The sequence below is a fragment of the Streptomyces sp. NPDC006259 genome (assembly GCF_042870975.1).
In the GTDB taxonomy this organism is placed as follows: domain Bacteria; phylum Actinomycetota; class Actinomycetes; order Streptomycetales; family Streptomycetaceae; genus Streptomyces.
The window spans coordinates 114248-170465 of record NZ_JBIAHY010000007.1; the positions used below are offsets into that span (position 1 = coordinate 114248).

At 72.8% G+C, this 56218-nt stretch carries 50 protein-coding genes and 1 tRNA gene (2 of these 51 cut by a window edge); 24 read left to right on the top strand and 27 right to left on the bottom strand.

Features of this window, described 5'->3' with window-relative positions:
• Positions 1-1574, top strand: the 3' portion of a protein-coding gene (locus ACFYO5_RS28245; protein ID WP_388713934.1) for a penicillin acylase family protein. 1213 nt of this gene lie to the left of the window's left edge; the window shows 1574 of its 2787 coding nt (coding positions 1214-2787); its start codon lies beyond the left edge, outside the window; it ends in the stop codon at positions 1572-1574.
• Positions 1575-1901: 327 nt separating this feature from the next.
• On the opposite strand, the gene ACFYO5_RS28250 is transcribed toward ACFYO5_RS28245, so the two are convergent.
• Positions 1902-3134: an exo-beta-N-acetylmuramidase NamZ domain-containing protein gene (locus ACFYO5_RS28250; protein WP_388713937.1), complete on the bottom strand. Its 1233-nt coding sequence runs from the start codon at positions 3132-3134 to the stop codon at positions 1902-1904.
• A gap of 198 nt (positions 3135-3332) precedes the next feature.
• Between ACFYO5_RS28250 and ACFYO5_RS28255 the strand changes: the two genes are divergently transcribed.
• Genes ACFYO5_RS28255 through ACFYO5_RS28265 form a run of 3 tightly spaced genes read left to right on the top strand, consistent with a single transcriptional unit; the run spans position 3333 to position 6379 of the window.
• Positions 3333-4097 carry an SDR family oxidoreductase gene (locus tag ACFYO5_RS28255; protein ID WP_388713940.1) on the top strand — a complete coding sequence of 255 codons (765 nt, stop codon included), beginning with the start codon at positions 3333-3335 and terminating at the stop codon, positions 4095-4097.
• Entirely contained in the window at positions 4094-5761 is a 1668-nt protein-coding gene (locus ACFYO5_RS28260) for a class I adenylate-forming enzyme family protein (RefSeq protein WP_388713943.1), read from the top strand. Before ACFYO5_RS28255 ends, ACFYO5_RS28260 begins: the two co-directional genes overlap by 4 nt.
• Positions 5762-5785: 24 nt before the next feature.
• Entirely contained in the window at positions 5786-6379 is a 594-nt protein-coding gene (locus tag ACFYO5_RS28265; RefSeq protein ID WP_356563449.1) for a TetR/AcrR family transcriptional regulator, read from the top strand.
• A 67-nt stretch (positions 6380-6446) separates the two neighbouring features.
• Here ACFYO5_RS28265 and ACFYO5_RS28270 read toward each other — a convergent pair whose 3' ends face one another.
• From ACFYO5_RS28270 to ACFYO5_RS28280, 3 genes are all read right to left on the bottom strand, one after another.
• Positions 6447-7661: an acyl-CoA dehydrogenase family protein gene (locus tag ACFYO5_RS28270; RefSeq protein ID WP_388713946.1), complete on the bottom strand. Its 1215-nt coding sequence runs from the start codon at positions 7659-7661 to the stop codon at positions 6447-6449.
• A 4-nt stretch (positions 7662-7665) separates the two neighbouring features.
• Positions 7666-8688 carry a phosphotransferase family protein gene (locus tag ACFYO5_RS28275; protein ID WP_388713949.1) on the bottom strand — a complete coding sequence of 341 codons (1023 nt, stop codon included), beginning with the start codon at positions 8686-8688 and terminating at the stop codon, positions 7666-7668.
• Between the two features lie 191 nt (positions 8689-8879).
• Positions 8880-9176 carry a hypothetical protein gene (locus tag ACFYO5_RS28280; RefSeq protein ID WP_388713951.1) on the bottom strand — a complete coding sequence of 99 codons (297 nt, stop codon included), beginning with the start codon at positions 9174-9176 and terminating at the stop codon, positions 8880-8882.
• Between the two features lie 111 nt (positions 9177-9287).
• Here ACFYO5_RS28280 and ACFYO5_RS28285 point away from each other — a divergent pair, with 111 nt between their 5' ends.
• A complete protein-coding gene (locus tag ACFYO5_RS28285) occupies positions 9288-10235 on the top strand; it encodes an NADP-dependent oxidoreductase (protein WP_356563441.1) in 948 nt (315 codons plus the stop codon).
• Positions 10236-10515: 280 nt separating this feature from the next.
• Here ACFYO5_RS28285 and ACFYO5_RS28290 read toward each other — a convergent pair whose 3' ends face one another.
• The 4 genes from ACFYO5_RS28290 to ACFYO5_RS28305 form a co-directional block, all read right to left on the bottom strand.
• The gene (locus tag ACFYO5_RS28290; RefSeq protein ID WP_388713954.1) at positions 10516-10827 is read right to left on the bottom strand and encodes a DUF202 domain-containing protein; all 312 of its coding nucleotides are present in this window, start codon (positions 10825-10827) and stop codon (positions 10516-10518) included.
• Positions 10824-11216, bottom strand: a complete 393-nt coding sequence (locus ACFYO5_RS28295; protein ID WP_356563439.1) for a DUF202 domain-containing protein — start codon at positions 11214-11216, stop codon at positions 10824-10826. The genes ACFYO5_RS28290 and ACFYO5_RS28295 overlap by 4 nt, the downstream gene beginning before the upstream one ends.
• Before the next feature lie 42 nt (positions 11217-11258).
• Positions 11259-11774, bottom strand: coding sequence for an NUDIX hydrolase (locus ACFYO5_RS28300; RefSeq protein WP_388713957.1), 516 nt, complete (start codon positions 11772-11774; stop codon positions 11259-11261).
• Between the two features lie 210 nt (positions 11775-11984).
• Positions 11985-12878, bottom strand: a complete 894-nt coding sequence (locus ACFYO5_RS28305) for a DMT family transporter (RefSeq protein ID WP_388713960.1) — start codon at positions 12876-12878, stop codon at positions 11985-11987.
• A 516-nt stretch (positions 12879-13394) separates the two neighbouring features.
• Between ACFYO5_RS28305 and ACFYO5_RS28310 the strand changes: the two genes are divergently transcribed.
• From ACFYO5_RS28310 to ACFYO5_RS28320, 3 genes are all read left to right on the top strand, one after another.
• Positions 13395-14351 (top strand): hypothetical protein, encoded by a 957-nt coding sequence (locus tag ACFYO5_RS28310; protein ID WP_388714544.1) that lies wholly within the window; start codon positions 13395-13397, stop codon positions 14349-14351.
• 68 nt (positions 14352-14419) lie between these two features.
• Positions 14420-15145 (top strand): molybdopterin-dependent oxidoreductase, encoded by a 726-nt coding sequence (locus tag ACFYO5_RS28315; protein WP_356563433.1) that lies wholly within the window; start codon positions 14420-14422, stop codon positions 15143-15145.
• The gene (locus ACFYO5_RS28320) at positions 15129-15752 is read left to right on the top strand and encodes a cytochrome b/b6 domain-containing protein (RefSeq protein WP_388713963.1); all 624 of its coding nucleotides are present in this window, start codon (positions 15129-15131) and stop codon (positions 15750-15752) included. Before ACFYO5_RS28315 ends, ACFYO5_RS28320 begins: the two co-directional genes overlap by 17 nt.
• Before the next feature lie 59 nt (positions 15753-15811).
• Here ACFYO5_RS28320 and ACFYO5_RS28325 read toward each other — a convergent pair whose 3' ends face one another.
• Positions 15812-17209 (bottom strand): gluconate:H+ symporter, encoded by a 1398-nt coding sequence (locus ACFYO5_RS28325; protein ID WP_356563429.1) that lies wholly within the window; start codon positions 17207-17209, stop codon positions 15812-15814.
• Between the two features lie 229 nt (positions 17210-17438).
• Positions 17439-17957, bottom strand: a complete 519-nt coding sequence (locus tag ACFYO5_RS28330) for a gluconokinase (protein WP_388713966.1) — start codon at positions 17955-17957, stop codon at positions 17439-17441.
• Between the two features lie 130 nt (positions 17958-18087).
• On the opposite strand from ACFYO5_RS28330, the gene ACFYO5_RS28335 reads away from it, so the two are divergent.
• Complete coding sequence (locus ACFYO5_RS28335) at positions 18088-18789, top strand: FadR/GntR family transcriptional regulator (protein ID WP_356563425.1); 702 nt, start codon at positions 18088-18090, stop codon at positions 18787-18789.
• 8 nt (positions 18790-18797) lie between these two features.
• Here ACFYO5_RS28335 and ACFYO5_RS28340 read toward each other — a convergent pair whose 3' ends face one another.
• The 4 genes from ACFYO5_RS28340 to ACFYO5_RS28355 all read right to left on the bottom strand — a co-directional run bounded on the left by ACFYO5_RS28340 (position 18798) and on the right by ACFYO5_RS28355 (position 24803).
• Positions 18798-19172 carry a YchJ family protein gene (locus ACFYO5_RS28340; protein WP_388713969.1) on the bottom strand — a complete coding sequence of 125 codons (375 nt, stop codon included), beginning with the start codon at positions 19170-19172 and terminating at the stop codon, positions 18798-18800.
• Between the two features lie 13 nt (positions 19173-19185).
• Positions 19186-20517: a M1 family metallopeptidase gene (locus tag ACFYO5_RS28345; RefSeq protein ID WP_388714547.1), complete on the bottom strand. Its 1332-nt coding sequence runs from the start codon at positions 20515-20517 to the stop codon at positions 19186-19188.
• 74 nt (positions 20518-20591) lie between these two features.
• The gene (locus ACFYO5_RS28350; protein ID WP_388713972.1) at positions 20592-24446 is read right to left on the bottom strand and encodes a Pls/PosA family non-ribosomal peptide synthetase; all 3855 of its coding nucleotides are present in this window, start codon (positions 24444-24446) and stop codon (positions 20592-20594) included.
• Positions 24447-24718: 272 nt separating this feature from the next.
• Positions 24719-24803: transfer RNA gene (locus tag ACFYO5_RS28355), tRNA-Leu, on the bottom strand.
• Between the two features lie 243 nt (positions 24804-25046).
• Here ACFYO5_RS28355 and ACFYO5_RS28360 point away from each other — a divergent pair.
• The 3 genes from ACFYO5_RS28360 (at position 25047) to ACFYO5_RS28370 (ending at position 27765) form a co-directional block, all read left to right on the top strand.
• Positions 25047-26375, top strand: a complete 1329-nt coding sequence (locus ACFYO5_RS28360) for a M20/M25/M40 family metallo-hydrolase (protein ID WP_388713975.1) — start codon at positions 25047-25049, stop codon at positions 26373-26375.
• A gap of 143 nt (positions 26376-26518) precedes the next feature.
• The gene (gene chpH, locus ACFYO5_RS28365) at positions 26519-26752 is read left to right on the top strand and encodes a chaplin ChpH (protein WP_356563417.1); all 234 of its coding nucleotides are present in this window, start codon (positions 26519-26521) and stop codon (positions 26750-26752) included.
• 206 nt (positions 26753-26958) lie between these two features.
• Positions 26959-27765 (top strand): chaplin, encoded by an 807-nt coding sequence (locus tag ACFYO5_RS28370; RefSeq protein WP_388713978.1) that lies wholly within the window; start codon positions 26959-26961, stop codon positions 27763-27765.
• 70 nt (positions 27766-27835) lie between these two features.
• Here the strand turns inward: ACFYO5_RS28370 and ACFYO5_RS28375 are convergent, their stop codons facing one another.
• Complete coding sequence (locus ACFYO5_RS28375; RefSeq protein WP_005485166.1) at positions 27836-28024, bottom strand: DUF5703 family protein; 189 nt, start codon at positions 28022-28024, stop codon at positions 27836-27838.
• Between the two features lie 47 nt (positions 28025-28071).
• Here ACFYO5_RS28375 and ACFYO5_RS28380 point away from each other — a divergent pair, with 47 nt between their 5' ends.
• On the top strand, positions 28072-28773 hold the full coding sequence (locus tag ACFYO5_RS28380; protein WP_388713980.1) for a hypothetical protein: 702 nt from the start codon (positions 28072-28074) through the stop codon (positions 28771-28773).
• 143 nt (positions 28774-28916) lie between these two features.
• Here the strand turns inward: ACFYO5_RS28380 and ACFYO5_RS28385 are convergent, their stop codons facing one another.
• A complete protein-coding gene (locus ACFYO5_RS28385; protein ID WP_388713983.1) occupies positions 28917-31154 on the bottom strand; it encodes a helix-hairpin-helix domain-containing protein in 2238 nt (745 codons plus the stop codon).
• The gene (locus tag ACFYO5_RS28390; RefSeq protein WP_356563409.1) at positions 31151-32137 is read right to left on the bottom strand and encodes an aldo/keto reductase; all 987 of its coding nucleotides are present in this window, start codon (positions 32135-32137) and stop codon (positions 31151-31153) included. Before ACFYO5_RS28390 ends, ACFYO5_RS28385 begins: the two co-directional genes overlap by 4 nt.
• A 198-nt stretch (positions 32138-32335) precedes the next feature.
• Here ACFYO5_RS28390 and ACFYO5_RS28395 point away from each other — a divergent pair, with 198 nt between their 5' ends.
• Entirely contained in the window at positions 32336-33391 is a 1056-nt protein-coding gene (locus ACFYO5_RS28395) for an LLM class F420-dependent oxidoreductase (protein WP_388713988.1), read from the top strand.
• A gap of 245 nt (positions 33392-33636) precedes the next feature.
• On the top strand, positions 33637-34428 hold the full coding sequence (locus tag ACFYO5_RS28400; protein WP_388713991.1) for a ferritin-like domain-containing protein: 792 nt from the start codon (positions 33637-33639) through the stop codon (positions 34426-34428).
• A gap of 577 nt (positions 34429-35005) precedes the next feature.
• Here ACFYO5_RS28400 and corA read toward each other — a convergent pair.
• Positions 35006-36001 carry a magnesium/cobalt transporter CorA gene (gene corA, locus ACFYO5_RS28405; RefSeq protein WP_388713994.1) on the bottom strand — a complete coding sequence of 332 codons (996 nt, stop codon included), beginning with the start codon at positions 35999-36001 and terminating at the stop codon, positions 35006-35008.
• A gap of 75 nt (positions 36002-36076) precedes the next feature.
• On the opposite strand from corA, the gene ACFYO5_RS28410 reads away from it, so the two are divergent.
• From ACFYO5_RS28410 to mshC, 4 genes are all read left to right on the top strand, one after another.
• Complete coding sequence (locus tag ACFYO5_RS28410; protein WP_356563402.1) at positions 36077-36763, top strand: histidine phosphatase family protein; 687 nt, start codon at positions 36077-36079, stop codon at positions 36761-36763.
• Between the two features lie 86 nt (positions 36764-36849).
• Complete coding sequence (locus ACFYO5_RS28415) at positions 36850-37440, top strand: DUF3090 domain-containing protein (RefSeq protein ID WP_356563400.1); 591 nt, start codon at positions 36850-36852, stop codon at positions 37438-37440.
• Complete coding sequence (locus ACFYO5_RS28420) at positions 37404-38237, top strand: SCO1664 family protein (protein ID WP_388713999.1); 834 nt, start codon at positions 37404-37406, stop codon at positions 38235-38237. Before ACFYO5_RS28415 ends, ACFYO5_RS28420 begins: the two co-directional genes overlap by 37 nt.
• A 419-nt stretch (positions 38238-38656) precedes the next feature.
• On the top strand, positions 38657-39886 hold the full coding sequence (mshC, locus tag ACFYO5_RS28425; protein ID WP_356563397.1) for a cysteine--1-D-myo-inosityl 2-amino-2-deoxy-alpha-D-glucopyranoside ligase: 1230 nt from the start codon (positions 38657-38659) through the stop codon (positions 39884-39886).
• Positions 39887-40185: 299 nt separating this feature from the next.
• Here mshC and ACFYO5_RS28430 read toward each other — a convergent pair whose 3' ends face one another.
• Positions 40186-41121, bottom strand: a complete 936-nt coding sequence (locus ACFYO5_RS28430) for a PAC2 family protein (RefSeq protein WP_388714003.1) — start codon at positions 41119-41121, stop codon at positions 40186-40188.
• A 663-nt stretch (positions 41122-41784) separates the two neighbouring features.
• Between ACFYO5_RS28430 and mtnA the strand changes: the two genes are divergently transcribed.
• Entirely contained in the window at positions 41785-42816 is a 1032-nt protein-coding gene (mtnA, locus tag ACFYO5_RS28435) for an S-methyl-5-thioribose-1-phosphate isomerase (RefSeq protein ID WP_388714006.1), read from the top strand.
• Between the two features lie 106 nt (positions 42817-42922).
• On the opposite strand, the gene mtnB is transcribed toward mtnA, so the two are convergent.
• From mtnB to ACFYO5_RS28450, 3 genes are read right to left on the bottom strand one after another with little or no spacing between them, the layout of a single operon-like run.
• Entirely contained in the window at positions 42923-43531 is a 609-nt protein-coding gene (mtnB, locus tag ACFYO5_RS28440) for a methylthioribulose 1-phosphate dehydratase (RefSeq protein WP_388714009.1), read from the bottom strand.
• Positions 43528-44265 carry an acireductone synthase gene (gene mtnC, locus ACFYO5_RS28445; protein ID WP_388714012.1) on the bottom strand — a complete coding sequence of 246 codons (738 nt, stop codon included), beginning with the start codon at positions 44263-44265 and terminating at the stop codon, positions 43528-43530. The genes mtnB and mtnC overlap by 4 nt, the downstream gene beginning before the upstream one ends.
• Positions 44262-44861, bottom strand: a complete 600-nt coding sequence (locus ACFYO5_RS28450; RefSeq protein ID WP_388714015.1) for an acireductone dioxygenase — start codon at positions 44859-44861, stop codon at positions 44262-44264. The genes mtnC and ACFYO5_RS28450 overlap by 4 nt, the downstream gene beginning before the upstream one ends.
• Before the next feature lie 425 nt (positions 44862-45286).
• Here ACFYO5_RS28450 and ACFYO5_RS28455 point away from each other — a divergent pair, with 425 nt between their 5' ends.
• Genes ACFYO5_RS28455 through mtnK form a run of 4 tightly spaced genes read left to right on the top strand, consistent with a single transcriptional unit; the run spans position 45287 to position 50174 of the window.
• Positions 45287-46384, top strand: coding sequence for a substrate-binding domain-containing protein (locus tag ACFYO5_RS28455; RefSeq protein ID WP_388714018.1), 1098 nt, complete (start codon positions 45287-45289; stop codon positions 46382-46384).
• Positions 46371-47903: a sugar ABC transporter ATP-binding protein gene (locus tag ACFYO5_RS28460; RefSeq protein ID WP_356563386.1), complete on the top strand. Its 1533-nt coding sequence runs from the start codon at positions 46371-46373 to the stop codon at positions 47901-47903. The genes ACFYO5_RS28455 and ACFYO5_RS28460 overlap by 14 nt, the downstream gene beginning before the upstream one ends.
• 40 nt (positions 47904-47943) lie before the next feature.
• Positions 47944-48990, top strand: coding sequence for an ABC transporter permease (locus ACFYO5_RS28465; protein ID WP_388714021.1), 1047 nt, complete (start codon positions 47944-47946; stop codon positions 48988-48990).
• Positions 48991-49001: 11 nt separating this feature from the next.
• Complete coding sequence (gene mtnK / locus ACFYO5_RS28470) at positions 49002-50174, top strand: S-methyl-5-thioribose kinase (RefSeq protein ID WP_388714024.1); 1173 nt, start codon at positions 49002-49004, stop codon at positions 50172-50174.
• A gap of 16 nt (positions 50175-50190) precedes the next feature.
• On the opposite strand, the gene ACFYO5_RS28475 is transcribed toward mtnK, so the two are convergent.
• The 5 genes from ACFYO5_RS28475 to ACFYO5_RS28495 all read right to left on the bottom strand — a co-directional run.
• A complete protein-coding gene (locus ACFYO5_RS28475) occupies positions 50191-50730 on the bottom strand; it encodes an SMI1/KNR4 family protein (protein ID WP_388714026.1) in 540 nt (179 codons plus the stop codon).
• Between the two features lie 173 nt (positions 50731-50903).
• Positions 50904-52520, bottom strand: a complete 1617-nt coding sequence (locus ACFYO5_RS28480; protein WP_356563379.1) for a glycerol-3-phosphate dehydrogenase/oxidase — start codon at positions 52518-52520, stop codon at positions 50904-50906.
• Between the two features lie 18 nt (positions 52521-52538).
• A complete protein-coding gene (glpK, locus tag ACFYO5_RS28485; RefSeq protein WP_356563377.1) occupies positions 52539-54077 on the bottom strand; it encodes a glycerol kinase GlpK in 1539 nt (512 codons plus the stop codon).
• A 90-nt stretch (positions 54078-54167) separates the two neighbouring features.
• Complete coding sequence (locus ACFYO5_RS28490) at positions 54168-54962, bottom strand: MIP/aquaporin family protein (protein ID WP_356563376.1); 795 nt, start codon at positions 54960-54962, stop codon at positions 54168-54170.
• A gap of 543 nt (positions 54963-55505) precedes the next feature.
• Positions 55506-56218: the 3' portion of an IclR family transcriptional regulator gene (locus ACFYO5_RS28495; protein ID WP_356563375.1), read on the bottom strand. 52 nt of this gene lie beyond the right edge of the window; 713 of the gene's 765 nt are visible here — the last part of the coding sequence; its start codon lies off the right edge, out of view; it ends in the stop codon at positions 55506-55508.

Genomic DNA, 56218 nt, shown 5'->3' on the forward strand with positions numbered 1-56218 from the left:
ACGCCCTCGTGGTGAGCGGCGATCACACGGCGAGCGGCCACCCCGTCGCCGTGTTCGGCCCGCAGACCGGCTACTTCGCCCCACAGCTGCTGCTGCTCCAGGAACTCCAGGGCCCCGGCATCAGCGCCCGCGGCGCCTCCTTCGCGGGCCTCAGCATGTACGTGGAGCTGGGCCGCGGCCAGGACTACGCGTGGAGCGCCACCACCTCCGGCCAGGACATCATCGACACCTACGCCGTCGAGCTGTGCCAGGACGACTTCCACTACCTCTACCGCGGCACCTGCACGCCGATGGAGAAGATCGAGCAGAAGAACGCCTGGAAGCCGACCACGGCCGACGGCACCGCGGCCGGTTCCTACACGATGCGCGCCTGGCGGACCAAGTACGGCCCCGTCGAGTACCGGGCGACGGTCGGCGGCAAGAAGGTCGCCTACACCACCCTGCGCTCGTCCTTCCTCCACGAGGCCGACTCCATCATCGGCTTCCAGATGCTGAACGACCCGGACTACGTCACCGGACCGCAGTCCTTCCAGAGCGCGGTGCAGCACATCAACTACACCTTCAACTGGTTCTACGCCGACTCCGAGCACACCGCCTACTACAACAGCGGCGACAACCCGGTGCGGGCGAGCGGCGTCGACGCCGAGTTCCCGGTCTGGGCCCGGCCGGCGTACGAGTGGCGGAACTGGGAGCCGACGACCAACACGGCCGCCTACACCCCGGCTTCGGCGCACCCCAACTCCGTCGACCAGGACTACTACATCTCCTGGAACAACAAGCAGGCCAGGGACTACGCGACCGCGCCGTGGGGCAACGGCTCCGTGCACCGCGGCAACCTGCTGGAGGACCGGGTGAAGAAGCTGGTCCAGGCCGGTGGCGTCACGCGGGCGTCGCTGACGAAGGCGATGGCGGAGGCGGCCCTCGCCGACCTGCGGGCCGAGGACGTCCTGCCGGACCTGCTCAAGGTGATCGACACGTCCCCGGTGACCGACACCACGGCCTCGGCCGCGGTCACCAAGCTCCGGACCTGGCTGGCGGCGGGCGGCAGACGCACGGAGACCACGGCCGGTTCGAAGACCTACGCCGACGCGGACGCCATCCGCATCCTCGACGCCTGGTGGCCGCTGTTGGTGAAGGCGGAGTTCGAACCCGGCCTCGGCACCGAGCTGTACACCGCCATGACGCACAACCTGCCCATCGACGAGAGCCCGTCGGCCGCGCACGGACCCACGGGCGCGCACGCCGGAAGCTCCTTCCAGTACGGCTGGTGGAGCTATGTCGACAAGGACATCCGGGCGGTGCTCGGTGAGCCGGTGCGGGGCCCGCTGGGCCGCGCGTACTGCGGCGGCGGCGCGCTCGGCGCCTGCCGCGACATCCTCCTCACGACCCTGAAGGAGGCGGCCGGGCGGACCGCGGCCCAGGTCTACCCCGGCGACACGCTGTGCGCGGCGGGCAACCAGTGGTGTGCCGACTCCATCGTCCAGCGCACCCTCGGCGGCATCAAGCACGGCAACATCAGCTGGCAGAACCGGCCCACCTACCAGCAGGTGGTGGAGTTCACCTCCCACCGGTGACCCACGGCGGCCACCGGTGACCGCCAGCTGACGTCCGGCGGTCACCGGTGATTGCCCGGTGACGTCCGGCGGCCACCGGCGACTGCCCGGTGACGTCCGTCGGCCACCGGTGCGGCGGGACGCGACCTCGCGGATGCGGCCCGCCGCGCCGGTTTGTGCCGCACCGGTCCGGACCGCCGCACGTCGCCGCGCGAGCCCCGCACGGCGGGGTCCCCCCGGTTCGGAGTCACCCGCATCGCCGACCCGCCAGGACCCGCTCCCTCACCCGCCGCCCCGCACCGGGTGGGCATGGCGTGGCGCCGACGGCGGCGGGCCGCACACCACGCCTCACCGGTACAGCAGGTACTCCCGCCGCACCCGCCGGAACGCGGCCAGCTCCTCCTGCCAGCCCGCCACCACCTCGTCGACATCCGCCCCCTTGTCGATCGCCGTGCGCACCCACGTCGATCCCGTGAGCCTGTCGATCCACTGGTCGGCACGCCAGGCGAAGCCGCTCCAGACCCGCTTGGCGGTCACCAGGAGGGCGATGCCGGTGCGGACGGGGTCGAAGGCGTCCCGGTCGTGCACATGGATCTGCACCCCGCCGACCGTCCGGCCCTGGAACTTGGAGAAGGTCGGCGCGAAGTACGCCTCCCTGAAGTGCACGCCGGGCAGCCCGAGTCCGTTCACGGCCGTCGCCCACCGCCCGTCGATCCCCTCCGCGCCCAGGAGTTCGAACGGGCGGGTCGTGCCCCGCCCCTCCGACAGGTTCGTCCCCTCCAGCAGACACGTCCCCGCGTACACCAGGGCCGTGTCCGGCGTCGGCATGTTCGGACTGGCCGGCACCCACGGCAGGCCCGAGGCGTCGTACCAGTCGGTCCGCCGCCATCCGCTCATGAGCACGGTCTCCAGCTCCACCGGCGCGGCCAGGAACTCCCCGTTGAACAGCCGGGCCAGCTCCGCCACCGTCATCCCGTGCGCCTGGGCGATCGGCTCGCGCCCCACGAAGGTCGCGAACTCCCGGTGCAGCACCGGCCCCAGGGCCGCCCGCCCGGTCACCGGGTTCGGCCGGTCCAGCACCACGAACCGCTTCCCCGCCAGCCGCGCCGCCTCCATGCAGTCGTACAGCGTCCAGATGTACGTGTAGAAACGGGCGCCGACGTCCTGGACGTCGAAGACGACCGTGTCGACACCCGAGGCGGTGAAGACGTCCGCCAGCCGCTGTCCGGTCCTGAGGTAGGTGTCGTAGACGGGCAGGCCGGTGGCCGGATCGTCGTAGCGGCCCTCGGAGCCGCCCGCCTGGGCGGTGCCCCGGAAACCGTGCTCGGGGCCGAACACGGCGACCAGGTCCACCCGGTCGTCGGCGTGCATGACGTCGACGACGTGGCGTACGTCGCGGGTGACGCCGGTGGGGTTGGTGACGATGCCGGTCCGCCGGCCGTCGAGCTGGGCGTAACCCGTCGCCCGCAGGCGCTCGAAGCCGGTCCGTGTGCGGCGGGCCGCGGCCGCCGGGGTGGCCGTCGCCGGGAGGGCGGCGGCCGCCGTCGCCGCCGCGAGCAGGGTTCGTCTGGGCAGATGCACGGGACCTCCTTGAGGCGGGTGGTCGGCAGGCACGCTAGACCCTCGCGTCGGTCCGGTGGAAGCCGCGGGCGGTCTGGCTCGGGTCCGGCCCGCGCCCCTCTCGGCCGGCCGCCACGACCCTTCCCACCAACATACCGACCGGTTAGTCTGACGGGCGGAAAGCAGGGCTGCGCGCCTGAGCCGGGTCGAAGGAGATCGATGGTGGAAGCCGTTCGAGGTGCTGGAGTCGTCGTCACGGGGGCAGGGGGCGGGATCGGGGCCGCGCTCGCCCGGCGTTTCGCCGCCGAGGGGGCACGCGTCGTCGTCAACGATCTGGACGCGGACCGGGCGAAGGCCGTCGCCGAGGAGATCGGCGGGACCGCCGTGCCCGGCGACGCCTCCGCGATCGTCGACGACGCCCGCGAGGCGCTCGGCGGCACCGTCGACGTCTACTGTGCCAACGCCGGTGTCGGCTCGGGCGGGTCCGAGGCGGCCGACGAGTCCGTGTGGGCGCTCGCCTGGGACGTCAACGTGATGGCCCACGTCCGGGCGGCGCACGCCCTGATCCCCGGCTGGCTGGAGCGCGGCTCGGGCCGGTTCGTCTCCACCGTCTCCGCCGCCGGACTGCTCACCATGATCGGCGCCGCTCCCTACAGTGTGACCAAGCACGGGGCGTACGCCTTCGCCGAGTGGCTGTCCCTGACCTACCGCCACCGCGGGATCAAGGTCCACGCCATCTGCCCCCAGGGCGTGCGCACCGACATGCTCGACGCCACCGGCACCGCGGGCGACCTCGTGCTCAAGCCCACCGCGATAGAACCCCGCGACGTGGCGGACGCCCTGTTCGAGGGGATCGCCCAGGACCGGTTCCTGATCCTGCCGCACCCCGAGGTCGCCGGGTACTACCAGGCGCGGGCCGGTGACCCCGACCGCTGGCTGGCCACCATGAACCACATCCAGCAGAAGTGGGAGGCCGCCGAGTGACCGCCTCCCGCTACGCCGCCAAGCCCTGGCTGGAGCTTCTCGACGAGGCCCAGCGCGGCCCCGTCGCACCGGCCGACTCGCTGGTGCACGCCCTGCGCCGGTCCGCCGCCGAGGCCCCGGAGCGCACGTTCCTCGCCTACTTCGACGGCCGTCTCACCTACCGCGAGGTGGACGAGCTGAGCGACTCGGTCGCCGGCCATCTGGTGGACCGCGGCCTGGAGCGGGGCGACCGGGTCGCCGTCCTGCTCCAGAACTCGCCGCAGTTCGTGCTCGCCCTGCTGGGCGCGTGGAAGGCGGGCGCCACCGTCGTCCCCGTCAACCCGATGTACAAGTCCGGCGAGGTCGCCCACGTCCTGCGGGACGGCGAGGTGGCGGCGCTGGTCTGCGCCGACCGCGCCTGGGAGTCGTACCTGCGGGAGACCGCCGCGGACTCACCCGTGCGGATCGTGCTGACGGCGTGCGAGCTGGACTTCCAGACGCGCGGCGACGCCCGCGTGCTCACGTTCGAACGGCTGCCGCCGGCCTTTGACGCCGACGACCTCACCGCGGTCGCCCGCGCCGGGCATCCGGCACCCGCCGACCGTGACCCGGCCGCCGCCGGCACCGCCCTGATCAGCTACACGTCGGGCACCAGCGGCGCACCCAAGGGCGCCACCAACACGCACGCCAACATCATGCACAACGCCGAACGGCAGCGCGTCGGGTTGCACCTGCCCGAGGCGCCCGTGTACTACGCGCTCGCGCCGCTGTTCCACATCACCGGCATGGTCTGCCAGCTGGGCGCCTGCCTGAACAGCGCGGGCACGCTCGTCCTGACGTACCGGTTCGAGGCGGGCGTCGTCCTGGAGGCGTTCGCCGAGCACCGCCCGCACTACACGGTGGGCCCGTCCACCGCGTTCATGGCACTGGCCGCCCACCCGGCCGCCACCCGCGACCACTTCTCCTCCTTCGTGAACATCTCCTCCGGCGGTGCCCCGCTGCCGCCGGCCCTGGTGGAGAAGTTCCGGGCCGGCTTCGGGCCGTACCTGCGCAACGGCTATGGCCTCACCGAGTGCACCGCCCCCTGCGCCTCCGTCCCGCCCCACCGGGAGGCGCCTGTCGACCCGGCCTCCGGGACCCTCGCCGTCGGCGTGCCCGGCCCCGACACCGTCGTACGGATCGTCGACGACCGGGGTGCGGAGGTGCCCTTCGGCGAGCAGGGCGAGATCGTCGTACGGGGGCCCCAGGTGGTCCCCGGCTACTGGCGCCGCCCCGACGCCACCGCCGAGACCTTCCCCGGAGGCGAGCTGCGCACCGGCGACATCGGCTTCATGGACGAACAGGGCTGGCTGTACGTCGTCGACCGCAAGAAGGACATGATCAACGCGTCCGGCTTCAAGGTCTGGCCGCGCGAGGTCGAGGACGTGCTGTACACCCACCCGGCGGTGCGTGAGGCGGCCGTCGTCGGAGTGCCCGACGGGTACCGCGGGGAGACCGTGAAGGCGTACATCAGCCTGCGTCCGGGCGCCGATCCGGACCCGGACGAGCTCGCGGTGTACTGCAAGGAGAGACTGGCCGCCTACAAGTACCCGCGGCAGGTGGAGATCCTGCCCGACCTGCCCAAGACGGCGAGTGGGAAGATCCTCCGGCGGGAACTGCGTTCCCGCACGCACGACGGTCGGTAAGTGAACGGAAGGCAGGTGGCGGCAGTGCCCAGGACGACGGACGGCGACGGGACCCCCGTGCCGCAGCGGCTGCTGGCCGCCGCCACCCGGCTCTTCGCGGAGCAGGGCTACGACCGCACCTCGGTCCAGGAGATCGTGGAGGCGGCAGGCGTCACCAAGGGGGCCCTGTACCACTACTTCGGCTCCAAGGACGACCTCCTGCACGAGGTGTACGCGCGCGTGCTGCGCGTCCAGCAGGAACGCCTGGACGCCTTCGCGAACGCCGACGAGCCGATCGAGAAGAGGCTCAGAGGCGCCGCGGCCGACGTCGTCGTCACGACGATCGAGAACCTCGACGACGCCTCGATCTTCTTCCGCTCGATGCACCACCTCGGCCCCGAGAAGAACAAGCAGGTGCGTGCCGAGCGCCGCCGCTACCACGAACGCTTCCGCGCCCTCGTCGAGGAGGGCCAGCAGGCCGGCGTCTTCTCGAAGGCGACCCCGGCCGACCTGATCGTGGACTACCACTTCGGGTCCGTGCACCACCTGTCGACCTGGTACCGGCCGGACGGTCCGATGAGCCCCCAGGAGGTCGCCGACCACCTGGCCGACCTGCTGCTGCGGGCGCTGCGGCCGTAGCCGCCGCAGGTGCCGTACGCGCACGGGTGAGGGGCGGCCGCACAGGCGGTCGCCCCGCACCCGCGTCTCACACGTACTTCTTCAGCTCCCGCCGCGCCAGCGACCGCTGATGGACCTCGTCGGGCCCGTCCGCGATCATCAACGTGCGGGCGCTCGCGTACAGCTCGGCCAGCGGGAAGTCCTGGCTCACACCGCCCGCTCCGTGCAGCTGGATGGCCCGGTCGATGATGCCGACGACCGTCCGCGGAGTGGCGATCTTGATGGCCTGGATCTCCGAGTGGGCACCCCGGTTGCCCACGGTGTCCATCATCCAGGCCGTCTTGAGGACCAGCAGGCGCAGCTGCTCCACGGCCACCCGCGCGTCCGCGATCCAGTTGTGCACCACACCCTGGCGCGCCAGTGCCTTGCCGAAGGCGTCCCGCGAGACGGCCCTGCGGCACATCAGCTCGATCGCCCGCTCGGCCATGCCGATCAGCCGCATGCAGTGGTGGATCCGGCCGGGGCCGAGCCGGGCCTGGGCGATGGCGAAACCGCCGCCCTCCTCGCCGATCAGGTTGGTCACCGGCACGCGCGCGCGGTCGAAGACCACCTCGGCGTGGCCGCCGTGCGAGTGGTCCTCGTACCCGAAGACCCTCATCGCCCGCTTCACGGTCACCCCGGGGGTGTCACGGGGCACCAGCACCATCGACTGCTGACGGCGGATGTCGGAGCCGTCGGGGTCCGTCTTGCCCATCACGATGAAGATCGCGCAGTCCGGGTTCATCGCCCCGGAGATGTACCACTTGCGGCCCGTGACGAGGTAGTCGTCGCCGTCCCGCTCGATGAGCGTGGTGATGTTCGTGGCGTCGGACGAGGCCACCTCCGGCTCGGTCATCGCGAACGCCGAGCGGATCTCGCCCGCCAGCAGCGGCTCCAGCCACTGCTTCCGCTGCTGCCCGCTGCCGAACTGCGAGAGCACCTCCATGTTGCCGGTGTCCGGCGCGGCGCAGTTCAGCGCGGTCGGCGCCAGCTGCGGGGAGCGGCCGGTGATCTCGGCCAGCGGCGCGTACTGGAGGTTCGTGAGACCGGCGCCGTACTCGGAGTCGGGCAGGAAGAGGTTCCACAGGCCCTGGCGGCGGGCCTCCGCCTTCAGCTCCTCGACGACCGCTGGGGTCTCCCACGGCGAGGCCAGCCGGCCGCGCTGCTCCTCGGCGACCGGCTCGGCCGGGTACACGTACTCGTCCATGAAGGCGAGCAGCTTGGCGCGCAGTTCCTCGGTGCGCGCGTCGAACGCGAAGTCCATGGCGTCAGCCTTCCTGGAGAGTGGTCGTGCCGTGGTCGATGAAGACGGGGACGAGTTCGCCGATGCGGTCGAAGCCGCGGCCCACCGTCTGGCCCAGCGTGTAGCGGTAGTGGATGCCCTCCAGGATCACGGCGAGCTTGAACCAGGCGAACGCCGTGTACCAGGAGACGGCCGACACGTCGCGCCCCGAGCGTGCGGCGTACCGCTCGATCAGCTCGGCCGGCGTCGGGTGTCCGGGGGCGGAGGCGGTGGTGGAGACGGGGGAGTCCGGCATCTCCAGCGGCACGCTGTACATCACCAGCAGGCCCAGGTCGGTCAGCGGATCGCCGAGCGTCGACATCTCCCAGTCGAGGACGGCCCTGATCGTGTCGTCGTCGCCGATCAGGACGTTGTCGAGCCGGTAGTCGCCGTGCACGACCGTCGGCGCGGGGGAAGAGGGCAGCGACCGGCCGAGCGCGGCGTGCAGCTCGTCGATGCCGGTCAGGTCGCGGCTGCGGGAGGCGTCGAGTTGCTTGCCCCAGCGGCGCAGCTGCCGGTCGAGGAAGCCCTCGGGGCGTCCGAAGCCGGCGAGGCCCACCTCGGCCGGGTCCACCGCGTGCAGCTCCACCAAGGTGTCCACGAGCGACAGCACCGCGCCGCGGGTGCGCTCCGGGCCGAGCGGCAGCAGCTGGTCGGCCGTGCGGTAGGGCGTGCCCTCGACGAACTCCATGACGTAGAAGGGCGCCCCCAGCACCTCCTCGTCCTCGCACAGCAGCACCGGACGCGGCACCGGCACACTGGTCGGGTGGAGGGCGTCGATCACCCGGTGCTCGCGCCGCATGTCGTGGGCGGTGGCCAGGACGTGGCCGAGCGGGGGCCGCCGGACGACCCACCGGGAGGCGCCGTCGGTGACCGCGTAGGTCAGGTTCGACCGTCCGCCCTCGATCAGCCGGCCGGTGAGGGGGCCGTCGACCAGACCGGGGCGCTCACGGTCCAGCAGGGCGCGCAGCCGGTCGAGGTCGAGTCCGGGCGGGTGGTCGGGGGTCATACATCGCTCCTACGGACAGGCGAACGGGAACCCGCCCATGATGCCGACCGGTCGGTATGTACGTCCAGAGGGGGCACCCAAAGTGATCGGGGCCACCCTAGGACGACGGCTCCCCGGGCAGAACCCGGGGAGCCGTCGAAGGTCGGTCGAAGAAGGGCGGGAAACGCCTTCCGCTCGTGCGCGGGGCGGGCTCAGTGGTCGTCCCAGTGGCCCTCGTGCTCGGCGTGCCGGTGCCCGTCGTGCAGGTAGTCGACGTGGTCACCGTGGACGACGCCCGGATGCCCGCAGCCGTCGCCGTGCCGGTGCTCGTGCACCTCGTGGGGCAGATGGCCGCCCGGCTCGCACTCGTCCCAGTGACCGCCGTGCTCGCGGTGCAGGTGCCCGTCGTGCGCGTAGTCCACGTGGTCGCCGTGCGGGACCGGGGTGTGCCCGCAGTCCGCGCCGTGCGCGTGGGAGTGGGCTGTGTGCTCCTGGTGAAGGGTGGTCATGGTGCTCACCTTCGGGGGTACGGGGATGACGTCGGACAGGCTGCCACGCGAACGGGGCATATCCGGGCATCCGGGTTGCGTGGCGCGCGAGTACCCCGGAGGGTCGGTGGCATGAAGGGCATCAGCTACAGCCGGTACGGAGGTCCCGAGGTCCTCGAGTACGGCGAGGTCCGCGACCCCAAGGTCGGCCCCGACTCCGTGCTGGTCAAGGTGCGGGCGGCGGCCGTCAACCCCGTCGACTGGAAGTGCCGCGCGGGCTATCTCGACGGCGCACTCGACGCCGTCTTCCCGGTGGTCCCCGGCTGGGACGTCTCCGGAGTCGTCGTGCAGCCGGGCGCGTCCGTCACCGAGTTCTCGGTCGGCGACGAGGTGATCGGCTACGTCCGCGAGGACTTCCTCTCCCGCGGCACCTTCGCCGAGTACGTCGCGGCCCCGGTGCGCACCCTCGCCCGCAAGCCGCGCAACCTCACCTGGGAGGAGGCCGCGGGCCTGCCGCTGGTCGGCCTCACCGCCCACCAGGTCCTCCACAAGGCGCTCCAGGTCAAGCGCGGTGACACGGTCCTGATCCACGCGGCCGCCGGCGGCGTCGGCTCCATCGCCGTGCAGCTCGCCGCCCACCTGGGCGCCCGCGCGATCGGCACGGCGAGCGAGGCCAACCACGACTTCGTACGGTCCCTGGGCGGCGAGCCCGTGACCTACGGCGACGGTCTGGCGGAACGGGTGCGGGGGCTCGCCCCCGAGGGTGTGGACGCGGTCTTCGACACGATCGGCGGCGACACCCTGAAGACCTCCGCCAACCTGCTGGCCCCCGAGGGGCGGCTGGTGTCGATCGCCGACGGCGACGTCGTCGACTACGGCGGCCACTACTACTTCGTCCGCCCCGACGCCGGGGACCTCACCCACCTGGCGGAACTGGCCGAACAGGGAGTGGTGTCGGTCCACGTGTCGGAGACGTTCCCCCTGGAACGGGCGGCGGACGCCCACCGGCGGAGCGAGGAGGGCCGCACCCGCGGAAAGATCGCGGTGACGGTGGACTGGCCGGACGAGACGACGGAGTGAACCCGCGGCGGTGCGGCGACGTGGTGCGCAGACGCTGTCCAGGCGCGGTGCGCAGGCGCGGTGGTCCGGCGAAGTGGTGCGCAGGCGCGGTGGTCCGGCGACGCGGTGCGCAGGCGTGGTGATGCGGCGACGCGGTGGTCCGGCGAAGTGGTGCGCAGGCGCGGTGCTGTGGCGACGGCCTCCAGGCGCGGTGGTGCGGCCACGCGGTGCGCGGACGTCGGCGAGGCGCGGTCCCGGGGCCCCGCGAGGTCGGCGTGATCGCGGCGCGAGGCTCTGGAGACTAGAGCACCAGTGTGGCCGCGCACACCGCCAGCGCCACCGTGCACAGCGCCGCCGCGGCAGCGCGCCAGGGGTGCAGGGCCAGGGGCACCGACGCCGAGGAGAGGGCGCGGATCCGGTGGTGGGCGAGGGCCAGGAAGCCCAGCCAGAGCCCGCAGCACGCCGCGCACGCCACGACGGCGGGGGCCGACGCGCCACCGTGCAACGCCGCCTTCACGCCGAGCACGGTGGCGACGGTGCTCGACAGCGTCGTACGCCGCCAGGCGAGCCGGGTCCGCTCCGGCTGGAGCCCCGGATCGCGGTCGCCGCTCACCCCTCCCAGCCCAGCAGCACCACGGCGACCATCGCGACGGCCACCACGGCGACGACGACCCCGAGCAGCGCGGGGAAGTGTGAGACCGGCAGGTCCTCGCCCCGCCGCATGGCCCGCTCGCAGCGCACCCAGTGGTTGACCGCCCGCAGGGAGCACAGCACCCCCGCCGCCAGCAGCGCGAGCGCCAGCCCGACCCGCCAGCCCCAGCGCAGGTCCGGCAGGAACTGGTCCACCGCGAAGCCGCCGCCGATCAGCGCGAGCGCCGTCCGCAGCCAGGCCAGGAAGGTGCGCTCGTTGGCCAGCGAGAACCGGTAGTCGGGCGTCACCCCTTCCTGCCGGACCCCCTCGGGCGCGAACCACAACCGGACGTTCCGCACGAACTCACTCACGTTCTGGACCCTACCCGGCGTCCGTCCACATGATCGACGCGCTCAGTCCGCCGCCCGCAGCGCCCGGAGCCGTTCGTACGCCGCGAGGCCGTCCGGCACCCACTCCCAGTCGCCCAGGCGGCGCTCGACCTCCTCCTCCGTGAGGAAGGCGTGCCAGGCGACCTCCTCCACCTGAGGGTTCACCGGCAGTTCGCAGCGCACCTCGTACACGGCGGACCACCAGCTTCCGCGGGCGCCGCCGTCGTAGAGGAACCGGAAGAGGAACGTCGGACGGGGCAGCCCGCTCACGCCGAGTTCCTCCTCGGCCTCGCGCAGGGCGGCGTCGTCGTAGCTCTCGCCGGCGCCGACCACCCCGCCGACGAACATGTCGTGGAGCGAGGGGAAGACCAGTTTGGTGGGGGTTCGACGGTGGACGAAGAGGCGGCCCTCGGCGTTCCTGGCCAGGACGAAGACGCAGCGGTGGCGCAGGCCCTCGGCGTACACCCGCCCGCGCGGGAGCCGTGCCACCACCCGGTCGTGTGCGTCGACGACGTCGAGGATCTCGTCAGCAGCGCTCATCCGCCCATCCAACCAGGGCGTGCGGCCGGCCGGAGGTGCCGCGGGGTCCGGACGTCCGCAGGCCGGCCGGCGCGTGCGCGGATCGGAACGTCCGCAGTCGGAACGTCCGCAGATCGGAACGTCCGTAGATCGGAACGTCCGGAGGCCGGCGCGTCCGGAGGCCGGTGAGTACGGAAGTGCGCGTCCGGAGGTCGCAGGAGCCGGTGGCGGTCAGAGCGGCTGGAGGTCGGGCACCCGCTCGCGCGGCGCCGCGCCCTGCGGCATCGCCGGATGCAGACCGAGCAGCATGATGCCCACGACGACCGCCGCGAGCCCCGCCGCCTCCCAGGCCAGCGCGCCCGCGTCGGTGCGCAGCCGGTCACCCAGGAAGCCCACTCCGCAGATGATCCCGGCCAGCGGCTGGGCGGCGGTCAGCGCGGGCAGCGACATCCGCAGCGGAGCCGTCTCGAAGGCGCTCTGCACCAGCACCAGACCGGTCACCCCGAGCGCCAGCACCGCGTACGGCTGCCAGCCGGTGAGCAGCTCGACGAGGCCGCCGTCGGAGAAGCGTTCCCCGCTGACCCGGGTCAGGGCGTCCTGGACGCCGTACAGCAGCCCGGCCGCGAGGGCGAGCAGCACCGGGCCCGCGGACAGCCGGGAACGTTTGGCGTACGCGGTGAGCAGCAGGGCCAGTCCGACCATGACGCCGATGATCAGCCAGTGCCGCAGCGGATCGGAGACCGCCGTGCCGCCGCGCGGCTCGCCCGCCACGATGAACGCGCTCACGCCACCCGCGAGGAGCAGCAGCCCCGCCCAGCCCTGCCGGCCCAGCGGCTGTCTGGTCTGGCGGCGGGAGAGCGCGAGGGCGAACAGCAGGTTGGTGGCGAGCAGCGGCTCGACGAGGGACACCTCTCCCCGGCCGAGGGCGATCGCGCCGAGCACCATGCCGGCCACCATCAGCCCGATGCCGCCGAGCCAGCGCGGCACGCGCACCAGGTCCAGCAGCAGTCGGGGGGAGAGGAAGTCGCCCAGGGGCGCCTTCTGCGCCACGTTCTGCTGGAGGACGAATCCGAAGCCCAGGCAACAGGCGGCGCTCACGGCGAGAACCAGAACCAGAACCGACACGCTGCCTACCTCGATGATCGGGTCGGGCCACGGGGTGGGTAGTGACCGACTGTAGCCTCCCGGCGCGCTCGGCGCCCCGGGAGTGCCCGGAGAATCCTGCCTCGTGGAGTACCCGGTTCCGGGCTCCTGACGCGGTCACGCACCGGGAGCGGCGCGGTGCGACCGTACGGCCATGCTGCGGGACGGCACGCGGCTGCGCCATGGCGTACGCCACATTCACCGCCGCGGACCCGCCCCCACCAGCCCCGTGACCAGTCAAGTGCCGTTCACCGGGCGGAAGTTGTCAGCTGCCCCGGGAATCGGGCGCTTGACGGTGGGCGTCGGCCGAGGGTTTGCTGTGGGTGATCGGCCGATTGCGCGCCGATGACGGGCCCGCCGCCCGGCACGTACGCGGCTCCCTGCCCGGCCCGTCACCGAGGAGGATGAGGAAGTCCCGCGGTGCCCCCACCCCCGCTGTCCGCGTCCCGGAGCCTGGAGCGTCCGGCCGCAACCGTCGACGCCCCGTCCGTCGCACCCCTGCCCGTCGCACCCCTGCCCGTCGAAGCCTCGCCCGTCGATGCCTCGCCCGTCGACGACGCCGCCCTCGACGACACCGAGCTGGCCCGCGCCCGCGCCGCGCCGGCCCGGAGCCGCCCGCAGGCCGCCCGCGCGCTGCTCGCCCGCACCGGCGACGACTGGGACCGGCGCGGACACCGGATCACCGTCCTGGCCCGCGAACCGGACACCGCCGCGTGGGCCCACGCCTGGCTGGTCGCCGATCCCGGCTCCGCCGACGCCGCCGTCCTGTTCGCCCTGGCCCGGGTCCGGCGCGCCCTGCGCGGCGAGGAGACCCCGGCCACCGCCCGAGCGGCCTGCCGGGACGCGGCCGCCGCGGCACCCGCCGACCCGACCCCCTGGCTCGGTCTGCTGATGCTGGAAGGCGAGGGCACCGCCGACGCCGTCCGGATCTTCGAGGAGATCCGGGTCCGCCACCGCGACCACCACCACGCCCACCATCTGATGGTGGCCCTGCTCGCCGAGCGCCGCGCCGACGCCGGCCCGGACCCGCTGCACGAGGTCTACGACTTCGCCGCCTGGGCGGCCGGTCAGGCGCCCGCCGACTCCCCGCTGGCCATCCTCCCGGTCGTGGCGCACGCCGAGCGCTACCGCGTCCTGGCCGTCCGCGGCCACGCCCCCGCCGACCCGAGGACCGCCCCGCACTGGCGCGACCAGCGGGCGGCCGACGTCATGAAGGCGGCCTTCGACTGGTGGCTGGAGTGGGAGCACGACGGCCACCCCCGCCGTCTGGTCGACCTGAACTTCCTCGCCCACGCCACCTACTGCCAGGGCCGGCCCGCCGAGGCCGCGGCCCTCTTCCACCGCATCGGCGACCACATGACCCCCGCGCCCTGGTCGTATCCGGACCGGGACCCGTACGCCGCCTTCCACGCGGCCCGGACGTCGGCGCTCGGTCGCGAGCGGTCCGCGACGTGATGCCGCCGTTTCCGAAGGGGACCCCGGACCCCTGGCCCCGCCCCCACCTCGAGTGCTCGAATGGGTCCGTGACATCGCCATCGCCCGAGGAACGCGGCACCCCCGTCGGCCGCCGCGTCTTCCTCGGCACGCTCGGCCTGGGCGCCCTCGGCGTCGTCGCCGCCCCCGTGCTCCAGCGCGGCCTGGAGGGCTTCCTGGGCAGCGCCGCCGACAAGGACCCCACCGGCCTCACCGGCCTGCTCCCCAACGGGGGCGGCTTCCGCTACTACTCGGTGGCCTCCTCCGTACCGCACAAGGACGCCGGGACCTACCGCCTGACCGTCGACGGCCTGGTCGACCACCCGGGCGCCCACACCCTGGCCGACCTGCGGGCACTGCCCCAGACCCGGATCGTCCAGGACGTCCAGTGCGTCACCGGCTGGCGGGTGCCCGAGACGCCCTTCGAAGGCGTGCGGCTGTCCGCCCTGCTCGACGCGGCCGGAGTGCGCGCAGGGGCCGGTGCCGTCCGCTTCACCTGCTTCGACGGCACCTACACCGAGAGCCTCACCCTCGCCCAGGCCCGCCGCTCCGACGTCCTGGTCGCGCTGCGCATGCGGGACGAGGACCTCGGCCACGACCACGGCGGCCCGGTCCGCCTCTACGTGGCGCCCATGTACTTCTACAAGTCCGCCAAGTGGCTGTCGGGTATCACCGTCACCGAGAAGGTGGAGCCCGGCTACTGGGAGCGGCGCGGCTACGACGTCGACGCCTGGGTGGGCCGTTCGAACGGGCGGGACGATGAGCCTACGAGCTGACGCCCCGCCCATCCCCGCCCGGATCCGCCGCTTCACCCGGGCCGAACGGTGGGTGCACCGCACGACCGCGCTGCTCATGGGCGCCTGCGTGCTGACGGCCGCCTTCCTGTACGTCCCCCAGCTCGCGCAGCTCGTCGGCCGCCGCGACCTGGTCGTCCGGGTCCACGAGTGGGCCGGCCTCGTCCTGCCCGTCCCCGTCCTGGCGGGACTCGCCTCCCGCGCGTTCCGCGCCGACCTCGCTCACCTCAACCGCTTCGGTCCGCACGACCGCCGCTGGCTGCGCGCCGCCCTGCGCCGGGACAGGCGAAGGGAGTCCAGGCCGGCCGGCAAGTTCAACGCGGGCCAGAAGGTCTACGCGGCGTGGATCGCCGGGGCCACCCTGGTGATGCTCGGCACCGGACTGCTCATGTGGTTCACCCACCTGACCCCCCTCGTGTGGCGGACCAGTGCGACCTTCGTCCACGACTGGCTGGCCCTGACCGTCGGCATCGTCCTGGCCGGTCACGTCGGCATGGCCCTGGGCGACCCGGAGGCCCGCCGCGGCATGCGCACCGGATCGGTGAGCACGGACTGGGCGGACCGGGAACACCCGCTGTGGCGTCGCTGACCGTGGCACCAGCCGTACGGCCGCCGACGTCGCACAGCGGGTGAGCCGTCCCCGTACCCCTATATGACGAGGGAGAGCAGCATGACCAGACCGCCGGCGATCACGGAGATGAGGGTCTCCATGACCGACCAGGTCTTGATGTTCTGACCGACGCTGAGGCCGAAGTACTCCTTCACCAGCCAGAACCCGGCGTCGTTGACATGGCTGAAGAACAGCGAGCCGGCGCCGATCGCCAGGACCAGCAGGGCGGTGTGGGCGGTCGACATGTCGGCGGCGAGCGGCGCGACCAGGCCGGCCGCCGAGATCGTCGCCACGGTCGCCGAACCGGTCGCCAGCCGGATCGCCACCGCGATCAGCCAGGCCAGCAGCAGGGCCGGGATCGACCAGTCCTCGGAGATCTCCAGGACCATCCGGCCCACACCGGAGTCGATGAGCGTCTGCTTGAAGCCGCCGCCCGCGCCGACGATCAGCAGGATCCCGGCGATGGGGGCCAGGGAGTTCTCGACCGTGGAGGAGATCCGCTCCTTGGTGAAGCCGGCCGCCCGGCCGAGGGTGAACATGCCGACGACGACGGCGGTGAGCAGGGCGATCAGCGGCGATCCGACCACGTCGAACACGCGTTGCACGGTGTCCTCGGGGTCGTCCACGACGATGTCGACGAGCGCCTTCGCCAGCATCATCACCACGGGCAGCAGGATCGTCACCAGGGTGACGCCGAAGCCCGGACGTCGTTCCAGCTCCTCCGAGGGCCGCTGCGGGATCATCCGGTCCGGGGCCGGGACGTCCACCCAGCGGGCGGCGAACCGGGAGAACACCGGACCGGCGATGATCACCGTCGGGATGGCGACGAGCACGCCCAGCGCGAGCGTCACGCCGAGGTTGGCGTCCACGGCGTCGATCGCGACCAGCGGGCCGGGGTGCGGCGGGACCAGGCCGTGCATCACGGACAGACCGGCCAGCGCCGGGATGCCGATGCGCATCAGCGAGTAGTTGCCGCGCTTGGCGACCATCAGCACGACCGGGATCAGCAGCACGACGCCGACCTCGAAGAACAGGGGCAGACCGATCACCGAGGCGATCAGCACCATCGCCCACGGCATCGCGCGGCCGCCCGCCCTGGCGAGGATCGTGTCGACGATCTGGTCGGCACCGCCGGAGTCGGCCAGCAGCCTGCCGAGGATCGCCCCGAGCGCGATGAGTACGCCGACACCGGCGACCGTGGAGCCCAGGCCGGTGGTGAAACTGGTGATCGCCTTGTCCAGGGGCGCCCCGGCGAACGCGCCCAGCGCGAGCGAGCCGATGGTCAGCGCCAGGAAGGCGTGCAGCTTGAACTTGGTGATGAGCAGGACGATGACGGCGATACCCGCCAGCGCGGCGATGCCCAACTGGGCATGGCCGGCCGAGGTGATCGGCTCGACACTGTCCGCCGCCAGCATCTCGACGCTGAGTCTGGTCACGGGGGTCCCTTACACGTACGGGGGATGGGGGAGAGGGGCACTGCGAGGTACTGCGCGCACCGCGAGGTACTGCGCGCACTGCGGGTACGGCGATGCGGGTGTTACGGGTACTGCGAGGGGCACTGCCGTGCCGTACCGGGGCGATGCCGCCGGGCCGGCCGTCGGAACGGGGCCGCAACGCACCGGTGGTACGGGTACCGCCGGCCGACCGCCCGTCGGAACGGGGCGGTCACCGCTGGGTGCCGGGACACCCGTCGAGCGCCTTCGCGGCCCGTTCGGTGATCTCCTCGGGCGTCCCGGTCACGTCGACGGCGACCCCCGTCTCGTCCGCTTCCAGCGGCTGGAGCGTGGCGAACTGGGAGTCCAGCAGCGCGGTCGGCATGAAGTGACCGTGCCGGTGCGCCATCCGGTCCTCGATCAGCGTCCGGTCACCGGCGAGGTGCAGGAACGCGATCCGAGGGGCGGCGGCCCTGAGCCGGTCGCGGTACGACCGCTTCAGCGCCGAGCAGCTGACCACCCCGCCCAGCCCGGCCCGCCCGTGCGCCCAGTCACCGATGGCGTCGAGCCACGGCCACCTGTCGTCGTCGTCGAGCGGGGTGCCGGCCGACATCTTGGCGATGTTGGCCTGCGGGTGGAAGTCGTCGCCCTCGGCGTAGGGAACGCCCAGCCGGGCGGCGAGCAGAGGACCGATCGTGGTCTTGCCCGTGCCGGCGACGCCCATCACCACGACGACGTGGGGGGTACGCATCTCTGCCTCGCTGTCTTCCTCGACACCTGATGTCGACGACACTGAAACGCATTAGGTACGACGAATACAAGAGTCTGTGATGAATAAGTCTGACTTTTTGATTCCGTGACGTGCCCCGTACGCTGAGTGCATGACCACTCCGGGCCGGGGTCTGCACGGCCATGTACTCGACACCCTCGGCCCCGCGATCACCGCGGGCGAGTACCCTCCGGGCAGCGTCCTGCGCACCGACGAACTCGCCCAGCGCTTCGACGTCTCCCGCTCGGTGATGCGCGAGGCGGTCCGCGTCCTGGAGTCCATGCACCTGGTGGAGTCCCGCCGCCGGGTGGGCGTCACCGTGCGCCCGAGGGCCGAGTGGAACGTCTACGACCCGCAGGTCATCCGCTGGCGACTGGCCGGCGCCGACCGCCCCCACCAGCTGCGCTCGCTCACCGTCCTGCGCTCGGCGATCGAGCCGGTCGCGGCGGGCCTGGCGGCGCGCAACGCCACGGCGGAGCAGTGCGCCCGACTGACCGAGTGCGCGCTCGGCATGGTGGCCACCTCACGCGGCCACCAGCTGGAGGGCTACCTCCTCCACGACGTGGCCTTCCACCGCGTGATCCTCGCGGCCTCCGGCAACGAGATGTTCGCCCGCCTCGGCGACGTCGTCGCGGAGGTCCTGGCGGGCCGCACCCACCACGAGGTCATGTTCGAGGACCCCGACCCGACCGCCGTCACCCTGCACGTGGGGGTCGCCGAAGCCGTCCGCGAGGGCGACGCGGACCGCGCGGAGAAGCTGACCCGCGAGATCACCGTGGGCGCCCTCGAGGAACTGGACATCCTGGCGCCGTAGCCCGCGCCCTACCGCTCCGGAAACTCCCCGTCCACGTACACCCACGCCCCCTCCACCCGCTCGAAGCGGCTCCGCTCCCGCAGCGCGCCGCCCCGGTAGGACGCCCGGAACTCCACGATCCCGGTGGCGTGGAACGCGGACCCGCCGACCGTGTCGAGGATCTCCAGCCCCGTCCACCGCATCCCCGGATCGAGGTCCAGCCGCCCCGGCCGGGTCCGCGGATGCCAGGTCCGCAGCAGATACCCCGCGTCCCCCTTCACGAAGGCGCAGTACCGCGACCGCATCAACGCCTCGGCGGTCGGCGCGGCGGCGCCGGAGTGGAAACGGCCGCAGCACTCCTCGTACGGCTCGGGCAGCCCACAGGGGCAGGAACGCGTGGTCATGGCCGTCATTGTGCTAGACGGCGTCCGACGGCAGCGGCGGCAGTGCCGTCCCGTACAGCCACGCGTCGAAGAGGTCGTCCAGCGGCTCGTCCGCGAACCGTGCCGCGTGCGCCGTGAAGGCGGACGTCGTGACCGCCCCGCCGCGGTGCAGACCGAGCCAGGCACGCAGCATCCGGAAGAACGCCTCGTCGCCCAGCGCGCGGCGCACCGCGTGCACGGTGAGCCCGCCCCGCTCGTAGACCCGGTCGTCGAACATCGACTTGCGGCCGGGATCCGCCAGCTTCAGGTCCTGCGGCAGCGTGGACAGCGACCGGTGCGCGACAGCGGCCAGTTGCTGCGCCGTACGGCCGCCGGACCGCTCCGACCACAGCCACTCCGCGTACTTGGCGAAGCCCTCGTTCAGCCAGATGTGCCGCCAGTCGGCGAGGGACACGCTGTTGCCGAACCACTGGTGCGCCAGCTCGTGCGCCACCAGCCGCTCCGAACTCCGCGCACCGTCCACATGGTTGGCGCCGAACAGTGACAACCCCTGTGCCTCGACGGGCACATCGAGTTCCTCCTCGGTCACCACGACCGCGTACTCGTCGAACGGGTAGGGCCCGAAAAGCTCCTGGAAGAGGCGCATCATGCCCGGCTGACGCGCGAAGTCCCGCGAGAACTCCGGCAGCAGGTCGGCCGGGATGTGCCCGTGCTGCGGCACACCGCCGAGCCCCGGATCACCCAGCAGCACCGTCTGGTACTTGCCGATCGACAGCCCGACCAGATAGCTCGACGTCGGCGCGGACTGCTCGTACACCCAGGTCGTCGTGGACGCCTTCGTGGTCCGCGTCAGCAGCCGGCCACCCGCCACCACCGAGTACGCGGACGGCGTCGTGACCGAGATCTGGTACGACGCCTTGTCGGCGGGCCGGTCGTTGCACGGATACCAGGAGGGCGCCCCGACGGGCTGGCTCGCCACCAGCGCCCCGTCGCCCAGCTCCTCCCAGCCGATCCCGCCCCAGGGGCTGTCGACCGGCTTGGGGTTGCCCGCCCAGTGCACCTCGACGGTGAAGGCGGCCCCGGCCCGCAGCGGCTTGGCGGGACGCACGCGCAGCCTGCCGCCGCGGTGCGTGTAGTGCGCCTGCCGGCCGTCGACCCGGACCCGGCCGATCTTGAAGCCGGCCAGATTGAGCTGGAACTCGGCGAGCGGCGAGCGCCCGGCTATGGCGTTGATCCGGGCCGCGCCCGACAGCCGGTTCGGCTCGGGCCGGTAGTCCAGCGTCAGCTCGTAGCGATGCACCCGGTACCGGGGATCACCGTTGGCCGGGAAGTACGGGTCCGGCCCACCTGCCTGCTGAACTGCCACGTCCTCGTCCGCTCCCTGCGCCGTGCCGCCGCTCCCCGCCGGTGTGCCGTCGTCCGGGTCCGAGGAGCAGGCGTTCAGGGACGCCATGCCTCGATCGGGTTGCCGAGCCAGCGGGTGTCGTCCGGGACGGACTCCGCGGCCATCACGAGCGACGCGGGACCCAGGGTCGTCCGGGCCCCGACCGTGCTGCCGGGCAGCACGATCCCGCCAGGGCCCAGCGTGGCGCCCTCACGGAGGACCACAGTATCCGTCCGCAAGATCCGGTCGTGGAAGAGGTGAGTCTGGAGCACGCAGCCCCGGTTGACCGTGGCCGCGTCCCCCAGCGTCACCAGGTCCGGCTCCGGCAGCCAGTAGCTCTCCGCCCACACCCCCCGGCCGATGTGCGCGCCGAGCCCGCGCAGCCACGCCGACAGCACCGGCGTACCCGGCACGTAGGCGGCCAGCCACGGCACCGCCACCACCTCGACGAAGGTGTCCGCCAGCTCGTTGCGCCACACGAAGCCGCTCCACAGCGGGTGCTCGCCCCTGCGGTGCCGCCCCACGAGCAGCCACTTCGCGGCGATCGACACCAGGGCCGCCGCCCCGCCCGCCCCGAGCAGCACCGGCCCGGACAGCAGGGGAGCCCACGGGCCCAGCGCGCACAGCGCGGCCACCGTCAGCACCGCGAGACCGGCCGAGCAGAACACCGGCACGATCCGGCACAGCTCCACCAGGGCCCGCGCCCACAGCAGCCGCGCCGGCGGCTCGTACGTCCGGCTCCGGTCGCCGCCGGCCGCCGCCCGCGGCAGCCTCACCGGCGGCAGGCCCAGATAGGAGCTGCCCTTCTTGGCCTTCTTCGGCGTCGCCGACAACACCCCGACCAGCCCGCCGTCCGGCACGCTCCGCCCCGGCGCGGTCATCCCCGAGTTCCCGAGGAACGCCCGCCGCCCGATCTCGGCCCGCCCGATCCGCATCCAGCCGCCCCCCAGCTCGTACGGCGCGGTCAGCGTGTCGTCGGCCAGGAAGGCGCCCTCGCCGACCGTGGTCAGGCTGGGCAGCGCGAGGACGGTCGACACCTCGGCGCCCTTCCCGATCCGCATCCCCAGCAACCGCAGCCACACCGGCGTGACCAGCCCGGCGTACAGGGGGAAGAGCGTCTCGCGCGAGCGGTCCATCAGCTGCGTGACCGTCCAGGCCTGCCAGCCGATCCGGCTGTGCGTCGGATGCGTGCCCTCCCGCAGACCCAGACTCAGCAGCCGCACCGCGGCCAGGAGCAGCAGCGCGTACGTCAGCCCGTAGGCGAGCGTGACCGGGACCAGGGCCAGGGCCGCACCCCGCAGCGGGGCGTCCGGCGGGACGAGGGCGTACGCCACGAGCAGCGCGGGCCCGGCCGACACCACCGGCAGCAGCGTCAGCCCGGCGCCCGCGGCCCCGTACAGCACCCGCCACCACCTGCCCCGGACCGGCCGCTCCTCGGGCCGGTTCCGCTTGGCCTTGCCGAGCTTGCCCGCCGGCGCGCCCGCCCAGCGCTGCCCGGTCGGGATCCGGCCGGTGACGGCCGAACCCGGCGCCACCTCGGCCCGCTTGCCGACGCGGGCGCCCGGGAAGAGGATGCTGCGCGTGCCGACGACGGCATGCGCGCCGATCCTGACCGGGCCGATCTCCAGCCGGTCGCCGTCCAGCCACCAGCCGGAGAGGTCCACCTCGGACTCCACGGCCGCGCCCCGGCCCAGCCTCAGCATGCCGGTGACCGGCGGCAGCGCGTGCAGATCCACGTCCGGACCGATCGTGGCGCCCAGGGCGCGGGCGTACCGCTCCAGCCAGGCGCCGGTCAGCGAGGTCGCCCCGGTGAACTCGACGAGCCGCTCGGCGGCCCACAGCCGCAGGTGCACCCCGCCGCCGCGCGGATGGCGGCCCGGCGTCACACCCCGCAGCAGCAGCCGCGCCCCGCCCGCCCCGAGCGCGAGCCGGCCGGGCGGGCTGAAGAACAGCAGGCCCCCCGCGACCAGCAGCCACCAGGGCGCGGTCGGCAGCCAGCCATGGGCGGGCAGGACGTTGCCGGCCGCGGCCAGGACCAGCGTCCAGCGCAGTCCGAGCAGGGTGAAGAGGGGCAGGAGCAGCAGGACCTGCACCAGTTGTGCCCGGCGCGGGACCGGCACGACGGTCCGCCGGGAGCCGTCGTCCTGCGCGGACTCCTCCAGGTGCCGGGCCAGCTTGCGCAGCGTCGGCCGCTGGTAGACGTCGACGACGGCGGTGCTGGGATACCGGGCGCGCAGCCGCGTCGTCAGCTGCGCGGCGGCCAGGCTGCCGCCGCCGATCGCGAAGAAGTCGTCGCGGGGGCCGCCGACCGGGATGCCGAGGACCTCCGTCCACTGCTCGGCGAGCCATGCCTCGGTGCCGTACAGCCGCTCGGCCGGCCCGCCGGTCTCCAGCCCCTCCAGCGGCCACGGCAGCGCGGCCCGGTCGACCTTGCCCGACGTCCGGGTCGGCAGGTCGGCCACCGGCGCCAGCAGCGGCACGAGGGCGGCGGGCAGCCCGGCGCGGAGCCTCTCCACGGCCGCGCCGCGGTCCCAGCCGTCCTGGACGACGACGTACCCGACGAGGAGCTGGTTGCCGCCGCGCGCGGTGCGCACGGCGGCCGCCGCGCCGGCGACCCCGGGCAGCGCCTGGAGCGCCGAGTCGACCTCGCCCAGCTCGATCCGCCGCCCGCCGAGCTTGATCTGCTCGTCGGCCCGCCCGAGGAAGACCAGCCCCTCGGGCTCCGCCCTCACCAGGTCACCGCTGCGGTACGCCCGTTCCCAGCCCAGCGACTCCAGCGGCGCGTACTTCTCCGCGTCCTTCTCGGCGTCCAGGTACCGGGCGAGCCCCACGCCGCCGATCACCAGCTGCCCGCTGCCGCCCATCGGCACGGGTCGGCCGGCCTCGTCCACGACGGCCAGCTCCCACCCCCGCAGCGGCAGCCCGATCCGGATCGGCTCCGCCCCGCTCATCAGGGAGGCACAGGCCACGACGGTCGCCTCGGTCGGCCCGTACGTGTTCCACACCTCGCGCCCCTCGGTCACCAGCCGCTGCGCCAGCTCGGGCGGGCAGGCCTCCCCGCCGAAGATCAGCAGACGGACGTCGTCGAGGGTCTCCGGCTCCCACAGCGCGGCGAGCGTGGGCACGGTCGACACGACGGTGATCTCCTGCTCCGCCAGCCAGGGCCCGAGGTCGGCACCGCTCCTGACCTGCGCCCGCGGCACCGGCACCAGGCAGGCGCCGTACCGCCAGGCCAGCCACATCTCCTCGCAGGAGGCGTCGAAGGCGACGGACAGTCCCGCCATCACCCGGTCGCCGGGCCCGATCGGCTCCTCGGTGAGGAACAGCGCGGCCTCGGCGTCCACGAAGGCGGCGGCACTGCGATGGCTGACGGCGACGCCCTTGGGCTTTCCGGTGGAACCGGAGGTGAAGATGATCCACGCGTCGTGCCCGGCCCCCGGCCGCGCGGCCGGCACGTCGGAGCGGCCGTGGACGGTCAGCTCGTGCCCGGCACCGACGACGGCCCGGACCCCGGCCTCCCCGAACACCAGCGCCGCCCGCTCGTCGGGGTCCTCCGCGTCGACCGGCACATAGGCCGCTCCGGCGGCCAGGACGGCGAGGACCGCCACGTACAGGTCGTTGGTCCCGGACGGCACCCGGACCCCCACGCGGTCGCCGAGGCCGACCCCGGCGGCGGCCAGCCGGCGGCGCAGCCGCTCGACCTCGACGGCCAGCTCCCGGTAGGTCAGCGCGGCGGCGCCGTCGTCCAGGGCCGGCTCGTCCGGGTACGAGCGCACGGACGCGTCGAGGACGTCGACGAGGGTGCGCGGGGAGGGGGCCGGGCCGCCGGAGAAACGTGCCGTGTCGCCGAGCTGTGCGCGGATCTCTTCGTCGAGCAGACCGAGAGCGCGGCTCTCGTCCGTGGCTGCCATCGGGTCCTCGCCTCTCGTGCCCGGAGAACTCCGGGGCGCTGGCGGGTCCGCAGGTCTGCCTGGGGTTGTCCGGCTCCAGCCCGTAACAAGCCGGATATTTTAGTACGACGCCAGGCTCACCCCCTTCCGGCGGCCGGCCCGGGAGGGCCGTCCGGGGCGGCCGCGGGCTCGCGGACCCACCGTGACCTGGTGATCTTCGAACCGGGGAGAGATGCCCCACACCAACGAGCGAGGGCCCCGACCTGACGGTCGGGGCCCTCGCTCATCTCACGTGTCCGAGGGGGGACTTGAACCCCCACGCCCGATAAAGGGCACTAGCACCTCAAGCTAGCGCGTCTGCCATTCCGCCACCCGGACAAGGTGTCTGTCGCGCGGGTTTCCCCTGCGGCGACGACGTAAACATTACCAGGCTTTCCGAGGTGCCCGATCACGGCCCGACCGCCGGCCTCCCGCGGTGGGCCCGCCGTCCTCCCGCGGTGCGCCCGCGTCCGCCACCAGGGGCGTGAACGGCGTGTGACGGGCCGGGACCGGTCTTGGGCGCGGGCGGCGGGAGGGGGAGGATGAGGGGGACCACCAGCAGTGACAGCGGGAGGAACCAGCGTGAGCGCGACGGACGACACGGCCAGGGGCGTCACCGGCGAGGACGAGGTCGTGGACCTCTGCCGCGAGCTGATCCGGTTCGACACCAGCAACTACGGCGACCACTCGGGTCCGGGCGAGCGCAAGGCGGCCGAGTACGTCGCCGAGAAGCTCGCCGAGGTCGGACTCGAGCCGAAGATCTACGAGTCCCACCCGGGGCGTGCCTCCACCGTCGCCCGCATCGAGGGCACGGACCCGTCCCGGCCCGCGCTGCTCATCCACGGCCACCTCGACGTGGTCCCCGCCAACGCCGCCGACTGGACCCACGACCCCTTCTCCGGCGAGGTCGCCGACGGGTGCGTGTGGGGCCGGGGCGCGGTCGACATGAAGGACATGGACGCGATGACCCTGGCGGTCGTCCGCGACCGGCTGCGCTCCGGCCGCAGGCCGCCGCGCGACATCGTCCTCGCCTTCCTGGCCGACGAGGAGGCGGGCGGCACCTACGGCGCCAAGCACCTGGTCGACCGGCACCCCGACCTCTTCGACGGCGTCACCGAGGCGATCAGCGAGGTGGGCGGGTTCTCCTTCACGGTGAGCGAGGAGCGGCGCCTCTATCTGATCCAGACGGCCGAGAAGGGCATGCACTGGATGAAGCTGACCGTGGCCGGCACCGCCGGGCACGGCTCGATGATCCACCGGGACAACGCGATCACGGAGCTGTCGGAGGCGGTGGCCCGGCTCGGCCGCCACAAGTTCCCGGTACGGGTCACCAAGACCACCCGGGCCTTCCTCGACGAACTGGGCGACGCGCTCGGCACCCAGCTGGACCCGGAGGACATGGAGTCCACCCTCGCCCGGCTCGGCGGCATCGCCAAGCTGATCGGCGCGACCCTGAGCAACACGGCCAACCCCACCCAGCTCAACGCCGGTTACAAGGTCAACGTCATTCCCGGCGAGGCCACCGCCCACGTCGACGGGCGCTTCCTGCCGGGCCACGAGGAGGAGTTCCTCACCGACCTGGACCGGATCCTCGGCCCGAAGGTGCGCCGCGAGGACGTGCACTCCGACAAGGCGCTGGAGACGTCCTTCGACGGACCGCTGGTGGAGGCCATGCAGTCCGCGCTGCTCGCCGAGGACCCCACCGCCAAGGCGATCCCGTACATGCTCTCCGGCGGTACCGACGCCAAGTCCTTCGACGACCTCGGCATCCGCGGCTTCGGCTTCGCCCCGCTGAAGCTGCCGCCGGAGCTGGACTTCGCCGGCATGTTCCACGGCGTCGACGAGCGGGTGCCCGTGGACGGCCTCCGGTTCGGCGTCCGCGTGCTCGACCGCTTCATCGACGCCTCCTGAGCGGCGCGCCTTCTATTCGGCAGTCTGTGCGGGAGGTACTGAGAAGAGTGAATGCGACGATAAGCACGTAGCCCCATTACTTCCTCGTCGTTACTGCTGATGCGATCCGTTGCTTGGGATCGCATTGCCAACGAGGAGGAATAATGATCAAGAAGATCGTCGCCGCTGCGGCCGCCACCGGTGGTCTGGTTCTCGCGGGTGCGGGCCTGGCCGTCGCCGATTCGGGTGCCCAGGGTGCCGCCGTGAACTCCCCGGGTGTCGTCTCCGGCAACGTGATCCAGGTGCCCGTCCACATTCCCGTGAACGTCTGCGGCAACACGATCTCGGTGATCGGGCTGCTGAACCCCGCCTTCGGCAACGTCTGCATCAACAAGTGACGTCGACCCGCTGAGGGGTCGTCCACACCGTCGGCCCCGGAGCGCGCGCCATGCGCTCCGGGGCCGACCGGTCTTTTCTCATCCCATTCGTGCGAAAGCCGAATGAGATGAGAAAGGAAAGCCGAAGAAGTCGTAGAACCCGGAGGCCTCGCGCAGCTGGAAGGATGCGAGCGATTCGGGACCAGAACGAAAGCAGGGATTCAGTAATGCGACAGGTCACCCGCAAAGGCCTCATGACCGTGGCGGCGGCGACGGGGGTGATCGCCGCCGCCGGAGGTTACGCGCACGCCGACTCCGGTGCGAGCGGCTCCGCGTCCAACTCGCCCGGCGTCCTGTCCGGCAACAACGTCCAGGCACCGGTGAACGTGCCGGTCAACGTCTGCGGCAACACCGTCGACGTCGTCGGCGTCCTCAACCCGTCGGTGGGCAACTCCTGTGCCAACCGGAGCGCGGGCCACAGCGGCGGCAAGAGCGGCGGCGCCGCCCACGGCGGGCGCGGCGCCGGCCATGGCGAACACGGCACCGGGCACGGCGGCAGCCAGGGCGGCTCCGGCTCGCACGGCGGCTCCGGCGGCGCGCAGGCGGACGGCCACACCGCCGGTTCGCCCGGCGTCGGTTCCGGCAACAACGTCCAGGCACCGGTCCACGTGCCGGTCAACGCGTGCGGCGACAGCATCGACGTGATCGGGATCCTCAACCCGGCCATGGGCAACCAGTGCGCCAACGACAGCGGTCCCGGCCGTGACTACGGCACGCCTCCCGGCGACGAGGACAGGACGCCGGGCAACGAGGGGCCCGGCAAGCCGGCCGGCCCCGGGAGCTCCAGCCACTCCGAGGCCGAGGGCGCCCCGGCCAAGCCGGGTCACGTGACCCCGGCCGGCGCCGCCTCCGTCCACGCCCCGCAGCTCGCGCGGACCGGCAGCGACCTGCCGCTGGGCCTCACCCTTCCGGCCGGCGCGGGAGCGCTCCTCGCGGGCGCGGTCCTCTACCGCAAGGCGCGCGCCTCGGCGTGAGCGCCCCTGGCACCGCGAACGGAGCGGGCCCCGCCTCGGCGGGGCCCGCTCCGTTTCCGTCATGTTCAGCTCACCACGTGGCGCGTACCTGACGGATGATCCGCCGACGCAGCCGCACTCGGCGGCTGCCGTCCCGCAGCAGGCTCAGACGGTCCAACTCCCAGTGTCCGTACTCCGCATGGTCGGTCAGCAGACGTGTCGCGTCCTTGCGGGAGACACCGCGCGGTACGTACACGTCGACAAATTCGTATTCCGGCATCGCATCTATTGTGCGGTCTGGGGCCCGGTACGGATAGCGTCTGCCCTATGTCTGATGCTGCGCAGCCCACCGCTGCCGAGGTACGCGCCGCCGTCGAGGCGGTCAAGACCGCGCTCGACCGCCACCTGGCGGCGGTCGAACGCAGGACGGGTGACGACGACCCGGCCGTCTACGAGGCGTTCAACGAGCTGGCCGCGGCCGCGGAGGCGTACGACGAGCTGCTCTACGACCGCTATGACGAGGTCACCCCCTTCGAGATCCCCGGCGCCGACGACTCGCTGCCGCCCTACGCGGGCCCCGAGGAGCCCAACGCCCTGAGCGTGCTGATCCGCCGCGACTACGCCGTGGTCGAACCGCAGCGGCTGCTGGCGCAGGCCCAGCGGGTCGAGGCGGCGGAGTTCGAGGAGGGCGCGGACGGGGAGGCCTCCGGGACCGTCCACGGCGCGCTGGGCCTGCTCTTCGGCGAGTTCGAGCCCGACGAGATCGCCTCGCGGCACAAGGAGTTCGGTCTGGAGGAGGGCGACTCCACCCTGTGGGTGCTGGCGGCCGACGAACCCGCCGAGCCGGGCGAATGGCTGGAGACGCCCTTCGAGCAGCCGGACCCGCAGCAGGTGGTGTGCCGCTTCGACGTCAGCTCGGTCTTCGACGACGACATCGAGGACGACCTGGTGGAGGACGAGGACGACGAGGAAGAGGATCTGGAGCTTCTGGACGCCCCGGAGCCGACGGTGGACGGCGGAAGTCGCTAGCGGGTAGCCGGTAGCCGGTAGCCGGTAGCCGGTAGCCGGTAGCCGGTAGCCGGTAGTCGCCAGTCGGTATCGGCTACCGGCCGTGGTCACGGCAGGGGATCGCTCCCCGCCGTGACCACCGTGCGTTCGCCCCGCCCCGCCCTTCAGTCGGCCGCCGGCACCTGCGTGCGCAGCAGGGCCGGCAACCGGGTCGTGCGGGGCTTCGCCGTGACCTCGGCCACCGCTGCGGGCAGCGCCTGTTCGACCCCGTGGACCACGGACAGGTGGCGCTCCGCCCGGCTGAAGGCCGTGTAGACCCAGGGACGGGAGAGGACCGGCGCGGCATCCCCGGGCAGCACGACGACCGCCGCCGGCCACCGGCTCCCCACCGCCTGGTGCGCCGTGAGCGCCCACCCGTGCCGGACGGACTGCTCCACCCGCTCCCTCGGTACGACCACGGCGGCACCGTCGCAGGACAGATGCAGCCCCTCCGCGTCGGCCGTCACCACCCGGCCCGGCACCGTACGGCCCGGGGCGGGGGAGTAGGCGATCAGGTCGCCGGGGTCGAAGCCGCCGAAACGACCGGGGCCGGGGTTGAGGCGCTCCTTGAGCGCGGCGTTCAGCGCGCGGGTGCCGGCCGCGCCGCCGTGCCCGGGGGTGGCGACCACCGTCTGCTCGGCGGCGATGCCGAAGGCCCGCGGTACCGAGTCCGCGACCAGCTGCACCGTCCGGTGCACGGCCTCGCCGGCGTCCCGCACGGGCACGATCACGATCTCCTTGCCCGGCGCCTCGACCTGGTTCAGCTCGCCGACGCCGACCCCGGACACCAGCTCGCCGAGCGGTCCCGGATCGGGCGTGCGGGAGGCGATCTGGGGGCAGACGCGGGCGGCGAGCAGGTCGGCGAAGACCCGGCCGGGGCCGGCCGACCAGAGGAGCGCCGGGTCGCCGCTGAGCACCAGCCGGGCACCGTCCGCGAGGGACTCCACGACCATGGCCGCCGTCTCGACGTCCAGTTGCGGCGCGTCCAGCAGGATCAGCAGGTCGAGGGCGAAGGCGCCCTCGGCGTCCCGGCCGGGTCCCTCCGCGCCGGCCAGCAGGCCGGGCAGGGTGACGACGGAGCCGTCCGCCTCGTCCGTCGCCTCCCGGTCCGCCGCGAGCCGGCGGCGCCCGTCCGGTGTGTGGCAGGCGGCGACAGCGCGCAGACCCAGGGAGTGGGCGGCGGCGAGCAGGGCGGCCGGTTCGGCGCGGGCGGCCTCGCCACCGGTGTGCAGGACCAGGCCGTGCCCGGCGACCGCGCGGATCAGCTCGGCCGTGCTGCCGGACGCCGAGGCGGCGACGGACTCCCACGGCGCCGCGCTCTCCTTGGCCAGGGAGTTGGCCACGCGGGCGAGACCGTCGGCGAGGCTCTCCTCCGCGAGCGCGTACCGCTCCAGACCGACGAGGACCCGGACCGGGCCGGTCTCCTCCTCGGACTCCTCGGACCCCTCGGCCCCCTCGCTCGCGGCGGCCCTGACCGGGGCGGTTCCGGATTCCTCCAGGGCGTCCTGGAAGGCGAGGGCCTCGCCCTCGGCGAGGGTGCTCTGCACGGCCGCGTCCGCGTCCGGGACACCCCGCTGGGCGAGCGCGGCCGTCAGCGCCGGCAGTTCCAGGGCGGTGTGCCCGGCCAGCGCCGCCTGCTCCAGCAGCCAGACGGTGACCGCCCGGCCCCGCCGTTCGTCGTCCGGGGCGCACTCCGCGCCGAGCAGCGCCCGCGCGAAGCCGTCGGCCTGCTCGGGCCGCACGCCGGGAACGCGCAGCAACTGCCAGGGATCCTCGCCCAGCGCCTCCGCGGCCACCTCGCCGAGAGCCGCGGCGACCTGCGGAGCCAGCGTCTCGGGAGCACCGCCACCGGCCAGCACCCGCCGTACGGCCTCGACGGTGTCCGGTGCCGGGGCCGTGGTGACGGGTTCCGCGGCCACCGGCTGGGGGCGCCGCGCGGGCTCCGGGGCGGCACGGCGCGGGGCGGGCTCGGGATCGGCGAAGACGGCGGCGGTGGGCTTCTCCCCGCTCTCCACGGCCCGGACGGCCGCGAGGAGGTCGGCGGCCCTGCCGCTGAGCTTGGCACCGGCGGGGATGGGGCCCTGCTTCTCGGCCTTGCGCCGCTCGATCCGCTCCCGCTCCAGCTTCTGAGCGGCGAGTTCCGCCTCGGCCTCGGACAGCTTCCGGGCGCTCTCGTCGGCCGCGGACTCCGGCACGGCCGCGTCGGCCGACGCGGACTCACCGGCGGCGGACCCGGGCGTCGTCCCGTCGGCCGCGGCCGCCACGGAGTCGGTCTCCGGTGAGCCCTCGGTCGGCGGGGCGTCGTCCGGGGTGCCCGGCCCGGTGTTCTCCGTGGTGCTGGGGGGCTCCGGCTCCGTGCTCACAGCGTGCTCCAGTCGTGATCGGGATAGCGGTGCACGGGCGCCGACACGTCGTCGAGCGCCCGGCAGATCTCGTCAGGAAGACTAAGGGCCTCCACTGACAACGCGGCCGTGAGCTGCTGCGCGTTGCGCGCGCCGACGATCGGGGCGGCCACTGCGGGCCGGTCGCGGACCCAGGCGAGGGCGACCTGGAGGGGGGTCACCGCGAGCCCGTCCGCGGCGGTCGCCACGGCGTCCACCACGCGGCTCGCGGTGTCGTCGAGGTAGGGCTCGACGAAGGGCGCGAAGTGGTCCGAGGCGGCGCGTGAGTCCGGCGGCAGGGCGTCGCCCCGGTACTTGCCGGTGAGGACGCCCCGGCCGAGGGGGGAGGAGGGCAGCAGACCGATGCCCAGGTCCAGCGCGGCCGGCAGCACCTCCCGCTCCACTCCCCGCTGGAGCAGGGAGTACTCCATCTGCGTACTGGCCAGCCGAGTACGCGTGCCCGGCGCCGCGAGCTGCCAGGTGGCGGCCTTGGCGAGCTGCCAGCCGCAGAAGTTGGAGACGCCGGCATAGCGGGCGCGGCCGCTGGCCACCGCTATGTCGAGGGCCTGGAGGGTCTCCTCCAGCGGGGTGTCCGGGTCGAAGGCGTGCACGTGCCACACGTCGACGTGGTCCGTGCCGAGCCGGCCGAGCGAGGCATCCAGGGCCGCGAGGAGATGGCCCCGGGAGCCGTCGAAGCGCCGGTCCGGGTCGGGCACGCTGCCGGCCTTCGTCGAGATGATCAGGTCCCGGCGCGGAACCAGGCCTTCCATGAGCCGCCCCAGCAGATACTCGGCCTCTCCGTCGCCGTACACGTCCGCCGTGTCGACGAGGGTGCCGCCCGCCTCCCAGAACGTCTTCAAGAGGTCCGCGGCGTCGTGCTCGTCGGTGTCACGGCCCCAGCTCAGGGTGCCGAGCCCGATGCGGGACACGCGCAGGCCGGTGCGGCCGAGATGCCTCTGCTCCATGGTCGCCGAGATTACTGGCCAGAACTGGGCCGTGGGTTGCCTGTGGACAACCGAATCACGGCCGTCCGGGACCGGTTCGGGCAGGCCGGGGGCCCCGCGGACCGACGCGACCCTCGCCACAGCGCCCTCCCCCGGGGGCCGCCCCCGCGCTACTGTCTCCGGAACAGCGTCGTTACTGATCAGTAAGGGGAATCGGCCATGCAGCTCGGGATCAACCTCGGCTACTGGGGTGCCGGAATGGACGGGGACAACCTGGCCGTGGCGCAGGAGGCCGACCGGCTCGGGTACGCCGTCTGCTGGGCCGCGGAGGCCTACGGCTCGGACGCCGCGACCGTGCTCACCTGGGTCGCCGCCCAGACCGAGCGGATCGACGTCGGCTCGGCCATCTTCCAGATCCCGGCCCGCCAGCCGGCGATGACCGCGATGACCGCCGCCACCCTCGACTCGCTGTCGGGCGGCCGCTTCCGCCTCGGCCTCGGCGTCTCCGGCCCGCAGGTCTCCGAGGGCTGGTACGGCGTCAAGTTCGACAAGCCGCTGTCCCGTACGCGCGAGTACGTCGAGATCGTCCGCAAGGCGATGACCCGCGAGCGGCTGTCGTACGAGGGCGAGCACTGGACGCTGCCGCTGCCGGGCGGTCCGGGCAAGCCGATCAAGCTGACCGTGCACCCGGAGCGCGAGCACATCCCGCTGTACATCGCCGCCATCGGCCCGAAGAACCTGGAGCAGACCGGCGAGATCGCCGACGGCGCCCTGCTGATCTTCCCCTCCGCCGACCACATCGAGGACACCGCGATCAAGCACCTGCGCGCGGGCCGCGAGAAGGCCGGCAAGACGCTCGACGGCTTCGACATCTGCCCGACGCTGCCGCTGGCCGTCGGCGCCGACAAGGACGTCGAGCAGCTCGCGGACACCTTCCGCCCCTACACCGCGCTGTACGTCGGCGGGATGGGCAGCCGCAAGCAGAACTTCTACAACCAGCTCGCGCGGCGCATGGGCTACGAGCAGGCCGCCGACGACATCCAGGACAAGTACCTCTCCGGCGACAAGCAGGGCGCCGCGGCCGCCGTACCGCACGAGCTGATCGACCGCACCACGCTGCTGGGGTCCAAGGAGCGGATCGCCGACCGGATGAAGGCCTACGCGGCGGCCGGTGTCACCACCCTGACGCTCGCGCCCGCGGGCTTCACGCTCGACGAGCGGCTCGCCTCGCTGCGGGCGGGCGCCGAGGCGCTGGAGCTGGCCGGACTGGCGTAGCGCCGCTCGCGGCGGAGGGGGGAGGTTTTCAGCGGCCGTGGTGGGGGCTCGGGGGTCTTCCCCGCCACGGCCGTCACGGGGAACAACGCGCCGGGAGGCGCGCGGTTACGCCTCCAGCGCGAGCTTCTCGGCTCATCCGTTCGGCGGTGTCGTCCGGCACCCCTGTTGCAGTGCCTCCCGTCCCGCACTTGACTCGTCCTCTGCGGGACCTGCGGAATCCCCGGGACGCGGAGAGGTGCCTCACGATGCTTTCGGCCAAGAGTCTCTTCCAGGAGATCCTGGACAACGACGAGTCCTTCCGGCTGTTCTGTTCCATCGCCGCGAGCGGGGAGTCGCAGGGCGGCTGGGAGAACGCCCGGATCGCCGCGCTCGTCCCGCCGGACCAGCGCGACCTCGTCCCCAAGATCACCCGGCACGGCGCCGACGAGGACAAGCACGGGCGGATCTTCAACGCCCTGCTGAAGAAGCGCGGTCTCCGGCCCGTCCCCGTCCCGCCCGAGACCGACTACACGATGCTGCTGGAGCGGGGCGGCATCGGCCTGGCGCACGACAGGCTCAAGGCCGACCGGCGGCTGACCGTGCGGGACGTCGTCACGTATCTCGCGCACAGCCGGGTGACCGAGCAGCGCGCCTCCGAGCAGATGGAGCTGCTGCGCAAGCACTTCGCCGACCATCCCGATCTCGGCCGCGCGGTGCGGATGATCTCCCACGACGAGGACAACCACCTCGCCTACTGCCACGAGGAGTTGCTGCGCTTCGCGCGCGCCGGGCACGGCCGCGCCATCCAGCGGACGCTGCGCGAGGCCGCGCTCGCGGAGATCCGTGTCTACCGCGACGTCAGCCTCGCCGTGATGTCCCACATGGGCCGCATCCTCGGCTGGTCCCGGCCCAGGGCGGTGCTCCTCGGCGCCGGCATCCACGCCGTGTACGCGTGGGAGCGGCTGGCGGGCTGGCGCCGCATGGTCACCCTGAGGATGCCCGACCGCCGCGACGCCCTGGGCGGCGACCCGGCCACCACGGCCCCCGAGTACGCCTGAGCGACGGCCCACCACGCGCGCGAGGGCCTGTTCGGGCGACGGTGGCCGACACACGCGGGGACCTTGAGTCGACGCCGGCGGCTGTGGCCGAGCGCGCCGCGTGTCCGCACGGACTCCGCCCCGGTCGGGCGTGCGCGGAACCGGCGTGCGCCGCACTCGCGCCCGGACTGTGGGTCGGTCGGGTGTGCCTGGAGGTGGTGTGGGCGGCGTGTGCGCGTGGGCGGTGTCGGCCGGGTGTGCTTGGAGGTGGTGTGGGCCGCATGTGGGCGTGAGGCCCCCGCCTGCCGCTCCCGCGCGTCACCGTGTGCGCGCCGCTCCCGCAGGTGAGCCCCGAGTCCGCGGGACCCCGCGCCCCGGTCACCGCACCACACAGCACCCGCACCCCTACCCGCGCGGACCCTCGGTCACCGCACCACGCAGCGCTACCCGCGCGGACCCTCGGTCACCGCACCGCACTACACAGCACCCGTACCCGCACGGGCCCCGGTCCGCCGCACCGCACCGTCCGCACCCCGCACGCGTGAGCCCGCGCCGTTACAGCCACCCCTGCACCCCGCACGCGTAGGTGCCCGCGCCGTTACAGCCACCCGCGCCGCTTGAACGTCCGGTACAGCCCCACCTCCAGGGCGGCCATGATCACGATCACCGCGGGATACGACCACGTCCAGTGCAGTTCCGGCATGTGCTCGAAGTTCATGCCGTAGATCCCCGCGATCATGGTGGGGATAGCCGCCATGGCCGCCCACGCGGAGATCTTCCGCATGTCGTCGTTCTGCCGGACGCTCATCTGCGCCAGGTGCGCCGAGAGGATGTCCGACACGAGCCGGTCCAGGCCCTCCACGGACTCGTTCACGCGTGCGAGGTGGTCGCTCACGTCACGGAAGAAGGGCCGCGCCTTGTCGTTGACGAACGGCAGGTCCGCCCCGAAGCCGCCGGTGGCGGCCAGCCGCGACACCGGGAGCGTGAGCGGGACGGTCGCCCGGCGGAACTCCAGGATCTGCCGCTTGAAGGTGTAGATCCGGGACGCCGTGTTCCGCGAGCCACCGCCGTCCGGCGAGAACACCTCCGTTTCCAGCTCCTCCAGGTCGGTCTGCAACTCGGTCGCCACGTCCAGGTAGTGGTCGACGGTGGCGTCGGCGATCGCGTAGACCACCGCGGTCGGTCCCTTCACCAGCAGCTGCGGTTCATGCTCCAGTCGCTGCCGTACCGCCGCCAGGGGCGCGCCCTCGCCGTGCCGGACGGTCAGCACGAAGGAGTCGCCGAGGAAGACCATGACCTCGCCCGAGGACACCGTGTCGCTCTCTGGCTCGTACACCACCGGTTTCAGCACCAGGAACAGCGAGTCGTCGTACACCTCCAGCTTGGGCCGCTGGTGTGCCTTGAGGGCGTCCTCCACGGCCAGCGGGTGCAGCGCGAACTCCTGGGTGACATGGGCGAACTCCTTCTCGGAGGGCTCGTGCAGCCCGATCCAGACGAAGCCGCCCGCGGCACGCGCGTCGTCCAGCGCCTCGGAGAAGTCCTGCGGACCCTCCGTCCGGCGCCCGTCGCGATAGATGGCGCAGTCGACGATCACGTGGCGCGTTCTCCCTTCAGCCGTTCCCGTTCTCCGTTTCCCCGTGTCGCGAGGACTACCCCTACCCTGGGCCGCATGCCCACCCTGATCCTGGTCCGGCACGGTCGGTCCACCGCCAACACCTCCGCAGTGCTCGCCGGCTGGACGCCCGGCGTCGCCCTCGACGAGCGCGGCACCGCGCAGGCCGCCGCGCTGCCGGAACGCCTGCGGGGACTGCCGATCACCGAGGTCGTCGCCAGCCCCCTGCAACGCTGCCAGGAGACGATCCGGCCCCTGCTGGACGCCCACCCGGACCTGCCCGTCCACTCCGACGAGCGGATCGGGGAGGCCCACTACGGCGACTGGTCCGGACGCAAGCTCGCCGAGCTGAAGGACGACCCGCTCATGGAGGTCGTCCAGGCGCACCCCTCCGCGGCCGCCTTCCCCGGCGGCGAGTCCATGCGGGCCATGCAGACCCGCGCCGCCGAGGCGGTGCGCGAGTGGAACGCGCGCGTGGAGCGCGACCACGGTCCCGACGCCGTCTACCTCATGTGCTCGCACGGCGACATCATCAAGTCGCTCGTGGCGGACGCGCTGGGACTCCATCTCGACCTCTTCCAGCGCATCTCCGTCGAACCGTGCTCGGTGACGGTGATCCGCTACACCCGCCTGCGGCCCTACCTCGTGCGCCTCGGCGACACCGGGGACTTCGCCTCCCTCCTGCCGAGCCAGGAGCCCCCGCGGCAGGACGCCACCGTAGGGGGCGATGCGGGCGCACCGTGATCGTCGGCCGCAGTAGGGTGAAGCGGTCCACATACGCGCGTTCACGCATGGACGTTCCCTACCCACGATTCCCATGGAGACAGGACGTGTCCCGTCAGGTGTTCCTCTACGACCCCCCGGACCGTTTCGTGGCCGGTACGGTCGGACTGCCCGGGCGCCGTACCTTCTTCCTCCAGGCCACGGCCGGCTCCCGGGTGACCAGTGTGGCCCTGGAGAAGACCCAGGTCGCCGCGCTCGCCGAGCGCATGGACGAGCTGCTGGACGAGGTCGTACGCCGCAGCGGCGGAAGTGCCGCGGTGCCCGCCGTCACCCCCACCGAAGTCGCCGACTCCGACCCCCTCGACACCCCCGTCGAGGAGGAGTTCCGGGTCGGCACGATGGCCCTCGCCTGGGACGGCGAGGAGCAGCGCATGATCGTCGAGGCGCAGGCCCTCGTGGAACTCGACGCCGAGACCGACGAGGACCTCGCCGAGGCCGAGGAGCGGCTGCTCCAGGACGAGGAGAACGGGCCCCCGATGCTGCGGGTCCGGCTCACCGGCGCGCAGGCCAGGGCCTTCGCCAAGCGCGCCCTCGACGTCGTCAACGCCGGCCGGCCGCCGTGCCCGCTGTGCAGTCTGCCGCTCGACCCGGAAGGACACGTATGTCCGCGCCAGAACGGATACCGCCGCGGGGCGTGACGACCACCGGCAAGGCCGACGCCGCCCTGCTCGCGCAGGGCGAGCTGACCGTGCGCGGCCGCATCCGCGAGGCGTCCAACGCGGCCCTGTACTGCACCGTCGCGCACGAGGGCCGCGAGGCCGCCTGCGTCTACAAACCGGTGGCCGGGGAGAGGCCCCTGTGGGACTTCCCCGATGGCACCCTCGCCCAGCGCGAGGTCGCCGCGTACGAGGTCTCCGAGGCGACCGGCTGGGGGCTCGTCCCCCCGACCGTCCTGCGCGACGGGCCGTACGGCGAGGGCATGTGCCAGCTGTGGATCGAGGTGTCCCCGGAGGCCGAGCTGCTCGCCCTGGTCGACGCCGAGGAGCCGGAGCCGGGCTGGCGGGCGATCGGATTCGCCGAGGTCGGCGAGGGCCGGTCCGCGCTGCTGGTCCACGCCGACGACGAGCGGCTGCGCCGGCTCGCCGTCCTCGACGCGGTCATCAACAACGCGGACCGCAAGGGCGGCCATCTGCTGCCCACCGCCGAGGGGCGGCTCTACGGCATCGACCACGGCGTCACCTTCAACGCCGAGGACAAGCTGCGCACCCTCCTGTGGGGCTGGGCGGGCGAGCCCCTGACGGGGGAGGCCGTCGAGGTGCTGGGGGGCCTGCGGGAGGCCCTGGAGGCCGGCGGGGCGCTCGCCGCCACGCTGGCCGCGCTCATCACTCCCGCCGAGGTCGACGCCACCCGCGCGCGTGTCGGCGCGCTCCTGGAGTCCGGCAGACACCCGGAGCCGGGCGGCGACTGGCCGGCCATTCCCTGGCCGCCGGTCTAGGACCGGGTTCTGCCGTCACCTTCCCGTCGCCGCCCGGAGAGCGGGCCCGGCAGGCGGGAACGTGACGGCAGGGCCTGGCCGTGTCCCCGCCGGTTCCGTCCCACCGGTCGGTCCGGTCCCACCGGTCGGTCCGGCCCCACCGGTCGGTCCCGTCCCACCGGTCGGTCCGGCCCCACCGGTCGGTCCCGTCCCACAGGTCGGTTCAGTCACCACGTCGTCCCGTCACACCGGTCGGTTCCGTCACACCGGTCAATCCCGTCCCACCGGTCGTTCCAGTCACAGCCGTCACACCGGTCGGTCCGGTCGCACCCGTCGGGCCGCCTCCCAGCACATCGGCCGGGGCCGCGCAAGAGTGCCTTCCCGGTCATCCGGCCCGCTCCGGTTCGTATACGGGAGATGCCTCCGGTTAGGCTCATGACATGCATGCCTGGCCCGCTTCCGAGGTCCCCGCCCTGCCTGGTCAGGGCCGCGACCTGAGGATTCACGACACCGCGACCGGCGGCCTCGTCACCCTCGACCCCGGTCCCGTCGCCCGTATCTACGTCTGCGGCATCACGCCGTACGACGCGACCCACATGGGTCACGCGGCGACCTACAACGCGTTCGACCTGGTTCAGCGCGTGTGGCTCGACACCAAGCGGCAGGTGCACTACGTCCAGAACGTCACCGACGTCGACGACCCGCTCCTGGAGCGCGCGCAGCGGGACGGCCTCGACTGGGTCGCCCTGGCCGAGAAGGAGACGGCCCTCTTCCGCGAGGACATGACGGCCCTGCGCATGCTGCCGCCGCGGCACTACATAGGCGCGGTCGAGGCCATACCCGGCATCGTCCCGCTCGTCGAGCGGCTGCGGGACCTCGGCGCCGCCTACGAACTGGAGGGGGACGTCTACTTCTCCGTCGGATCGGACCCGGACTTCGGCAAGGTCGCCGGCTTGGACGCCGCCGCCATGCGGCTGCTCTCCGCGGAGCGCGGCGGGGACCCCGACCGGCCGGGCAAGAAGAACCCGCTCGACCCGATGCTGTGGATGGCGGCCCGCGAGGGCGAGCCCAGCTGGGACGGCGGCTCGCTGGGCCGGGGCCGGCCGGGCTGGCACATCGAGTGCGTCGCCATCGCCCTGGACCACCTCGGCATGGGCTTCGACGTGCAGGGCGGCGGCTCCGACCTCGCCTTCCCGCACCACGAGATGGGCGCCTCGCACGCCCAGGTGCTCACCGGCGAGTTCCCCATGGCGAAGGCGTACGTCCACGCCGGCATGGTGGGACTGGACGGCGAGAAGATGTCCAAGTCCAAGGGCAACCTCGTCTTCGTCTCTCAGCTGCGTCGCGACGGCGTCGACCCCGCGGCGATCCGGCTCAGCCTCCTCGCCCACCACTACCGGGCCGACTGGGAGTGGACCGACCAGGTGCTCCAGGACGCCCTGGACCGGCTCGGACGCTGGCGCGCGGCCGTCTCCCGGCCCGACGGGCCGCCGGCCGAGGCCCTCGTGGAGGAGATCCGCGCGGCCCTGACGAACGACCTGGACTCCCCGGCCGCGCTGGCCGCCGTCGACCGCTGGGCCGCGCTCCAGCAGGAGCGGGGCGGCACGGACATCGGGGCGCCCGGTGTGGTGTCGCGGGCGGTGGACGCGCTGCTGGGCGTGGCGCTGTAGCAGGCCGGAGCCGTACGACCGGGGCGCCCCTCCTCACGGGGGGCGCCCCGATCGTCTGTGCGGCTCCGGGAAGCCTCCGTCGCGCGCATGAGGTGTGGGCGTTCGTCACCGTCGCGCCGGTCCACCCCACAACAGGACGCGCACGGGACACCGGCGGACCGTTCCCTCGCCCGTCGCGGACTCCGCACCGCGACCGCCGCGCTCTCCGGCGCCGCGCTGAGCGGTACCGGCGGCGCGGCGGGCCGCCGGCACCCGCGGGACGACCTGGCCGGACCGGTTCCCGCTGCGGGATTCCTCGCTCAGTCCGCCGACGGATCGTCGTCGTCGGCGCTCTCCCCGCTCGGCTTGGGCGGTTTCGGGGGCCGCGTCCGCTCGCCGGGACCGGGCGGTCCGCCGCCGTCCCGGCGCCGCAGATACCGCTCGAACTCGCGGGCGATCGCCTCGCCCGAGGCCTCCGGCAGCTCGGCGGTGTCGCGGGCCTCCTCCAGCGTCTGGACGTACTCCGCGACCTCGCTGTCCTCGGCGGCCAGCTGGTCCACGCCCACCTGCCAGGCGCGCGCGTCCTCGACCAGCTCGCCCAGCGGGATGCGCACGTCGATCAGGTCCTCCAGCCGGTTGAGGAGGGCCAGCGTCGCCTTGGGGTTCGGCGGCTGCGACACGTAGTGCGGTACGGCCGCCCAGAGGCTGACCGCCGGCACGCCCGCGTGCGTGCACGCCTCCTGGAGGACGCCGACGATGCCTGTGGGGCCCTCGTACTTGGTCTCCTCCAGGTCCATGCGCCGGGCCAGGTCGGCGTCGGACGTGGTCCCGCTGATCGGCACCGGACGGGTGTGCGGCGTGTCGCCCAGCAGGGCGCCCAGGACGACCACCAGCTCGACGCCCAGCTCGTGCGCGAAGCCGAGCAGCTCGTTGCAGAACGAGCGCCAGCGCATGGACGGTTCGATGCCGCGCACGAGCACGAGGTCGCGCGGCTTCTCGCCGCCGACGCGGACCACCGACAACCTCGTGGTCGGCCACGTGATCTTGCGCACTCCGGCGTCCAGCCACACCGTGGGCCGGTTCACCTGGAAGTCGTAGTAGTCCTCGGCGTCCAGCGCCGCGAACACCTCGCCCTTCCACTCCCGCTCCAGATGCGCGACCGCGGTGGAGGCGGCGTCGCCGGCATCGTTCCAGCCCTCGAACGCGGCCACCATGACCGGGTCGATCAGCTCGGGAACTCCCTCGAGCTCGATCACCCAGCGCCTCCTTCCGACGTGCCCTCGCCTGACCACCCAACCTTACGGCGTCGGGCGGGGGCGCCCGCAGCCCCCTTGCGCGGGCCGCCGAACGGATCACTGCCCCGTTCACCACCCCCGGACACCCTTCGCCACAAGCCGCCCAACGGCTCGGCCGCGGCCGGCGGTCCGCGCTCATGACGCCAACCGTCACCCACGGCCCCGCCGTCTCGGCCTCCGCTTCCGCCTTCGCCTCCGTCTCCGCGTCCCGGTGGCGCGGCGCCGAAAGGATTGCCCGACTGGGCGTCGAGTGGGCCCGGTTGCCACCCGCCGACCGGTGGGCCGGGCCGCCGCCTCCGCCGCGGCGGCATCCGGGATCGCGGCGCACGACAGCGAACTCCGGGACCGGTCGGCGCGGTGGGGCCGACGCGGAAGCAACGCCGGTGACTCAGGGGGAGGTTGGGATCGCGATTGGTCGCTCAGGTGCCGTCCACGCATGTCCAGCATGTGGAAGGACCGACGGAGGGCGCGCCCCATGGCACAGAGGTCAGGGGACAGGCCGGCTCGGTGGCGGCTGGAGCCGCCGCGGGTCCCGAGGCGCCGCCCGCGGCGGCCTCGCCACCGAGCCGTTCTTCCAGCTCATGTACGGTGTCGAACACCAGAGGAACACCAGGAGTGCCCGCTATGTCCCAGGAACTGCGCGCCGTCGAGTGGACCGGAACCGGTCTCGCGCTGATCGACCAGACCGTTCTCCCGCACCGCGCCGAGACGGTGGACGTCCGCGATGTGGACACTCTCGTGGACGCGATCCGGCGACTGGTCGTACGCGGTGCCCCGGCCATCGGGGCGGCCGGGGCCTACGGCGTCGCGATCGCGCTGCTCCAGGGCGAACGGGAGGGCTGGACGCCGGAAGAGGTGCGCGCGGCCGTCGCCCGCGTCCGCGCGGCCCGACCGACCGCCGTCAACCTCATGGTGGGCGTGGACCGGGTCATGACCCGCTTCGACGAGGGCCTCGACGCGGTGCTGGCGGAGGCCGCCGCCGTCCAGCGCGAGGACGTCGAGGCCAACCGGGCGATGGGCGCCTTCGGCGCGGACTGGCTGCTCGAACGGGTCGGCGGGGACCGGTCGTTGAGGATCCTCACGCACTGCAACACCGGAGCCCTGGCGACGGCCGGCTGGGGCACCGCCCTCGGCGTCATCCGCGAACTCCACGCCCGGGACCGGCTGGAGGTCGTCCACGTCGACGAGACCCGCCCGCTGCTCCAGGGAGCCCGGCTGACCGCCTGGGAGCTGGTCCAGGAGGGCATCGCGCACTACGTCCAGGCGGACGGGGCGGCCGCGGGCACCATCCTGCGCGGACAGGTCGACGCGGCGGTCGTCGGCGCCGACCGCATCGCCGCCAACGGCGACACCGCCAACAAGGTCGGCACCGTCGGCGTGGCCCTCGCCTGCGCGGACGCGGGGATCCCGTTCCTGGTGGCGGCGCCCACCACCACGGTCGACCTCGCCACACCGACGGGCGACGGCATCCACATCGAACTGCGCGACGAGGCCGAGGTGCTGGAGTGGTCCGGCATCCGCACGGCCCCGGCCGCCTCGCGCGGGCACAACCCGGCGTTCGACGTCACTCCGGGCCGGCTGGTGACGGGTCTGGTCACCGAGCGCGGCGTACTGGAGGTCTCGGCCGGGCAACTGCCGGGGGAGCACCTGCGCTAGCGCACGCGCGCGCCCAGCCCCGCGGGGAGCACCTGCGCCGGCGCGCCCAGTCGGAGGGAGCCGGCGGCCGGGCGGCGGCCCCCTCCGGGTTCTCGCGCGCGTCGGTTCAGCGGCGCGTCAGTTCCAGTTCCAGGAGCCACTCCACCACTTCGGTGTGGTGACGGGCCTGCCGCGGGGTGTCGCCCCACACGTAGAGGCCGTGGCCGGCCACGACCACCGCGGGCATCCGGGGGTCGCGGGCCGCCTCCAGCCGGTCGCCCAGGACCTTCATGTCCTGGCTGTTGGCGATGACCGGCAGCGTCACCTCGACGTCGTGGGCGGGCTGGCCGACACCCTTGAGCATCTCGACGTCCCTGAAGGCGATCCCGCCCGGATGCCGGTGGCCCATCGCCACGGACGCCACCGTGTGCACGTGCACCACGGCGCCCGCGCCGGTCAGCGCGGCCACGCGCGCGTGCAGCTCGGCCTCCGCCGACGGCCTGCCGCCGTGCACGGCCGCGCCCCGACCGTCCACCAGCACCACGTCGGCGGGCGTCAGTTCGCCCTTGTCGTGGCCGCTGGCGGTCACCGCGAGGCGCAGCGGATCGCGGGTGAGCACCACCGACAGATTGCCGGACGTGCCGCGCATCCAGCCGAAGGAGGCGAAGCGGGCGGACTCGGCGGCGAGGACGGCCCCGGCCTCCTCCAGGTCCGGTGCGGTGATCTCGGCGGTCATACGGTGCTCCCGGTGGTGCTGACGGTGATCTCGTCGAACGTCCCCGCCTGCGCGTGGTCGCCGACGCCCTGCGCGAAGTACGGCTCCCCGGGCCGCCGGATCCCGACCGCGTGCCAGCCCGCGGCACGGGCCGCGTCCAGCTCGCCCGGCCGGTCGGAGAGGAACAGGAGCCGGTCCGGGGCTGCCCCGGCCGCCTCCGCGATCCGGCGGTAGGACGCCGGTTCCTGCTTGGGGCCCGCGTTCTCGGTGTCGAACAGACCCGACACGAGCGGCATCAGATCGCCCCGCGGGCTGTGCGTGAACCAGGCCCGCTGCGCCGACACCGATCCGGACGAGTAGACGTACAGCGCGCTGCCCGCCGCGTGCCACGCCCGCAGCGCCGGTACGACGTCGTCGTAGAAGTGCGAGACGAGGTCGCCGCGCGCGAAGCCCTCGGACCAGAGGATGCCCTGGAGCGTCTTCAACGGGGTCGCCTTGCGGTCCTCGTCGAGCCAGGTGTTCAGCGTCCGCTCGATCGCCGCCGCGTCGGCGTCCGGCTCGCCCGACGCCTGGCGGACCTGGGCGATCGCGCGCGCCACCGCCGGCTCGTCGGCGCGCCCGGTGAGCAGTTCGGCGAACCGGGCCCGCGAGTACGGGTAGAGCACGTCCACGACGAAGCCCGTGGCGCTCGTGGTGCCCTCGATGTCGAGCACCACGGCGTCCACGTCGAAACGCAGCGCGTCCCGCACGGTCACGCGGCTGCCCCGTCCGCCGCGTGGCCGGCCGCGATCGTGTCGTAGTCGGGGAAGCGGGAGGCGATGGTGGAGCCGGTGAAGCTGCCGATCCAGCCGTCCTCCTCGTGGAAGAAGCGGATCGCGGTGAACGACGGGTTGGTGCCCATGTCGAACCAGTGGGTGGTGCCGCGCGGCACGCCCAGCAGATCGCCCTTCTCGCAGAGGACCGCGTGCACCTCGCCGTGCACATGGAGATAGAAGATGCCCGAGCCGGAGACGAAGAAGCGGACCTCGTCGTCGTCGTCGTGCGTGTGCTCCTGGAGGAACTTCTCGCGGGCGGCCTTCGCCTTGGCGGGGAACTCCGGGTCGTCGCTGGGGTGCAGGCCCAGTACGTCGACGGTGGTGAAGCCCTCCTCGGCGTTGAGCCTGTCGATCTCCGGGCCGTACGCGGCGAACACCGTCTCGCCGTCGGCGTCGGACGGGACGTCCTCGCGGACCGGCCACTGTTCGTAGCGCACGCCCAGCGGCTTGAGCGCCGCGGCGATCTCGGCGGGGTCGGAAGTGCGGCGGACCAGGGTCTCCGGGCCGGACTCGGACCAGGTCGTCAACAGCGTCATGGGTCAACTCCAGGAGTCTGGAAGCGGAGTGGGGGAGGGCGGCGGTGGAGGAACGTCACTCGACCGCGACACGCCGGGGCAGGTGTCGGTTCCGTGATGGTAGCTCCCGATGCCGCCCGCACCGACTGTGACATTGTCGTTGTCTCGTATGGCGAGATTTGATGTCCATTCCTTTGACGAGTGGCTGAAAACGTTCACATGATCTGCGTATGAAGACGCTGCTGCTCGTGCGGCGGCTGTACGTGGACCTGCTCCGGTCGACCACGGCCAGCTGTCGCTGACGCTCCCGGAGCTTTGACGCCCCCGTGCCCTCAGGGGGCGTTCCCGCCGCCCGCGCGGTGGCCCCTCTTCCGTTTTTCGGCTCCGGGCCCGCGCGACCCCGCCGTCCTCCCGTCCTCCGCGTCACCCCGTACCTGGAGCCCCTCATGTCCCGTGCCCGTCTGCCTCTCGCCGCGCTCTCGCTGGCCTCCCTCTCCGCCCTGGTGCTGTCCGGCTGCTCGCAGTCCACGGACGCCTCGAAGGACACCGGCACGGCCGCCGCCCCGGCCGCGGCGGCCACCGGGAAGAAGCCCGCCCCCTTCGGCGCGGGCGCGGTCAAGGTGGCCCTGGTCCGGCAGAGCGGCGCCGGCGACTACTTCGAGCAGTGGGGCAACGGCGCCAAGGCCCAGGCCAAGGCCCTCGGCATCGACCTGACGGTGTACGACGCCCAGGCCGACAACGCCAAGCAGGCCACCGACCTGTCCTCCGCCATCAACTCCGGCGCGAAGGCGATCATCATCGACCACGGCTTCCCGGCGACCATCCAGCCGGAGATCGACAAGGCCGTCAAGAAGGGCGTCAAGGTCGTCGTCTACGACGTCGAGACGGCCACCGAGGGCGTCGTCTCCACCAAGCAGGACGACGCGAGCATGGCCAAGGCCGTCCTCGACGTGATGGCCGAGAACCTCGGCAAGGACGCCAAGGTCGGTTACGTCAACGTCGCCGGATACGCCGCCCTCGACAAGCGGGACTCGGTGTGGAGGACGGCGGTCGGCGCCAACGCCTGGAAGCAGGAGTTCAAGGTCGGCAAGGTCACCGACTCCACGGCCACCGACAACGTCCCCCTGGTCTCCGCCGCCCTCACCCAGCACTCGGACGTGGCCGGCGTCTTCGCGCCCTACGACGAACTCGCCAAGGGCACCGTCCTCGCCGTGCAGAACAAGAAGCTCCAGGACAAGGTGAAGGTCTTCGGCGCGGACGTCTCCAACGCCGACATCCAGCAGATGACCGCCGCGGGCAGCCCGTGGGTCGCCACGGCGGGCACCGACCCGTCCGCGGTCGGCGCCGCCGTGGTCCGCACCACCGCGCTGGAGCTGGCCGGCGAACTCGGCAAGACCTCCGTGGAGTTCCCGGCCGTCGCCATCACCCAGGACTTCCTGCGCGAGAAGAAGATCGCGAACATGGACCAGCTGCGCGAGGCGCTGCCCGCGCTGAACCTGTCCCAGGTCTCCACCGCGGACTGGATCTCGAATGTCGCCCACTGACGTCGGCCGTGAGGAGGCGGCTGTCGGCCTGCGGGACGTCGGCATGGCCTTCGGCGGCCGGACGGTGCTCGCCTCCGTCTCCCTCGACATCGCCCCGGGCAGCGTGGTCGCGCTGCTCGGCGCGAACGGCGCGGGCAAGTCCACGCTGATCAAGATCCTCTCGGGTGTCCACAAGGACCACGGCGGACAAGTGCGGGTGGCCGGCCGGCCGGTCTCCCTCAACTCGCCACTGGCCGCCCGCCAGTTGGGCATCCAGACGGTGCACCAGCGCATCGGCGAGGGCATCGTGCCCGGACTCACCGTCGCCGAGAACCTCGTCTTCGAGGAACTGGCGCTGAAACGCGGTAACCCGTTCCTCGACGGACGCGCCACGCTCGCCCGCGCCCGTGAGATCCAGGCCGCCCTCGGACTGGACTGGAGCGACGCCGTCCTGAAGCAGGACGTCACCGAACTCGGCATCTCCGACCGGCAGTTGCTCATCCTGGCCCGCGCCCTCGCGACCCGCCCCCGGCTGCTGATCCTCGACGAACCGACCTCCGCCCTGTCCGCCGCCGAGGCGGAGCGGCTGTTCGCGCTGGTGGGAAGGATGCGCGAGGACGGCATCGCCGTGCTGTACGTCTCCCACCGGCTCGGCGAGATCGACGCGCTCGCCGACCGGCTCGTCGTCCTGCGGGACGGACGGCTCACCGAGGACCAGGCCCGGCCCTTCGACTGGGACACGGCCCTGCGGGCGATGCTGGCCCAGACCCACGAGACGACGACCGCCCGGCCCGTCCGGGAAGGCGCCGAGGGAGACATCGCCCTCTCCCTGCGCGGGGTGCGCCTCTTCGCGGGCCGCAAGCCGCTCGACCTCGACGTGCGCGCCGGCGAGGTCACCGGCGTCGTCGGCCTGTTGGGCGCGGGCAAGACCGAGCTGGCCCGAGGCCTGTTCGGCGCCGAGCCCTTCACCACCGGGGCGGTCGAACTGGACGGCAGGCCCTACGCGCCGCGCCGCCCCTCCGACGCCATCCGGGCCCGCGTCCACCTGGTCCCCGAGGACCGGCACGCCGACGCCCTCGTGCCCGGCTGGTCGGTCGCGCAGAACATCTCGCTGCCGTTCCTGAGGTCGCTGTCCAGGGGCGGCCTGCTGAACCGCTCGCGCGAGGACGCCCTGGGCCGCGACACCATCGACGCCCTCGGCGTCGTCACCCGCGACGAGCACAGCACGGTGGAGCAGCTCTCGGGCGGCAACCAGCAGAAGGTCGTCGTCGGCCGCTGGCTCGCCGAAACCCCGCGCGTCCTCATCCTGGACGAACCGTTCCGAGGCGTGGACATCGGCGCCCGCCGCGACATCGGCCGCCGCGCCCGCGCCCTGGCCGCCGAGGGCTCGGCCGTGCTCGTCCTGTCCGCCGACGTCGACGAGGTCCTGGAGATCGCCGACCGGGTCGTCGTGCTCGCGGCCGGTGAGGTCCACCTCGACGCGTACGGCGAGGACGCGGAACGCGACCGTGTCATCCGGACCATCGCCGTCTCCGTCTGAGCCCCCCCGCGACACCGGCCGCCGAAGGAAGCAGCACCACATGACCACCACACACAGCACCGAGGTCCCCACCAAGGCGGCGCTCCCGCCCGCGACCTCCACCGCCGTGCGCGTCCAGAACGCCGTCATCAAATACGGCTTCATCCTCGTCACGGTCGTCCTCTTCCTGTACTTCGCGCTGAGCGAAGGCTCCTTCCGCGAGTCGGCGACCCTCCTCGACACCCTGCGCTACGTCTCCGTCGCCGCGATCCTCGGCCTCGGCGTCACCCTCACCATGGCCGTCGGCGGGATGGACATGTCGGTCGGCGCGGTGGCCGGCCTCGGTGTCTCGGTCGCCGCCCAGACGATGGTGGTCCACAACCAGGTCGGCACGGTCGCGATCCTCGCGGTCCTCGCGGCGGGCGCCCTGGCGGGTCTGCTCAACGCGCTGCTGATCGTCGTACTGAAGATCCCCGACATGCTGGCCACCCTCGGCACCATGTTCGTCATCCAGGGCGGCAAGCTCATCCTGGTCGACGGCCAGTCGATCACCCCCGGCATGACGATGTCCGACGGGTCCACCGCGCCCGGCCGGTTCACCGACGGCTTCCTGCGCATCGACCGGGGCACGGTCCTCGGCGTCCCCGTCTCCGTGCTGATCTTCGGCGGGCTGACGGTCCTCGCCTGGGTCTTCCTCGCCCGCACCCGCTGGGGCCGGATCCTCTACGCCATCGGCGCCAACCCGGAGGCCTCCCGCCTGGCAGGCATCCGCGTCGGCGCGTACCGGGCGCTGGCGTACGTCATCTCCGGCGTCCTCGCCTCCGTCGGCGGCCTCATCCTGGCGTCCCGCATCGGCCAGGGCGACGTGTCGGCCGGGACCTCGCAGCTGCTGGAGGCGGTGGCGGTGGCCCTGGTCGGCACCTCCGTCCTCGGCAGGGGCCGCCCCAACGTCTGGGGCACGGCCCTGGGCGCGGTGCTCATCGGCATCATCACCACCGGCCTGACCATCAAGGGCCTGCCCTACTACACGCAGGACGTCGTCGAGGGCGCGGTGCTGATCCTCGCACTCGTCTTCAGCTTCACCCTGTCCAAGCGCCGCACGTCCTGAGGAGACCGACGATGGGCTACTGCATCCTGGAGACCGACGACATCCCCGGCTACCTGCGCGAGCGGGGCCACTGGGACGGCGTGGACGACATCCACGTGCGCGAGGTGTCGGACGGCAACATGAACCGCGTCTTCCTCGCCCGCAGCACCGACGGCACCCGTCGTCTCGCCGTCAAGCAGGCCCTGCCCTGGGTCCGCGTCGCCGGCCCGTCCTGGCCGATGAGCCCCGACCGCGCGGACGCCGAGGCCCGCGCCTACGAGCAGGTCGCCAGGGTCGCCCCCGACAAGATCCCGGCGATCCTCGGCTACGACCCCGAGAACCACGCCCTCGTCATGGAGGACATGTCCGACCTGGAGGTCCTGCGCACCCTCCTCAACGAGGGCGCGTCCTACGGCCCGCACACCTCGGCCCGGATCGGCGAACTGGTCGCCCAGCTGTCCTTCGCCACCAGCGACTTCGGCATGCCCTCCGCCGACCGCAAGGCGCTGATCGCCGCCTCCGTCAGCCCGGAGCTGTGCAAGATCACCGAGGACGTGGTCCTCTCCGAGCCGTACGTCACGCACGAGCACAACCACTGGCACCCGCACCTCGACGACCTGGCGGGGGAGTTCCGCGCGGACCCGGCGCTGCGCACCGAGGTCGCCGACCTGCGGCACACCTTCATGACGAGTGCCCAGGCCCTGCTCCACGGCGACCTGCACACCGGCAGCGTCATGGTCGGCACCCGCGAAGGCGCCCCGGTGGTCCGGGTCTTCGACCCGGAGTTCTCCTTCGTCGGCCCGATCGGCTACGACCTCGGCCTGTACTGGGCCAACGCGCTGGTGTCGGAGGAACGCGCCCGAGCGCTGGGCACCCTCTCCGACCACGGGGACCAACTCGGCCTGTCCTGGGACGGTTTCGCGACCGGGTTCCGCGCCCTGTGGCCGACCCGCGTCGACACCTTCTTCGACGACGCCTACCTCGACCGCTTCCTGCGCCGCGTCTGGACGGACGCGGTGGGCTACGCCGGCACGGAGATCGTCCGCCGCGTCATCGGCTTCGCCCACCTGACCGATCTGACCACCCTCCCGGACCCGGTACCGGCCTCCCGGCGAGCCCTGCTCCTGGGCCGCGAACTGATCCTGCGGCGGGAGGAGCTGACGGACGTCGAGGCGGTACGGGCGGTCGTCGAGCAGGCCGGCTGACCCGCAGGGCGCCCGCTCACTCGGTGTCGAACCACTCGTCGCCCCGCGACCAGTGCCGCACCCAGCCGGCGAATCCGGAGCCGGCGGTCGTGGAGCCGTACGCGGCGCCGTACGGAAGGGCGCCCTCGCCGGTGACGAGCCAGAGGCGACCCCGGCACGGACCCGTGACGACCAGATGCCAGTCCATGCCGCAGCCGTCGGTGCCCAGCACCAGGGAACCGTGGTGGGCGACCTGCCCGATGACGGCCTCCGGGTCGTCGTACGCTCCCTCGTCCTCCTCCCACAGCCATGCCCGGGTGAGCGGGAAGGGCAGGGCCGGCCGCTGGTTCCTGGCCGCTTCGGCCAGCCTCACCAGCCCGTGGAGCGGCGGTCCGTGGAGCGAGCCGTCCGACATCTCCGCCACGAACGTCCGGTACGGCTCCGGCAGCACCACCGCGTGCTCCGCCTCGAAGGCGCGTACCGCCTCCCAGCCGAGAGCCGCGTCACCGCCGCCGTCCACGGCGAAGGCCTCCCGCAGGGCCGCCAACTCGGCGGGGTCCGCCTGCTCGATGTCCATACGCCCAGGAAAGCACCCGGCACCGACAACGGACCGGCACCGGCACCGGCAGCGGTCCGGACAACGGTCCGGCACCGGTGCCGGCGGCGGGTCCGCGAGGTGTGAGCCCGCGAGCCGGGCACGCCGGAGGGACGGCCCCTCCCCGAGGAGCCGTCCCTCCGGCGTCGTACCGCCTACTTCTTGTCGAGCAGGTCCTGCACCTTGGCGCGGACCTCGTCCGTGGCCAGGCCGCGGATCGTCAGGGTCGTGCGGCGGCGCAGCACGTCGTCCTGCGTCTGGGCCCACTCGTTGTCGCGGGCGTACACCACCTGCGCCCAGATCTCCGGGGCGTCGGGGTGGACCCGCTCGCCCAGCTCCGGGTTCTCGTTGGCCAGGCGGGCGATGTCGAAGGCCAGCGAACCGTAGTGCGTCGCCAGGTGCCTGGCGGTGTCGGCCGCCATCCGCGGACCCGGCGCCGGGTGGTCGACGAGCAGCCGGTGGGCGACCGCGCGCGGGTTGGCGACACCCGGCAGCGGCAGCTTCTTCGGCAGCGAGGAGATCGGCTCGAAGTCGTCGCCGAGCGGGTGGCCCGGCAGCGCCTCCAGCTTCTGCATGACGGTCCGCCCGATGTGCCGGAACGTCGTCCACTTGCCGCCCGCGACCGACAGCATCCCGCCCTTGCCCTCGGTCACCACCGTCTCCCGCTTGGCCTTCGCCGTGTCGCCGGGACCACCCGGCAGCACCCGCAGACCGGCGAACGCGTACGTGATCAGGTCACGGTCGAGCTGCTGGTCGCGGATGGAGAACGCGGCCTCGTCGAGTATCTGGGCGGTGTCCTTCTCGGTGACCGCGACATCGGCCGGATCGCCCTCGTAGACCTCGTCGGTGGTGCCGAGCAGCAGCATGTCCTCCCAGGGGAGGGCGAAGGTGATCCGGTACTTGTCGATCGGGGTCGCCAGCGCGGCCTTCCACGGGGACGTCCGCTTCAGGACCAGATGCGCGCCCTTCGACAACCGGATCGACGGCGCGGCCTGGGGGTCCTCCATCCGGCGCAGGTGGTCCACCCACGGTCCGGTCGCGTTGAGCACGAGCCGGGCGTTGACGCCGAACTCGTCGCCGGAGAGACGGTCGCGCAGCTCGGCGCCCGTCACCCGGCCCTTGGTGAAGCGCAGTCCGGTCACCTCGGCGTGGTTGAGCACCACCGCGCCCGCCTCGACGGCCGCGCGGACCGTCATCAGCGCCATCCGGGCGTCGTTCATCTGGTCGTCGCCGTACACGGCCACGGCCTTGAGGTTCTCGGTGCGCAGCTCGGGCACGTCCCGCTGGGCCTTGCCCGGCGACAGCAGGTGGCCCACGCCGTCGCCGAACGCGGACAGCGCGGAGTAGGCGAAGACGCCCGCCCCGAGCTTCGCCGCGCCGTGCGGCCCGCCCTTGTACACGGGGAGGTAGAAGGTCAGCGGGTTCGCCAGGTGGGGGGCCACCTGGCGGGAGACCGCACGGCGCTCGAAGTGGTTCTCCGCCACCAGCTTCACCGCGCCGGTCTGCAGGTAGCGCAGACCGCCGTGGAGCAGCTTGGAGGAGGCGGAGGAGGTGGCGCCGGCGAAGTCGCCGGCGTCGACCACTGCCACCCTGAGACCGGACTGCGCGGCGTGCCAGGCGGTGGAGATGCCCAGGATGCCGCCGCCGATCACGAGGAGGTCGTACGACGCCTTGGCGAGCTGCTCCCGGGTCTCGGCACGGCTCGGGTTCGAGCCGAAGGCCGGGCGCGTACCCAGGGCAGGCACGGACTTCAGGGTGGACTCAGTGGTCATTGCGGTTCTTACTCCTCGTCAGTCTTCGTCGGCGATCCAGCCCATGGTCCGCTCGACGGCCTTGAGCCAGCTCTTGTACTCACGGTCGCGGGTCTCCGCGTCCATGCGGGGGGTCCACTCGGCGGCCCGCCGCCAGTTGGCGCGCAGGTCGTCGGTGCTCGTCCAGAAGCCGACGGCGAGGCCGGCGGCGTAGGCGGCGCCGAGGCAGGTCGTCTCGGCGACCATCGGACGCACCACCGGCGCGTCCAGGAAGTCCGAAAGGGTCTGCATCAGCAGGTTGTTGGAGGTCATGCCGCCGTCGACCTTGAGGGCCGCCAGCTCGACGCCGGAGTCCTTGGTCATGGCGTCGCTGATCTCGCGGGTCTGCCAGGCGGTCGCCTCCAGGACGGCGCGCGCGAGGTGCGCCTTGGTGACGTACCGGGTGAGGCCGGCGATGACACCGCGGGCGTCCGGGCGCCAGTAGGGGGCGAACAGTCCGGAGAAGGCCGGCACGAAGTACGCGCCGCCGTTGTCCTCGACCGACAGCGCGAGCGTCTCGATCTCGGCGGCGGTGGAGATCAGGCCCATCTGGTCGCGCATCCACTGCACCAGCGAGCCGGTGACGGCGATGGAGCCTTCCAGGGCGTACACCGGCTTGTTCTCGCCGATGCGGTAACCCACGGTCGTCAGCAGGCCCGAGTACGAGTTGATGATCTTGTCACCGGTGTTCATCAGCATGAAGGTGCCGGTGCCGTACGTCGACTTGGCCTCGCCCTCCGCGAAACAGGTCTGGCCGAACAGGGCCGCCTGCTGGTCGCCGAGCGCGGAGGCGACCGGAATGCCGCCGAGCAGGTCGCCCAGCTTGCCGCCGGTGATCTCGCCGTAGACCTCGGCCGAGGAGCGGATCTCCGGGAGCATCGCCAGCGGCACGCCGATGGACTCGGCGATCTTCGGGTCCCACTCCAGGGTGTGCAGGTTCATCAGCATGGTGCGCGAGGCGTTGGTGACGTCGGTGACGTGCCGCCCGCCGTTGACGCCGCCGGTCAGGTTCCAGATGACCCAGCTGTCCATGGTGCCGAACAGGATGTCCCCGGCCTCGGCGCGCTCGCGCAGGCCCTCGACGTTGTCGAGCAGCCAGCGGGCCTTCGGGCCGGCGAAGTACGAGGCCAGCGGCAGGCCCGTCTCGCGGCGGAAGCGGTCCTGGCCGACGTTGCGGCCCAGCTCGCGGCAGAGGGCGTCGGTGCGGGTGTCCTGCCAGACGATGGCGTTGTGGACGGGCTCACCGGTGTTCCTGTCCCAGAGGAGAGTGGTCTCGCGCTGGTTGGTGATGCCGATGGCCTTGATGTCGTCGCGGGTGATGCCGGCCTTCGCGATGGCGGAGGCGACGACCTCCTCGACGTTGGTCCAGATCTCGGTCGCGTCGTGCTCGACCCAGCCCGGCTTGGGGAAGATCTGCTCGTGCTCCTTCTGGTCGACGGAGACGATCCGGCCGTCGCGGTCGAAGACGATGCAGCGCGAGGAGGTGGTGCCCTGGTCGATCGCGGCGATGAACGGGCCGGCGGTGTGGGCGTCGGTCACAGTGTGCTCCCGGAGGTTCCGTGGTTGAGGGGCTGTACGTACGGCGCGTGCTCGGTGTGCAGGGTGAAACTCATGTTCACGAGCTGTGTCCTAAGCGAATGCGACGTTGTATATGCCTGCCGCGATCGCTCCGCCGATCAGCGGACCGACCACCGGTATCCAGGCGTAGCCCCAGTCGGAGCCGCCCTTGTTGGGCAGGGGCAGGAGGGCGTGCACGATGCGCGGGCCCAGGTCACGGGCCGGGTTGATCGCGTAGCCGGTCGGGCCGCCGAGGGAGAGGCCGATCGAGACGACCACCAGCGCGGTGATGAGCGCGCCCAGGTTGCCGAGACCGTTGCCCTTGTCGTTCAGGCCCTGCGTGAGGACGGCGAGCACCAGCACGACGGTGCCGATGATCTCCGTGGCGAGGTTCTGCACCGCGTTGCGGATCTCCGGGCCGGTGGAGAAGACGCCGAGCACCGGGCCGGCGCCCTTCTCCTGGGCCTCCACGGCCTTGGCCGCCGTGGCCTGCGCGCCCGGACCGCCGACGATCTCCCGGTCGGTGAGGTGCGCGTGGAACTGGCCGTAGTAGGCGACCCACACCAGGGCCGCGCCGACGGCGGCGCCGACCAGCTGGCCGGCCCAGTAGACCGGGACGTTCTTCCAGTCGCCGTCCTTGATGGCGAGCGCGAGGGTCACGGCCGGGTTCAGGTGTGCACCCGACAGCGGCGCCGAGGTGTAGACCGCGGTGAGAACGGCGAAACCCCACCCGAAGGTGATGGCGAGCCAGCCGGCGTTTCGGGCCTTGGAGGCCTTCAGCGTGACGGCGGCGCAGACGCCGCCGCCGAGCAGGATGAGTATGGCGGTACCGATGGTCTCGCCGATGAAGATGTCGGAGCTGGACACCCGCGACTCCTTTGTCCTTCGTCCAGGGGACCGAACCCCGGGTCCCTCCGGGAGTTCGAGCTGCCCTCGGGGTGAGAGCGATGCCGGCCCTTGGCGTTGTCACACTCTAACGCGTATTGCCGGTAGGTGTTCGACAATGCCGACCGATGGACGGGAGTCTCGCCCCGGCGTTACGGGTGCGTCAAGAGTTCTGTTATCGAAAGCACGATCGTTATTGATCGCCGTCACCTATCGAACGGCGCGGCCGGGTCCCGCGTGCGGAAGCGGTCGTCCAGCACCTGAATGTGCATGCCACCCGAGGGGACGACCGCGGGGGCGTACGCGTGCGACGGCAGCCGCGAGAGCGTGCACGGCCGGGCCCTCGCCGGCGTGGCCGGAGACGACCACGCTCGCTCCGTCGATCCCTCTCGTCGGCCTCGTCGGCCTCGTCGGCCGCGCCGGTCCCGGTCTCGTCGGCCTCGTCCGGCGCCCACCGCGGGCGGCCGTGGGAACGCCGGAGGCCGGAACGCCGTCCCGACGTCCCGGCGCGCTCGCGCGCGGCTCTCAGAACCGCCCGGCGCCCAGGTCCCGCGAGACCGCGCGGGCGCAGTCGCGCACGGCCGCGATCAGCTCCGGCCGCACCTCGCCGTCCCGGCACACGCGCTCCACCGCGCCGGTGATGTCGACGGCCCCCACCGGCATGCGCCGACGGTCGTGGATGGGCGCCGCGATGGAGGCCACGCCCTCCCAGGTCTCCTCGACGTCCGCCGCGTAGCCACGCGCGCGCGTGAGGTCGAGGAGGTGCTCGAACTCCTCCAGCTCGCACACCGTGCGTTCCGTGAACGGCTTGCGGTCGGCCTCCATGGCCTCGCTGTGCGCGACCGGGTCGTACGCCGACAGCACCTTGCCCAAGGCGGTGGAGTGCAGCGGCTGCATGGCCCCGATCTCCAGGACCTGCCGGCTGTCGTCGGGCCGGAAGACGTGGTGCACGATCAGCACGCCCTGCTGGTGCAGCACGCCCAGGTGGACGCTCTCGCCGCTGGAGCGGGCCAGGTCGTCCGTCCACACCAGGGCACGCGCGCGCAGCTCGTGCACGTCCAGATAGGTGGTGCCCAGGCGCAGCAGCTCGGCGCCCAGCTGGTAGCGGCCGGAGGCGTCGTCCTGTTCGACGAACCCCTCCTGCTGGAGGGTGCGCAGGATGCCGTGGGCGGTGCCCTTGGCCAGGCCCAGGGCCGAGGCGATGTCCGACAGGCCCAGCCGCCGCTCGCCGCCCCCGA

What these genes read in the sequence shown, in the direction of transcription:
- ACFYO5_RS28455 (WP_388714018.1), top strand. Translation starts at nt 45,287, where the DNA reads ATGTCCCGTGCCCGTCTGCCTCTCGCCGCGCTCTCGCTGGCCTCCCTC.
- ACFYO5_RS28420 (WP_388713999.1), top strand. Translation starts at nt 37,404, where the DNA reads ATGTCCGCGCCAGAACGGATACCGCCGCGGGGCGTGACGACCACCGGC.
- ACFYO5_RS28285 (WP_356563441.1), top strand. Translation starts at nt 9,288, where the DNA reads ATGAAGGGCATCAGCTACAGCCGGTACGGAGGTCCCGAGGTCCTCGAG.
- chpH (WP_356563417.1), top strand. Translation starts at nt 26,519, where the DNA reads ATGATCAAGAAGATCGTCGCCGCTGCGGCCGCCACCGGTGGTCTGGTT.
- ACFYO5_RS28480 (WP_356563379.1), bottom strand. Translation starts at nt 52,520, where the DNA reads ATGACCACTGAGTCCACCCTGAAGTCCGTGCCTGCCCTGGGTACGCGC.
- ACFYO5_RS28335 (WP_356563425.1), top strand. Translation starts at nt 18,088, where the DNA reads ATGACCACTCCGGGCCGGGGTCTGCACGGCCATGTACTCGACACCCTC.
- ACFYO5_RS28460 (WP_356563386.1), top strand. Translation starts at nt 46,371, where the DNA reads ATGTCGCCCACTGACGTCGGCCGTGAGGAGGCGGCTGTCGGCCTGCGG.
- ACFYO5_RS28340 (WP_388713969.1), bottom strand. Translation starts at nt 19,172, where the DNA reads ATGACCACGCGTTCCTGCCCCTGTGGGCTGCCCGAGCCGTACGAGGAG.
- mtnK (WP_388714024.1), top strand. Translation starts at nt 49,002, where the DNA reads ATGGGCTACTGCATCCTGGAGACCGACGACATCCCCGGCTACCTGCGC.
- ACFYO5_RS28400 (WP_388713991.1), top strand. Translation starts at nt 33,637, where the DNA reads ATGCTTTCGGCCAAGAGTCTCTTCCAGGAGATCCTGGACAACGACGAG.
- ACFYO5_RS28450 (WP_388714015.1), bottom strand. Translation starts at nt 44,861, where the DNA reads ATGACGCTGTTGACGACCTGGTCCGAGTCCGGCCCGGAGACCCTGGTC.
- ACFYO5_RS28390 (WP_356563409.1), bottom strand. Translation starts at nt 32,137, where the DNA reads ATGGAGCAGAGGCATCTCGGCCGCACCGGCCTGCGCGTGTCCCGCATC.
- ACFYO5_RS28275 (WP_388713949.1), bottom strand. Translation starts at nt 8,688, where the DNA reads ATGACCCCCGACCACCCGCCCGGACTCGACCTCGACCGGCTGCGCGCC.
- mtnB (WP_388714009.1), bottom strand. Translation starts at nt 43,531, where the DNA reads ATGACCGCCGAGATCACCGCACCGGACCTGGAGGAGGCCGGGGCCGTC.
- ACFYO5_RS28270 (WP_388713946.1), bottom strand. Translation starts at nt 7,661, where the DNA reads ATGGACTTCGCGTTCGACGCGCGCACCGAGGAACTGCGCGCCAAGCTG.
- ACFYO5_RS28410 (WP_356563402.1), top strand. Translation starts at nt 36,077, where the DNA reads ATGCCCACCCTGATCCTGGTCCGGCACGGTCGGTCCACCGCCAACACC.
- mshC (WP_356563397.1), top strand. Translation starts at nt 38,657, where the DNA reads ATGCATGCCTGGCCCGCTTCCGAGGTCCCCGCCCTGCCTGGTCAGGGC.
- mtnA (WP_388714006.1), top strand. Translation starts at nt 41,785, where the DNA reads ATGTCCCAGGAACTGCGCGCCGTCGAGTGGACCGGAACCGGTCTCGCG.
- ACFYO5_RS28380 (WP_388713980.1), top strand. Translation starts at nt 28,072, where the DNA reads ATGTCTGATGCTGCGCAGCCCACCGCTGCCGAGGTACGCGCCGCCGTC.
- ACFYO5_RS28465 (WP_388714021.1), top strand. Translation starts at nt 47,944, where the DNA reads ATGACCACCACACACAGCACCGAGGTCCCCACCAAGGCGGCGCTCCCG.
- ACFYO5_RS28255 (WP_388713940.1), top strand. Translation starts at nt 3,333, where the DNA reads ATGGTGGAAGCCGTTCGAGGTGCTGGAGTCGTCGTCACGGGGGCAGGG.
- ACFYO5_RS28475 (WP_388714026.1), bottom strand. Translation starts at nt 50,730, where the DNA reads ATGGACATCGAGCAGGCGGACCCCGCCGAGTTGGCGGCCCTGCGGGAG.
- ACFYO5_RS28320 (WP_388713963.1), top strand. Translation starts at nt 15,129, where the DNA reads ATGAGCCTACGAGCTGACGCCCCGCCCATCCCCGCCCGGATCCGCCGC.
- ACFYO5_RS28375 (WP_005485166.1), bottom strand. Translation starts at nt 28,024, where the DNA reads ATGCCGGAATACGAATTTGTCGACGTGTACGTACCGCGCGGTGTCTCC.
- ACFYO5_RS28280 (WP_388713951.1), bottom strand. Translation starts at nt 9,176, where the DNA reads ATGACCACCCTTCACCAGGAGCACACAGCCCACTCCCACGCGCACGGC.
- ACFYO5_RS28300 (WP_388713957.1), bottom strand. Translation starts at nt 11,774, where the DNA reads ATGAGCGCTGCTGACGAGATCCTCGACGTCGTCGACGCACACGACCGG.
- ACFYO5_RS28350 (WP_388713972.1), bottom strand. Translation starts at nt 24,446, where the DNA reads ATGGCAGCCACGGACGAGAGCCGCGCTCTCGGTCTGCTCGACGAAGAG.
- ACFYO5_RS28330 (WP_388713966.1), bottom strand. Translation starts at nt 17,957, where the DNA reads ATGCGTACCCCCCACGTCGTCGTGGTGATGGGCGTCGCCGGCACGGGC.
- ACFYO5_RS28370 (WP_388713978.1), top strand. Translation starts at nt 26,959, where the DNA reads ATGCGACAGGTCACCCGCAAAGGCCTCATGACCGTGGCGGCGGCGACG.
- ACFYO5_RS28395 (WP_388713988.1), top strand. Translation starts at nt 32,336, where the DNA reads ATGCAGCTCGGGATCAACCTCGGCTACTGGGGTGCCGGAATGGACGGG.